We start from the raw sequence: 57,671 nt of genomic DNA, 5'->3' as shown, positions 1-57,671 counted from the left end.
TATCGGCGGGGCCGCGCGCGCCATGAAAAACATGGGTCTGTCGCGACTGGTGCTGGTCGAACCGCGCCTGTTTCCGCATCACGAGGCCGATGCTCGCGCCTCCGGTGCCGGTGACATCCTTGAAAACGCGCAAGTCGTCGCCACCTTGGAAGATGCCTTGGTCGGCTGCAATCTGGTGCTTGGCACCAGCGCCCGTGACCGTCGAATCCCCTGGCCGCTGCTGGACCCTCGCGAATGCGGGACCAAAGTGGTTGAGGAGGCCGGGCAAGGCGCCGAAATTGCGCTGGTGTTTGGTCGTGAAGATTCCGGCCTGACCAATGACGAGCTGCAGCGATGTCACTTTCACGTGCACATTCCCTCCGACCCGGAGTTCAGCTCGCTGAATCTCGGCGCGGCGGTGCAGGTGTTGAGCTACGAAGTGCGCATGGCCTGGCTGGCCGCACAAGGTCAGCCGAGCAAGATCGAGAAAGAGGAAGTGGCCTCGGTGAAAAGCGCCGAGCTGGCGACCATGGATGAGCTGGAGCGCTTTTATGAGCATCTGGAACAGACGCTGGTCGCCATCGAATTCCTCGATCCGGAAAAACCACGGCACCTGATGGCGCGCCTGCGCCGGTTGTACGGACGCAGCTCGGTCAGCCGGGCGGAAATGAATATTTTGCGTGGCATCCTCACGGAAACCCAGAAAGCGGCCCGTGGTGAGCTTCTTAAGCGGAAGGACTAAATGATGTTTGAGCGTTTGCGTGAAGATATCCAGAGCGTGTTCCATCGAGACCCGGCGGCGCGTAACGCTTTTGAAGTCCTGACCTGCTACCCCGGCATGCATGCGATCTGGATTCATCGATTGGCCGGCATGCTGTGGCGCAACGAACTGAAATGGCTGGCGCGGCTGGTTTCGAATTTCGGCCGCTGGTTGACCGGGATCGAAATTCATCCGGGGGCCAAGGTTGGTCGACGTTTCTTTATCGACCACGGCATGGGCATTGTCATCGGTGAAACCGCCGAGATTGGCGATGACGTGACCATTTATCAGGGTGTAACCCTCGGCGGCACCAGTTGGAACAAAGGCAAGCGCCACCCGACGTTGGGTGACGGAGTTGTCGTGGGGGCGGGCGCCAAGGTGCTCGGCCCGTTTACGGTCGGCGCTGGTGCCAAGGTCGGTTCCAACGCCGTGGTGACTAAAGAAGTGCCGCCGGGCGCCACTGTTGTCGGTATTCCGGGGCGCATCATCGTCAAATCCGACGAAGAGCAGGACGCCAAGCGCAAGGCCATGGCCGAGAAGATCGGTTTTGATGCCTACGGCGTCAGCGAAGACATGCCCGACCCGGTGGCGCGCGCCATCGGTCAGTTGCTCGATCACCTGCAAGCGGTGGACGGGCGTCTGGAGGGGATGTGCGGCGCGCTGAAGGATCTGGGCAGTAATTACTGTGCGAAAGATCTGCCTGAGCTGCGTGAAGAAGACTTCGCCTGCGTGAAGGGTAAGGATCAGAGTCAGGCTAGCTAAACCGCGCCGCTGCCTTCGCGAGCAAGCTCGCTCCCACATTGGAATGTATTGCCCTTGTGGGGGCGGGCTTGCTCGCGAAGAACGATCACGCGGTACTGCTGGCTGCATACCGCCAGCCTTTGCTATGATGCGCGCGCTCTTTTGCGGGTAATCCTGACTAAAGTACTAGGTCTTAAAGTTGACTTAAATACTCGGGAATTGCATACTCGCCCCATTCTGAACTCCGTGGTAACTGTCCATGCGACTGACTACAAAAGGCCGATACGCCGTGACCGCCATGCTTGACCTGGCGTTGCACGCGCAGCACGGGCCGGTGTCCCTGGCCGATATCTCCGAGCGCCAAGGCATCTCCCTGTCCTACCTCGAACAACTGTTCGCCAAGCTGCGCCGCAGTAACCTGGTTTCCAGCGTTCGCGGTCCGGGTGGTGGCTACCAGTTGTCCCGCGACATGCAGGGCATCCAGGTCGCCCAGGTGATCGATGCGGTAAACGAATCGGTTGATGCCACCAAGTGCCAGGGCCAAGGCGATTGCCATTCCGGCGACACCTGCCTGACCCACCATCTGTGGTGCGATTTGAGCCTGCAGATTCACGAATTTCTAAGTGGTATCAGCTTGGCTGATCTTGTGACTCGCCGTGAGGTGCAAGAAGTAGCCCAGCGTCAGGACCAGCGCCGTTGCAACAGCAAGGCGCCACGCCTGGACAAGATTGAAGCGTCCGCCGTCGAATGACAGCCAGAGAGCTAGCGGCACGCCAGCCCTGATTTAGGAGATAGTCCATGAAATTGCCGATTTACCTTGATTACTCTGCGACCACCCCGGTTGATCCGCGTGTTGCGCAAAAAATGAGTGAATGCCTGCTGGTCGACGGAAACTTCGGTAACCCGGCGTCCCGTTCCCACGTATTCGGCTGGAAGGCTGAAGAGTCCGTCGAAAACGCCCGTCGTCAGGTGGCCGATCTGGTCAACGCCGATCCGCGCGAAATCGTCTGGACCTCGGGCGCTACCGAGTCCGACAACCTGGCTATCAAGGGTGCGGCACATTTCTACGCCTCCAAGGGCAAGCACCTGATCACCTCCAAGATTGAGCACAAGGCTGTCCTCGACACCATGCGCCAACTGGAGCGTGAAGGTTTCGAGGTCACTTACCTCGAGCCGACCGAAGACGGTCTGATCACTCCAGCGATGATTGAAGCTGCACTGCGCGAAGACACTATTCTGGTCTCCGTGATGCACGTGAACAACGAAATCGGCACCATCAACGACATCGCCGCGATCGGCGAAATGCTCCGCGCCAAGGGCATTCTGTTCCACGTCGACGCTGCTCAGTCCACTGGCAAGGTCGACATCGACCTGCAGAAGCTGAAAGTCGACATGATGTCGTTCTCCGCCCACAAGACCTACGGCCCTAAAGGCATTGGCGCGCTGTACGTCAGCCGCAAGCCGCGTGTGCGCATCGAAGCGACCATGCACGGCGGCGGTCACGAGCGCGGCATGCGTTCCGGTACTCTGGCGACCCACCAGATCGTCGGCATGGGTGAAGCGTTCCGCGTAGCCAAAGAAGACATGGCCGCCGAAAACGTCCGCATCAAAGCCTTGAGCGACCGCTTCTACAAGCAGGTCGAGCATCTGGAAGAGCTGTACGTCAACGGCAGCCTGAGCGCCCGCGTGCCGCACAACCTGAACCTGAGCTTCAACTACGTTGAAGGCGAGTCGCTGATCATGGCACTCAAGGATCTGGCGGTATCGTCCGGTTCGGCCTGCACCTCGGCGTCGCTGGAGCCTTCGTACGTACTGCGCGCCCTGGGCCGCAACGACGAACTGGCACACAGCTCGATCCGTTTCACCTTCGGCCGTTTCACCACCGAAGAAGAAATCGACTACGCCGCGCAGAAAGTCTGCGAGGCCGTTACCAAGCTGCGCGCTTTGTCGCCGCTGTGGGACATGTACAAAGACGGCGTCGATATCTCGAAAATCGAGTGGGCGGCACACTAAATATAGAAGCCGCCAGATACAGATCCTGTAGCGACGCGGCGGTTTACGCAGCGCAGTTGCAGGGTCTCAAGAGCGGCCCTGATGAGTGAGGATTGAGAATCATGGCTTACAGCGAAAAGGTCATCGACCACTACGAAAACCCGCGCAACGTCGGCAAGATGAACGCGGAAGATCCTGATGTCGGCACCGGCATGGTCGGCGCTCCGGCATGCGGCGACGTGATGCGTCTGCAAATCAAGGTCAACGAAGCAGGCATCATCGAAGATGCCAAGTTCAAGACCTACGGTTGCGGTTCGGCTATCGCCTCCAGCTCCCTCGCCACCGAGTGGATGAAGGGCAAGACCCTGGACGAAGCAGAAACCATCAAGAACACTCAGCTGGCCGAAGAACTGGCCTTGCCGCCAGTGAAGATTCACTGCTCGGTACTGGCTGAAGACGCTATCAAAGCGGCTGTTCGCGATTACAAGCAGAAGAAAGGCTTGATCTGACTTTCAGGATTTGGCGACGAGTAAGGAGTCACCGATGGCTATCAGCATGACAGAAGCGGCTGCTCGACACGTGCGGCGCTCCCTCGACGGGCGCGGCAAAGGTGAAGGGATTCGTCTGGGTGTTCGCACCACAGGCTGTTCCGGCCTTGCCTACGTGCTGGAGTTTGTCGACGAGGTGGTTGCAGAGGATCAGGTGTTCGAGAGTCACGGCGAAAAAGTGATCATCGACCCGAAAAGCCTGGCCTACCTGGACGGCACCGAGCTCGATTTCGTCAAGGAAGGGTTGAACGAAGGCTTCAAGTTCAACAACCCCAACGTACGCGGTGAATGTGGCTGCGGCGAAAGCTTCAACATCTGAGGCTTGTCGTGGGTATTCCTTGTCATTTCGCTTTATTCGAGCTGCAACCGGGTTTCCGTCTGGATCTCGAGCAGTTGGCCACGCGCTATCGTGAGTTGGCGCGCGGCGTTCATCCTGACCGCTTCGCCGACGCTTCCGAGCGTGAGCAGCGCTCGGCACTCGAGCAGTCTGCGCGGCTCAACGACGCCTATCAGACGCTCAAGAGTCCGGCCCAACGCGCGCGCTACCTGCTGGCCATCAGCGGGCATGAAGTGCCGATGGAAGTCACTGTCCATGATCCCGAGTTTCTTCTGCAGCAGATGCAATGGCGCGAAGAACTCGAAGACCTCCAGGACAGTGCCGACCTCGACGGTGTCGCGGTATTCAAGCGTCGTCTGAAAGTGGCTCAGGAAGAACTCAACGAAAGCTTCGCAGCCTGTTGGGATGATGCAGCGCAACGCGAACAGGCCGAACGCCTGATGCGGCGCATGCAGTTCCTCGACAAGCTCACCTACGAAGTGCGCCAGTTAGAAGAGCGCCTCGACGATTAACCCAGTGCTGCCCTGATTGCACGCCTGATAGACAGACAAGACCTGATTACCATGGCTCTACTGCAGATCGCCGAACCCGGCCAAAGTCCTCAACCGCACCAGCGTCGTCTGGCTGTGGGTATCGACCTGGGCACTACCAATTCGCTGGTCGCTGCGTTGCGCAGTGGTCTTTCCGAGCCGTTGGCCGACGCAAACGGGCAGGTCATCCTGCCGTCTGCTGTGCGTTACCACGCCGATCGCGTCGAAGTTGGCGAGTCGGCCAAACTGGCTGCCGCTTCCGATCCTTTGAACACCGTGCTGTCGGTCAAGCGCTTGATGGGTCGTGGTCTGTCCGACGTCAAGCAATTGGGCGAGCAACTGCCATACCGCTTTGTCGGTGGCGAATCGCACATGCCGTTCATCGACACCGTGCAGGGCCCGAAAAGCCCGGTCGAAGTTTCTGCCGACATCCTTAAAGTCCTGCGTCAGCGTGCTGAAGCGACCCTGGGTGGCGAGCTGGTTGGCGCGGTAATCACCGTTCCAGCGTATTTCGATGATGCTCAGCGTCAAGCCACCAAGGATGCGGCCAAACTCGCCGGTCTGAACGTGCTGCGTTTGCTCAATGAGCCGACCGCCGCCGCCGTGGCATACGGTCTGGATCAGCACGCTGAAGGCTTGGTTGCGATTTATGACCTGGGTGGCGGTACTTTCGATATTTCCATTCTGCGTCTGACCGGCGGTGTTTTCGAAGTTCTGGCCACTGGCGGCGACAGCGCGCTGGGCGGCGATGACTTCGATCACGCGATTGCCGGCTGGATCATCGAGAGCGCCGGCCTGTCTGCCGATCTCGATCCGGGCGCACAACGCAATCTGCTGCAAACCGCTTGCGCGGCCAAAGAAGCCCTGACCGATGCGGCCAGCGTTGAAGTGGCTTACGGCGACTGGAAAGCACCGCTGACCCGTGAAGCCTTCGATGCGCTGATCGAGCCAATGGTCGCGCGCAGCCTCAAAGCCTGCCGCCGCGCCGTTCGCGATTCCGGCGTCGAGCTGGAAGATGTGCACGCCGTGGTCATGGTCGGCGGTTCGACGCGCGTGCCGCGCGTTCGCCAAGCCGTTGCCGAAGCCTTCGGTCGTCAGCCTCTGACTGAAATCGATCCGGATCAAGTGGTGGCCATCGGTGCCGCGATCCAGGCCGATACCCTGGCTGGCAACAAGCGTGATGGCGGCGAACTGCTGCTGCTCGACGTGATTCCACTGTCCCTGGGGCTGGAAACGATGGGCGGCCTGATGGAGAAGGTGATTCCGCGCAACACCACCATTCCTGTCGCTCGTGCACAAGATTTCACTACGTACAAAGACGGCCAGTCGGCCATGGCGATCCACGTGCTGCAGGGCGAGCGCGAACTGATCAGCGACTGCCGCTCGCTGGCGCGCTTCGAATTGCGCGGTATTCCGGCGATGGTCGCCGGTGCGGCGAAAATTCGCGTGACCTTCCAGGTCGATGCCGACGGTCTGCTCAGCGTTTCTGCCCGTGAACTGGGTTCGGGCGTTGAGGCGAGCATTCAGGTCAAGCCGTCCTACGGTCTGACCGACGGCGAAATCGCCAAGATGCTCAAAGATTCGTTCCAGCACGCCAATGACGACAAGGTCGCCCGCGTTCTGCGTGAGCAGCAAGTCGACGCCCAGCGCTTGATCGAAGCGGTGCAGGGCGCTCTTGAGGTGGATGGCGAGCGTTTGCTCGACGCCGAAGAGCGCATGGTCATCGACCTGCAGCTGCAGGAATTGGCCGAACTGATGAAAGGTACCGATGGTTACGCCATCGAGCAGCAGACCAAGCGTCTGTCGCAAGTGACCGATGCTTTTGCTGCCCGCCGCATGGATCTGACGGTGAAAGCCGCTCTGTCGGGGCGCAATCTGAATGAAATCGAGGATATCTGATGCCGCAGGTCATTTTTCTGCCCCACGAGAAGTTCTGCCCTGAAGGCATGGTGGTCGAGGCTGCGCCCGGCACATCGATTCTCGAACTGGCCCACGAACACCACATCGAGATGGAAAGCGCCTGCGGCGGCGTGTGTGCTTGCACCACCTGCCACTGCATCATCCGCGAGGGTTTCGACTCGATGGAAGAGGCTGACGAGCTGGAAGAAGACTTCCTCGATCGCGCCTGGGGTCTGGAAGCGCAATCGCGTCTGGCTTGCCAGGCTATCGTCGGTGAAGAAGACATCACCGTCGAAATTCCGAAATATTCGCTTAACCATGCGGCTGAAGCGCCGCACTGACTGGTAAGACTGTCATGAGCTACGGTTGGAATGATGTTCAACGTATTGCAGAAGAATTGGCCGAGGCCCATGCCGGCGTCGATCCGTACTCTGTAGGTTTTGTTCGTCTGCAGCAGATGATCCTGGATCTGCCTGAATTCGATAGTACTTCTGGCCGTGTCGGCGAGAAGGTGCTGGAAGCGGTTCAGGAGCTCTGGGCCAAAGAATTGGACTGATCGTCTCGCAGGTTAGGCAATACCCAAGAACCCGCGTATAATTCGCGGGTTTAATTTTTCGCAAATTACCGTTTCTGGAGTTACACCATGGCTGTTCAACGCACTTTCTCCATCATCAAGCCTGACGCTGTTGCAAAAAACGTCATCGGCGAAATCACCACCCGTTTCGAAAAAGCCGGCCTGCGCGTTGTAGCTTCGAAACTGAAGCAACTGTCCAAAGCTGAAGCTGAAGGCTTCTACGCTGAGCACAGCGCTCGTGGTTTCTTCGGCGACCTGGTTGCTTTCATGATCTCCGGTCCTGTTGTTGTTCAGGTTCTGGAAGGCGAAAACGCTATCGCTCTGAACCGTGAGCTGATGGGCGCTACCAACCCTAAAGAAGCTGCTGCCGGCACCATCCGCGCTGACTTCGCTGATTCCATCGACGCCAACGCTGTTCACGGTTCGGACTCCGAAGCCGCAGCTGCTCGTGAAATCTCGTACTTCTTCGCAGCTACTGAAGTAACCACTCGCTAAGCATTGGCTTAAGAGTGAAGGTGAATCCATGACTACATCGACTGTAAAAACCAACCTGCTGGGTCTGACTCAACAGGAAATGGAAAAATTCTTCGACTCAATCGGGGAGAAGCGTTTCCGTGCCGGTCAGGTAATGAAATGGATTCACCACTTTGGCGTCGATGATTTCGACGCCATGACGAACGTCAGCAAGGCCTTGCGCGACAAGCTCAAGGTTATTGCTGAAGTCCGTGGTCCGGAAGTGGTCAGCGAGGACATCTCCAGCGACGGCACCCGTAAGTGGGTGGTGCGCGTGGCGTCCGGCAGCTGCGTCGAGACCGTATACATTCCCCAGGGCAAACGCGGCACTCTGTGCGTTTCGTCCCAGGCAGGCTGTGCCCTGGATTGCAGTTTCTGCTCCACCGGCAAGCAAGGCTTCAATAGCAACCTCACCGCCGCCGAAGTCATCGGCCAGGTGTGGATTGCCAACAAATCTTTCGGCAGCGTCCCGGCAACCGTCGACCGTGCCATCACCAACGTGGTGATGATGGGCATGGGTGAGCCGCTGCTGAACTTCGACAACGTCGTCGCCGCCATGCATCTGATGATGGATGACCTCGGCTACGGGATCTCCAAGCGCCGCGTGACCCTGTCCACGTCGGGTGTGGTGCCGATGATCGATGAGCTGGCCAAGCACATCGACGTGTCCCTGGCGTTGTCGCTGCACGCACCGAATGACGCATTGCGTAACCAATTGGTGCCGATCAACAAGAAGTATCCGCTTAAGATGCTGCTCGAGTCGTGCCAGCGCTACATGTCGTCCCTGGGCGAAAAACGCGTGCTGACCATCGAGTACACCTTGCTCAAAGACATCAACGACAAGGTTGAACACGCCGTCGAGATGATCGAGCTGCTGAAGAACATTCCGTGCAAGATCAACCTGATTCCGTTCAACCCGTTCCCGCATTCCGGGTACGAGCGTCCGAGCAACAACGCGATCCGTCGTTTCCAGGATCAGTTGCATCAGGCCGGTTTCAACGTCACTGTCCGCACCACCCGTGGTGAAGACATCGACGCTGCATGTGGTCAATTGGTAGGGCAGGTGCTGGATCGCACCCGTCGCAGCGAACGTTACATCGCCGTGCGCGAGTTGAGCGCCGACAGCGATCTGGCACAGAACGCCGCGAACACTAACTAAGAGAGGATCTCTATGTCCCTGCGCTTTGCGCTGCTGTTGCTGTTGGCCAGTCTGTGTGCTGGTTGTGTCCTGTCGGGTGACTACAACCCGATGAAGACCAGCAAGGGCCGCGATGAAGCGCGGGCTGCCTACGTGCAGCTGGGGCTGGGATACTTGCAGCAAGGCATGACCGAGCGGGCCAAGGTACCGCTGAAGAAGGCGCTGGACATCGACGGTTCCGATCCTGATGCCAACGCGGCCCTCGGCTTGGTGTTTCAGTCCGAAATGGAGCCTGAGCTGGCCGACGAGCACTTCCGCAAGGCTTTGTCCTCCCGTCCCGCCGATGCGCGCATCCTCAACAACTACGGCAGTTTTCTCTACGAACAACAGCGTTATAAAGAAGCCTACGAGCGTTTTGAACAGGCCGCCGCCGATACCCTGTATCCTGAGCGTTCGCGTGTGTTCGAAAACCTCGGCATGACCGCCGCGAAGCTCGGTCAGCGTGATCTGGCGCAGCAGCAGCTGGAAAAGGCACTGCGTTTGAATCGTCAACAACCGCGCGCATTGCTGGAAATGGCTGAGTTGTCCTTCGAAGACAGGCATTATGTGCCCGCACGTGACTATTACGACCGTTTCAGCCTGCTGACCGAACAAAATGCACGTAGTCTATTGCTCGGCGTTCGGCTGGCAAAAGTGTTTGAAGATCGCGACAAGGCCGCCAGTTATGGCCTGCAATTAAAACGACTCTATCCCGGTACGCCGGAATATCAGCAATACCTGTCGGAGCAATGATGAAAGCGGCGCATCCCGAAGTTGTAGCAGCGAATCGCGTTAACCCCGGTGAGACCCTGCGCCAGGCCCGCGAAAGCAATGGCTGGTCGCTGGCCGAAGTGGCCCTCAAGCTCAACCTCACCGTGACTTCCCTGAGCAATCTTGAAGCCGGCGCTTTCGACAAGCTGCCGGGGCATACTTTCGCTCGCGGCTACATTCGCGCGTATGCCAAATTGCTCGGCATGGATCAGACCGTTCTGGTCCAGCAGTTCGACCAATCCACCGGCACCGATTCCCAGGGCAGCAATGTTCACGCCCTCGGCCGTATCGAAGAGCCGGTGCGGGTTTCCCACACCATTTTGCGTATTGTCAGCCTGCTGTTGCTGATTGCGGTCATCGGCGGCGGTTTCGTCTGGTGGCAGGATCAGACGTCGCTGCGTACCAAGGATCTGGCTTCTCTGGCGCCTGAGCACGTTGAAGTCGAAGGGGCTGACGGCACCACCCAGATTCACCCGATCGATGAGCCGGAGGATCAGGCCGTCGAGGAAAATCAGACTGACAGTTCGACTGCATTGGCATTGCCGCAGTCTGAAACGACCGCTGAATCGACCGGCGCCGAAGCGGCCTCCCCGGCAACCGCTCCAACTGCACCGGCTGCTCCGGCTGTAACGCCGACCGCCCTGGTTCATACGCCGGCCCCGGTTGTCGCCAATCCGGCCACTCCGGCGCCAGGCGTTCCTGCTACGCCAGCGCCGACCGTTACCGCTCCGGTTGTTCCTGCTGCACCGGCGCCTACCGCAGAAGCTGCCGTTCCAGTGGCTGGCGAAGGTCAGGTGCAACTGCAGTTCAGCGCCGATTGCTGGGCACAGGTTACCGATGGCCGTGGCAAAGTGATTTTCAGTGGTCTGAAACATAAAGGCGACAGCGTCAGCGTTTCCGGCAAGCCGCCGCTTAACGTGCGTCTGGGCGTTGCCCGTGCTGCACAGGTCAGCTACAACGGCCAACCGGTCGATATCGCTCCGTTCACCAGTGGCGAGACTGCTCGCCTGAAGTTGGGTCAATAAGTCATGCACGGCGAATCTCCAATCAAACGTCGCGTTTCGCGCAAGATCTGGGTCGGCAACGTACCGGTGGGCGGCGATGCGCCGATCGCGGTGCAGAGCATGACCAACAGCGACACCAATGACGTTGCCGCCACTGTTGCGCAGATCAATCGTCTGGAAGCCGCTGGCGTCGACATCGTCCGCGTTTCGGTGCCTGACATGGACGCCGCCGAGGCGTTCGGCAAGATCAAGCAACTGGTCAAGGTGCCATTGGTTGCCGACATCCACTTCGACTACAAGATCGCATTGCGCGTCGCTGAGCTGGGTGTGGACTGCCTGCGTATCAACCCGGGCAACATCGGTCGCGAAGATCGTGTTCGTGCGGTCGTTGATGCTGCGCGTGATCGCGGCATTCCGATCCGCATCGGCGTCAATGCCGGCTCGCTGGAAAAAGACCTGCAAAAGAAATATGGCGAGCCGACCCCAGCCGCGCTGGTCGAGTCTGCTTTGCGTCACGTTGAACACCTCGAACGCCTGAATTTTCAGGACTTCAAGGTCAGCGTGAAGGCCTCCGACGTGTTCATGGCCGTCGAAGCCTATCGCTTGCTGGCGAAAGAAATCGTCCAGCCGCTGCACCTGGGCATCACCGAAGCCGGTGGATTGCGTTCGGGCACAGTGAAATCCGCCGTGGGCCTAGGTATGCTGCTCGCCGAAGGGATTGGCGATACTATCCGCATCTCGCTGGCGGCCGATCCGGTCGAGGAAGTGAAGGTCGGTTACGACATTCTCAAGTCTTTGCATCTGCGTTCCCGTGGTATCAACTTCATCGCCTGCCCGAGCTGCTCGCGGCAGAACTTCGATGTAGTGAAAACCATGAACGAGCTGGAAGGGCGCCTTGAAGACCTGCTGGTGCCGCTGGATGTCGCGGTGATCGGTTGTGTGGTCAACGGCCCCGGCGAAGCCAAGGAAGCCCATATCGGCTTGACCGGCGGCACGCCAAACCTGATTTACATCGACGGCAAGCCGGCGCAGAAACTGACGAATGACAATCTGGTGGACGAGCTCGAAAGGCTGATCCGCCAGAAAGCGGCCGAAAAGGTCGAAGCTGACGCTGCGGTTATCGCGCGCGGCTGAGCCTGACTGAAGCGCCGAACGAATTTAAGGATTTAAAGTGAGCAAGTCTCTGCAAGCCATTCGTGGCATGAACGACATCCTGCCCGAACAGACCCCGCTGTGGCGTTATTTCGAGGGCACCGTTGCGCGTCTGCTGGATAACTACGGTTATAAGCAGATCCGCATGCCGATCGTCGAGTTCACCGAGCTGTTCAAGCGCTCGATCGGTGAAGTGACTGACATCGTCGAAAAAGAGATGTACACCTTCGAAGACCGCAACGGCGACTCCCTGACCCTGCGTCCGGAAGGCACTGCGGCGTGCGTGCGTGCCGTACTCGAACACGGCATCACCGGCGGTGGCCAGGTGCAGAAACTCTGGTACATCGGCCCGATGTTCCGCCACGAGCGCCCGCAGAAAGGCCGTTATCGTCAGTTCCACCAGATCGGTCTGGAAGTGTTCAACCTCGACGGTCCGGACATCGACGCCGAGCTGATCATCATGACCTGGCGCCTGTGGGGCGAGCTGGGCATCCGTGATGCGGTCAAGCTCGAACTCAACAGCCTCGGCACCAGCGAGTCCCGTGGGCGTTATCGTGAAGCGCTGGTCGAGTACCTCTCGGCGCACCACGACAAACTCGACGAAGACAGCCAGCGTCGCCTGAAAACCAACCCGCTGCGCGTGCTCGACACGAAAAATGCCGACACTCAAGCGGTGCTGGTCGATGCGCCGAAAATGGCCGACTACCTCGATGACGAGTCCCGTGCACACTTCGAAGGCTTGAAATCGCGTCTGGATGCCGTCGGCATTCCTTACGTGCTCAACCCGAAACTGGTGCGCGGCCTCGATTACTACAGCAAAACCGTTTTCGAATGGGTCACCGACAAGCTCGGCGCCCAGGGCACGGTTTGCGCGGGCGGTCGTTACGACGGTCTGGTCGAGCAGATGGGTGGCAAGCCAACCACCGGCGTCGGTTTCGCCATGGGCATCGAGCGTCTGGTGTTGATGCTCGAAACGCTGGAGCAGATCCCGGAAGAAATCTCCCGTCAGGTCGACGTCTACCTCTGCGCCTTCGGTGAAGAGGCCGAGCTGGCTGGTCTGGCTCTGGCTGAACGTGTTCGTGATCAACTTCCAAACCTGCGTCTGCAAGTCAATGCCGGCGCCGGCAGCTTCAAAAGCCAGTTCAAGAAGGCCGACAAGAGCGGTGCGCTGTACGCATTGATCCTCGGTGACGACGAAATGGCCCAGCAAGTGGTAGGTTTCAAACCCCTGCGTGGCCAGGGCGAACAACAAAGCATTGCCTGGGATGCGCTCGCCGCTCACCTGGCCACCTGCGTCGTGCAGGGTTGAAGCTGTCCAAACAGCCGATTTAGCGATTAAGGAGTATTGGGGTGTCGAGTACCGAAGACGAACAGTTGGCGGATTTGAAGGACTGGTGGACACGCAACGGCAAACCTCTGGTCACCGGCGGCCTGTTGGCGCTGGTCATCGTGTTCGGCTGGCAGGCTTATCACAAATACCAGAGCAACCAGTCGCAAGGCGCCTCGGTGCTCTATCAGCAACTGCTGGAAACCACGCTGACGCCTGACGGCAAGCCTGATGCTGCGCGCGTTGCAGATCTGGCCGGCAAGCTCAACAGCGAGTTCGGCGGTTCTGCCTACGCGCAGTACGGCAGCCTGTTCGTCGCCAAAGTGGCGGTCGACAGCGGCAAGCTGGATGACGCTGCGACCGAGCTGAAAGCCATTGTCGACAAACCGGCCAACCCGGCGCTGGGCGAAATCGCCCGTCAGCGTCTGGCGCAGGTACTCGGCGCGCAGAACAAGGCTGAAGACGGCCTGAAACTGCTCGACGGTGATGCCGACAAAGCGTTCCTGGCCACTCGCGAAGAACTCAAGGGCGACCTGCTGGTGCAGCTGGGCCGTACCGATGACGCGAACAAGGCGTATCAAAAAGCCAAGGCGGCACTGTCGGATGAAGCGGCGGTCGGTGGCCTTCAAATCAAGCTCGACGACCTGGCCAAAGGGGATGCGTGACGTGATCCGTTGGAAGCATGCAGCATTGCTGGCTCTGGCCCTTCTGGCCGCGGGTTGCAGCAGCAACAGCAAAAAAGAATTGCCACCGGCCGAACTGACCGACTTCAAAGAAGAAGTGGTTCTGCACAAGCAGTGGAGTCGTTCGATCGGTGACGGTCAGGGCGAAACCTACAACATGCTGGTGCCGGCGATCGACGGTGACACCATCTACGCCGCCGATGTGACCGGCGTGGTGATGGCCATGGATCGTGGCAATGGCGATGTGAAGTGGAAGCAGGATCTTGATTTGCCTGTCTCCGGCGCCGTTGGCGTGGGTTACGGTCTGGTTCTGATCGGCACCCTGCGCGGTGAAGTCGTTGCTCTCGACACCAGCAACGGTGAAGAGAAGTGGCGCGCTCGCGTCAACAGCGAAGTCCTCGCGCCGCCGGCCAACAATGGCGACGTGGTGGTCGTGCAGACTCAGGACGATCGTCTGATCGGTCTGGATGCATCGACCGGTACTCAGCGCTGGGTATATGACAGCACTCCGGCTGTATTGACCCTGCGTGGCACCAGTGCCCCGCTGGTCACCAACCGCCTTGCGGTGGCTGGCCTGTCGACCGGTAAAGTGGTCGCGCTGGATATTTCCAACGGCGTGCCGGTCTGGGAACAACGGATCGCGATTCCACAAGGTCGTTCGGAACTGGAGCGCGTGGTCGATATCGACGGCGGTCTGCTGCTGTCCGGTGGCACGCTGTACGTTGCCAGCTATCAGGGGCGCGTGGCGGCACTGGATCTGGAAAGCGGTCGTCAACTCTGGCAGCGCGACGCGTCGAGCTACGCCGGTATTGCTCAGGGTTTCGGCAGCGTTTACGTGAGCCTGTCCTCGGGCACGGTTGAAGGCGTCGACGAACGTTCCACCACAGCATTGTGGAGCAACGATTCGCTGGCTCGCCGTCAACTGTCGGCTCCGGAAGTGTTCTCCAGCTACGTTGCAGTGGGTGACCTGGAAGGTTATCTGCACCTGCTGAGTCAGGTTGACGGCCGTTTCGTCGGCCGTGAGCGCATCGACAGCGACGGCCTGCGTGCCCGTCCGCTGGTGGTGGGTGACACGATTTATGTGTATGGCAACAGCGGCAAACTGGAAGCCCTGACCATCAAGTAACAACTATGCTTGGGGATAACACCCCAGGCAGCTTCACTTGTGGAAGTGGACCTGTTCACTTCCACAGTGTTGCCCCGAGCACCAGCCGCTGCCTCGCAGCGGCTTTTGTATTTTCTGAAATAACGAAGTGGAGAGCCGCATGGTTCCCGTAATCGCCCTGGTGGGCCGACCGAACGTCGGCAAGTCCACCTTGTTCAACCGCCTGACCAGGACTCGCGACGCCATCGTCGGCGACTTGTCCGGTCTGACCCGTGATCGCCAGTACGGTGAGGCCAAGTGGCAAGGGCGTTCCTACATTCTGGTCGACACCGGTGGTATCTCCGGTGACGAGCACGGTATGGACGAAAAAATGGCCGAGCAGTCGCTGCTGGCCATTGAAGAAGCAGATGTTGTGCTGTTCCTGGTAGATGCCAAGGCCGGTTTTACCGCCGCCGACCAGATGATCGCCGAACACCTGCGCAAACGTAACAAGCGCTCCTACGTGGTTGCCAACAAGGTCGACAACATCGATCCGGAAATGGCCCGCGCTGAATTCGCTCCGTTGGGCATGGGGCACGCGATCCCGATCGCTGGTGCACACGGCCGTGGCATCACCCAGATGCTGGAAATCGCCCTGGGTGATTTCCCTAAAGACGAAGAAGAGCCGGAAGACGGCGAAGAAGAGATCGTTGCCGAAGGCGAGGAAGCCAAGCGCATTCCTGGCCCGAGTGAAAAAGACGGGATCAAGATCGCCATCATCGGTCGGCCGAACGTCGGCAAGTCGACCCTGGTCAACCGCATGCTCGGTGAAGACCGGGTAATCGTCTATGACCAGCCAGGTACCACGCGCGACAGTATCTACATCCCGTTCGAACGGAATGAAGAGAAGTACACGCTGATCGACACCGCCGGTGTGCGCAAGCGCGGCAAGATCCACGAAGAAGTCGAAAAATTCTCCGTGGTCAAAACCCTGCAAGCGATCAAAGATGCCAACGTGGTGATCTTCGTGATGGACGCCCGTGAAGGTGTGGTCGATCACGACCTCAACCTGCTCGGTTTTGCCATCGAGTCGGGTCGTGCGCTGGTGATCGCGATCAACAAGTGGGACGGCATGACGCCGAGCGAGCGCGACTTCGTCAAGGTCGAGCTGCAGCGTCGTCTGTTCTTCGTTGATTACGCCGACATCCACTTCATCTCGGCCCTGCACGGCACTGGCGTGGGTAACCTCTATGCTTCCGTACAGAACTCGTTCAAGTCGGCGGTCACCCGCTGGCCGACCAACCGTCTGACCCAGATTCTGGAAGACGCGGTTGGCGAACACGCGCCGCCGATGGTCAACAACCGCCGGATCAAGCTGCGCTACGCCCACTTGGGTGGCGCCAACCCGCCGATCATCGTGATCCACGGTAACCAGATCGAGAAAGTGCCGAAGTCGTATGTGCGCTATCTGGAGAACACTTACCGTCGTGTGCTGAAGCTGGTCGGTACGCCGATCCGCATCGAGTTCAAGGGCGGCGAGAACCCGTATGAAGGCAACAAAAACACCCTGACCGACCGCCAGGTCAACAGGAAGCGTCGGATGATGTCGCACAGCAAAAAAGCCGACAAAAAGCGCCGCGACAAGAAATAAGGTCGCGGGTCGCTGATCGTTCCCATGCTCCGCGTGGGAATGTATCCCGTGACGCTCTGCGTCACATAAGCGGTGGACGCAGAGCGTCCAAGGCTGCATTCCCACGCAGAGCGTGGGAACGATCAATATGAGAGAGGGGTGCCATCCGGCGCCCTTTTTTTATGGCTGTCGGATGGGCTATCCTCGGGCTCTCCCGCGCCGTCGTCAGAGCCGGGTGTTGAGCAGGGAACCCCCGATGATCACCAGTAAGCTGCCGAATGTCGGCATCACTATTTTCACGCAGATGTCTCAGCTCGCCGCGCAAACCGGCGCGATCAACCTGTCCCAGGGTTTTCCGGATTTCGACGGCCCGCAATCACTGCGCGATGCAGTCGGTCGGCACATCGCCAATGGTCATAACCAATATTCGCCAATGACCGGGTTGCCGGCGCTGCGTCAGCAGATTGCGGCGAAAATCGCTCGCAGCTATGGCGTACAAGTGAATGCCGACAGCGAAGTGACCGTGACGCCGGGTGCGACCCAGGCGATCTTCTGTGCGATTCAGGCGGTTATCCACAGCGGCGACGAAGTCATCGTGTTCGATCCGTGCTACGACAGCTATGAGCCGGCGACTGAGTTGGCGGGCGGTCGTTGCGTGCATGTGCAGTTGAAGCCGGACGATTTCTCCATCGATTTCGACCAGCTCGCCGCGGCCCTGAGTCCGCGCACGAAAATGATCGTGATCAATACCCCGCACAACCCGAGTGGCGCCTTGATCAGCCGTGCCGAGCTGGATCAACTGGCCGCGCTGATCCGCGATCGCGACATCTACCTGATCAGCGACGAAGTCTACGAACACCTGGTGTTCGACGGCGTGCCCCACGTCAGCGTGCTCGCCCATGAAGAGCTGTATCAGCGCGCGTTCGTGGTCAGCTCGTTCGGCAAGACCTATCACGTCACCGGCTGGAAGACCGGCTACGTCGTCGCGCCGCCAGCGTTGACGGCCGAACTGCGCAAAGTGCACCAGTACGTCAGTTTCTGCGGCGTTACTCCGCTGCAATATGCCCTGGCCGATTTCATGGCCGAGCACCCGGAACACGTCGAAGAGTTGCCGGGTTTCTATCAGGCCAAGCGCGACCTGTTCTGTGATCTGTTGACGCCGTCGCGCTTCACCTTCAAGCGTGTCACCGGCACCTATTTCCAACTGGTCGATTACTCACAGATCCGTCCTGACCTGAATGACGTCGAGATGGCCATGTGGATGACCCGCGAACACGGCGTGGCGAGTATTCCGGTGTCGGTGTTCTACCAGAACCCACCTGAAGGCCAGCGCCTGGTGCGCCTGTGCTTTGCCAAACGCGAGGAGACGCTGCGTGAAGCGGCGGCAAAACTATGCGTGATCTGAGTGCGTTACCCGATCTCAACCTGGCGCTGATCCAGACCAGCCTGGCCTGGCACGACCGTCAGGCCAACTTCGAGCATTTCGAGGTGTTGCTGGAGCAGGCGCGCGGCTCGGATCTGATCATCCTGCCGGAAATGTTCACCACCGGATTCTCCATGGAGTCGGAAACCCTCGCCGAAGCCGAGAATGGCCCGACCAGCAAATGGCTGCGGGCACAGGCTGCGAAGCTCAACGCGGTGATTACCGGCAGCGTGATCATCCAGGCCGCTGACGGCAGCCATCGCAATCGCCTGCTGTGGGCGCGACCGGACGGCGAAGTGTTGCACTACGACAAGCGCCATCTGTTTCGCATGGCGGGTGAGCATAACCACTACACCCCCGGCGAACGTCAGGTGCAGTTCGAACTCAAGGGCTGGCGGATTCGGCCGCTGATTTGTTACGACCTGCGTTTCCCGGTGTGGAGCCGCGATGCGCAAGACACCGATCTGTTGCTGTACACCGCCAATTGGCCAGGCGCGCGACGTCTGCACTGGAATCGCCTGTTGCCAGCGCGAGCGATCGAAAACCTTTGTTATGTGGCGGCGGTGAACCGCGTCGGCACCGATGGCAAGGGCTTTGCCTATACCGGCGACAGCCAAGTGCTGGATTTCCAGGGCGAAACCTTGCTGGCGGCGGGGGAGGCTGATGGTGTGTTCAAGGCTGTGCTGGAAGCGGCTCCGCTCGCGGCGTATCGCGAGCGCTTCCCGGCGAATCTGGACGCCGACACCTTCGAGTTCACCTGATACTCGCAGCGCCTGTAACTGATCGTTCCCACGCTCTGCGTGGGAATGCAGCCCGTGACGCTCCGCGTCACTGGACGCAGAGCGTCCCTTGAGGCATTCCCACGCAGAGCGTGGGAACGATCGCAGGCAAAAAAAGGCCCCGGAGTTCGCACGCCGGGGCCTTTTGCATTTCAGCGAAGGCTTACGCCGCTTTCGCCTCAGGCTGGCTCAGCGAGCGGTTCAGCGCGCTGAACAGAGCCTTGAAGCTGGCCGTGGTGATGTTTTCATCGATGCCCACGCCGTGCACCGCACGTTCGCCGTTCACACGCAGTTCGATGTAAGCCGCCGCTTTGGCGTTGGTACCGGCACCGATCGCGTGTTCGTTGTAGTCCATGATCTCCACCGGAACTGGCAGGCCGGCGACCAGTGCTTCCAGCGCACCGTTGCCCTTGCCGCGCCAGTGCAGATTGGTTTCGCCCTGACCCTTGCTCGCCACTTCCACTTCAACATTGCTGTTGCCGTTTTCTTCCTGCAGGCGATGACTGACCAGCGCGTACGGGGTGTTGGCTTGCAGGTATTCGCTGATCAACAGCGAGTGGATCTGCTTGGCGGTCATCTCCAGGCCCAGACGATCGGTTTCACGCTGCACGACCTGGCTGAATTCGATCTGCATGCGACGTGGCAGGCTGATGCCGTATTCCTGCTCCAGCAAGTAAGCGATACCGCCCTTGCCCGACTGGCTGTTGACGCGAATCACCGCCTCGTAGCTGCGGCCAATGTCGGCCGGGTCGATCGGCAAGTACGGTACTTCCCACAGTGCATCGGGTTTCTGCTGGGAGAAACCTTTGCGGATCGCATCCTGGTGCGAGCCGGAGAACGCGGTGTGCACCAAGTCGCCAACGTACGGGTGACGTGGGTGAACCTGAATCTGGTTGCACTCCTCGACCACTTTGCGCACGCCGTCGATGTCGGAGAAGTCCAGCTGCGGGTCAAGACCCTGGGTGTACATGTTCAGCGCGACGGTGACGAGGTCGACGTTGCCGGTACGCTCGCCGTTGCCGAAGAGGCAGCCTTCGACGCGATCGGCGCCGGCCATCAGGCCCAACTCGGTGGCCGCGACGCCAGTGCCACGGTCGTTGTGGGTGTGCAGGCTGATGATCACGCTGTCACGACGGTTGATGTTGCGACCGAACCACTCGATCTGGTCGGCGTAGATGTTCGGGGTCGCGCACTCAACGGTAGCCGGCAGGTTGAGGATCATCTTGTGCTCAGGCGTCGGGTTCCACACCTCGATCACCGCGTCACAGACTTCCTTGGCGAATTCCAGCTCAGTGGCGCTGAAGGTTTCCGGCGAGTATTCGAAGGTCCACTCAGTGTCCGGCTGCATCGCCGCGTATTTGACGAACAGCTTGGCCGCGTTGACGGCGATGGCCTTGATGCCGTCCTTGTCCTGGTTGAAGACAATGCGACGGAAAGAAGGCGAAGTGGCGTTGTACAGGTGAACGATGGCTTTCTTCGCCCCGCGCAGGGATTCGAAAGTGCGCTCGATCAAGTCTTCACGGCCCTGGGTCAGCACCTGAATGGTGGTGTCGTCCGGGATGTGGCCTTCTTCGATCAGGGTACGCACGAAGTCGAAGTCGGTTTGCGAAGCGGCCGGGAATGACGCTTCGATTTCCTTCACGCCGACTTGCACCAGGGTTTTCCAGAAGCGCAGCTTCTTCACCGCATCCATCGGCTCGATCAGCGACTGGTTGCCGTCACGCAGGTCGGAGCTGCACCAGATCGGCGCGGTGTCGATGGTTTTCGATGGCCAGGTGCGATCCGGCAGGTTGATGACGGGAAACGCGCGGTATTTCGAAGACGGATCTTTGAGCATGCTCATCGGGAAATTCCTTATTGTCTGGGCCGAAAAGAGGCGGCCTGCCGGTGGAACGAATGTTCTTGGAAAAGCGTGGGACGAGGTGCCGCGATTCAGCCTGGCAGTCGTGCACTGACGAGGCACAGGCTGCGGTGCTGGCGAAGCTGAATGAGGGTGTGAGAGGTTTTCATGCCTTCAACCCTAACCGCGAGGGGAGAGGATGGCAAGCAGTCGAAAAAAATTGAGAGGAATACTCGGAAAGCGGGTTTTTGCGGGATTTTATTGCGCTGGAGATCGCTGATCGTTGTGATATTTGCGCGAGGTTTGATTGGGGCGCAATTGAGGTTTTTAGGAATTCATGGAGTATTGCTGTGTTGTATAGGCCGCCTTCGCGAGCAAGCTCGCTCCCACATTGGATTGTGTTCACAACACAAATCCCTGTGGGAGCGAGCTTGCTCGCGAAGGGGCCATCAGCTCATCGACTGTCTTAAGGCTGAAACGCACCAATGAAAATCGCCGGATCCACCCGCGCATCATTCAGGCTGACATTCCAGTGCATGTGCGGGCCGGTCGCGCGGCCGGTCATGCCAACCTTGCCGACCACTGCGCCACGCGCCAATTGATCGCCGACCTTCACATCAATCTTCGACATATGGCAGAACATGCTGATAAAGCCCTGCCCATGGTCGACAAACACTGTGTTGCCATTAAAGAAGTAATTACCGGTGAGAATCACTTTGCCTGCCGCCGGAGTCTTGATCGGCGTGCCTGCCGGCACTGCAAAGTCGAGGCCCGCATGCGGATTGCGCTCTTCACCGTTAAAGAAGCGACGCACACCAAATTTGCTCGACAGCGGCCCGTTGACCGGTTTGTCCAGCAGCAGATTGCTCGGCGTGTTCGGGCTGAAGCTGCGGTAAGCCTTGATCTGCTCGGCCAGTTCGCCCTCGATGCGCTTGAGGTTCGACTGATCCGGATTGACCTGTTGCTTGTTCTTCAGAGTGATGCGCTGTTCCGGGTATTTCTTGTTGCCCACGGTGAACGGCAGGTTGCGCCCGCCACTGCTGATCTGCTGCGCGCCAGGCTTCACCGTCAGCGGCACACCGACAATCGCCAGCCAGTTGTTCTGCTCTTTGACCACCAGCACTGGTTTGCCTTGGTACGTGGCTTTCGGCGCCTGTGCGGCCGCGCCCAGATCAACCACCGCGACGCCGCCCGGCACCGGTTTGTTCAGCAGTCGGGTGATGTAACTGTCGGCGTGGGCATTAAAGGTCAGACACAGAAGAAACAATGGAGCGAGAAAACGCGGCATGGATCAGTCCAGTAAAGAGAGGGTGACAGGCGTCAGATGATTGTCTTCGACGCGCACTTGCAGTTCGCCTTCGCCGAGTTTGGCCTTCAGGCGCTGGCCAGTGTGGGTCTGCGCGGCGTTGCGGATCGCATGGCCGCGCTCATCGAGCAGAATGCTGTAACCACGGCCGAGCGTTGCCAACGGGCTGACCACATGCAGTGTCTGCATCTGGCTGTGCAATTGCAGGCGACGGTTTTTCAGACCTTCGCGCATGGCGCGGGGCAGGCGTTCGGCGAGGCTGTCGAGACGCTGACGCAGCATCGCCAGTTGCCGTCCCGGATGTTGCCCGGCGAGGCGGGTTTCGAGGCGGATCAAGCGTTCGCGGCGAGTATTGAGGTGACGCTCGAACGCTCGGCGCATGCGCATGTCCAGATCATCCAGACGCTGTGCCTGTTGGCGCAGACGTTCACCGGGATGGCGCAGGCGACGGGCCATGCCTTCCAGGCGCAGGCGATCACGCATCAAACGGTCGCGCATGCGCATCACCAAGCGGCGATGCAGGCTTTCGACCTGACGGATCAAATGACTGGAATCCGGGGCGAGCAATTCAGCGGCGGCGGAAGGTGTGGGGGCGCGGACGTCGGCGACAAAGTCGCTGATCGATACATCGGTTTCATGGCCGACAGCGCTGACAATCGGTGTCACACAGGCATCAACGGCGCGGGCCACGGCTTCTTCGTTGAAGCACCAGAGGTCTTCCAGCGAACCGCCGCCACGGGCGAGGATCAGTGCGTCGAAACCACGCGCATCGGCCATTTTCAGCGCGCGGACGATTTGCGCGGTGGCTTCGCGGCCCTGCACGGCTGTCGGAATCAACGTCAGTTGCACCTGCGGCGCACGGCGGCGGAACACGCTGATAATGTCGCGAATCACTGCGCCGGTTGGCGAACTGATGATGCCGATGCGCTGCGGATGCGCTGGCAGCGGTACTTTGCGTTCGGCGCTGAACAGGCCTTCGGCGTTGAGTTTCTCTTTCAGCGCATCGAAAGCCAGACGCAGCGCGCCGTCACCGGCAGGCTCAACGGTGTCGAGAATCAGTTGATAGTCGCCACGGCCTTCGAACAGCGAAACCTTGCCGCGCACCTTCACCGCCAGGCCATCCTTCAACGCCTGACGCACCCGCGCGGCGTTCTGCCGGAACAATGCGCAACGCACCTGCGCGCCGCTGTCCTTGAGGGTGAAATAGATGTGCCCGGACGCCGGACGGGCGAGGTTGGAGATTTCGCCTTCGACCCAGATGTTGCTGAACACGTCTTCAAGCAACACCCGCGCGCGGCCGTTGAGCTGGCTGACGGTCAGGACTTCACGGTCCAGGCCAAGTCTTGCAAAGGGATCTTTAATCATGGGGCGCAGTTTAAAGGCATTTGGCTGCCAATCACCATCGATCTCCTGTAGGAGTGAGCCTGCTCGCGATAGCGGAGTGTCAGTCGCAGAATAGGTTGAATGTTCAACCGCTATCGCGAGCAGGCTCACTCCTACAAGGGATTTGTAAAAGTCTGAAGGAAGTGTTGGATCAGTGGAGTGGGGTTCTTGCGATAGGCGAGGGCGACGGTGCTTTGGCAATCGGGGTCGGCCAGCGGTACAAAACGCACGCCGGGCGGGGCGATGTCCTGCATCGATTCCGGCAGCAGGGCGATGCCGAAGCCGGCTTGAATCAATTGTAACTGTGTCGTTTTGCGCGACATTACTCGCGCCGCTTGCGGGAAAAAGCCCTGACGCATGCACAGATCTGCACACAGATAACTCAAACCGCCGCGTTGCGGATGCGGGATCGAGATAAACGCTTCGTCCTTCAGTTGTGCCAGATCGACACGCTCAGCGTCGGCCAAGCGATGATTCATCGGTACCGCCAGCAGCAACCGTTCAGTAAACAGCGGCACAATCTTAATGCCTTCGCGCTGGCGCAAAATTGGCAGGCGCAGCAGGCCGATATCGAGGCGTCCTTCGGCCAATTCTTCCAGTTGCGCTTCGGAAGACAACTGGCCGATGTCCAGCGACACACCGGGTTGCTGCTGCAGATAAGCGCCGATGTCACTGAGCAAACGGCCGCTGATCGACACGGTGCTGGAGTGGCTGAGGCGCAATGTGCCAAGTTGGCCATTGCCGACTTCGGTGGCCATGGCGCTGGCCTTGCTCAGCTCGTTAAGCAGATTTCTAGCCCGTGGCAGAAACGCTTCGCCTGCTGCGGTAAGTCTGGGCTGGCGTGCGGTGCGTTCGAACAATGAGGTTTGCAGGCGTGCTTCCATGTCCTTGATCTGCCGGCTCAGCGCCGATTGCGCGATAAACAGGCGCTCGGCCGCTGCACTGAAACTTCCACATTCGGCGATTTCCACGAAGTAGCGCAATTGACGAGTCGAAAGCACGAGCAATGCCTTTTTGAGATGGATTGGTGGCTTTGAAGATATTAGTCGCAACACTCGGCGCTGGCTAAAGTCATTGCAGGCTTATTAAGGAAGCGAATCGATGAGCGTGGCGGAGTTGTTGAGTGAGTGGACATGGGGCGCCGGCGGCTGGGCGGTGATTGGACTGGGGATCGCCCTGGCCTATATCGTTTTCGGCATTGCCGGATTTGGCACGGCGCTGGTGGCCGGGCCGATTCTGATTGTGTTCATGCCGTTGTCGAAAATCGTGCCGTTACTGGTGCTGCTGGACTTTGTCGCAGCGTTCGGCAATCTGCTGCCGTCGCGGCGGGATGTGGCCAAACCGGAATTGTTACGGCTGCTGCCGTGCATGGCGGTGGGTTGCACATTGGGGGTGATTTTCCTGCTCAACCTCAAATCCGATCTGTTGCTGTTGTTGATGGGGCTGTTTATCAGCGCTTACGCGGTTTACAGCCTGTGGGTGAAAGCGCGGCCGGCGCAATTGTCGGCCGCGTGGGCCGTGCCGATGGGGACTGTCGGTGGATTGTTCGGGGCTCTGTTCGGCAGTGGCGGCTTTTTATATGCGATTTATCTCAACAGCCGCTTGCCGAAAGAGGCCGCCAGGGCCACGCAAAGTGCGCTGATCAGTTGCAGTACGGTGGTGCGTTTGAGCCTGTTTGCCATCGCCGGTGTGTATGCCGAGCTACCCTTGTTGATGTTGGCGCTGTGTCTGTTGCCGGCCATGGCGCTGGGGTTGTGGATCGGGCGGCGGTTGACCATGACGTTGTCGCGCGAGGCATTTGTACGGCTGGTAACGTGGCTGGTGCTGGCGAGCGGGATTGCGTTGATCGGGCGCTATCTCAGCACTTGACCGGATTTCGTCAGGGATTAAGCTGCCGGCCTTTAGGGCCTCTTCGCGAGCAGGCTCGCTCCCACAGAGAACTGAATTCCAATGTGGGAGCGAGCCTGCTCGCGAAGGCGTCAGAAGCCATACCGCAGGACTTTCCATGAATTCGCAAAGCATCATCGTCCCGAAAATATCCACCCTGCCGGTCCACGAACCCCGGGCCCGGGCGATCGTGCGCTGGCTGGTGCGCAAGAACATCATCAAGGAAGAGCTGAGTACCTGTGGCCGCACCGGCAACCGCATGGCTTACGCGATTGCCGATGGCGCGCGTGCCGTGGTCCTGCACCCGCAGGCTTTGCCGTTCGGTGAGCCGATCAACGGCTTGGAGATCGTCACCAAGCGCTGCATCTACACGCCGGCCAAGGGCTTTCTCGAAGAGGCCGGTTGTGCCGAGTGTCGTCGCGAGATCGGCGAAGCGCTGTTCGAAAGCCTTGAAGAATGGTTCCCAGGCCGCACCGACAACTTCACCTGCCCGGAATGCGGTCACGAAGACGACATCAACGGTTTTCTGTTTTTGCAGGAATGTGCGTTTTCCAACCTCGGTTTCATCTTCAACAACTGGCTGGAAGCGGGCTTCAAGCAAAGTTTTATCGATGAGTTCGCCGATTGGCTCGATCAACCTGTCTCTTGGGTCAAGGTGGAGCTGTAACGGCGGGGATTCCCGTACATCAGCAACATTGATATTAAGCTGAGTTTTACATTGAACAGCAGGGGGTGTCTGACTATAATGGCGCGCTTCCATTTTCCCGCTCGGGAGCCCCCGCGATGCTGCGTATCAGCCAAGAAGCTCTGACATTCGACGACATTCTCCTAGTGCCCGGTTATTCCGAGGTACTTCCTAACGAAGTCAGTCTCAAGACCCGCCTTACCCGTGGCATCGAGCTGAACATTCCTCTGGTTTCTGCCGCCATGGACACCGTTACTGAAGCCCGTCTGGCAATCGCCATGGCTCAGGAAGGTGGCATCGGCATTATCCACAAGAACATGACCATCGAGCAGCAAGCTGCCGAAGTGCGCAAGGTCAAGAAGTTCGAAGCCGGCGTCGTCAAGGATCCGATCACCATCGAGGCTGATGCCACGGTACGTGACCTGTTCGAATTGACCCGCATGCACAACATTTCCGGCGTTCCGGTTCTGCACGATGGCGACCTGGTCGGCATCGTCACTTCCCGTGACGTGCGTTTCGAAAGCCGTCTGGAAGCGACTGTCCGTGAAGTGATGACGCCCAAAGAGCGTCTGGTCACGATCAAGGAAGGCGCGAGCAAGGACGAAGCACGCGAACTGCTGCACAAGCACCGCATCGAGCGCGTGCTGATCGTTGACGACAAATTCGCCCTCAAAGGCATGATGACCGTCAACGATATCGAAAAAGCCAAAGCCTACCCGCTGGCCAGCAAGGACGATCAAGGTCGTCTGCGCGTTGGCGCTGCTGTCGGTACCGGTAAAGACACCGGTGACCGCGTAGCTGCGCTGGTCGCTGCTGGCGTTGACGTGGTGGTAGTCGACACCGCACACGGTCACTCCAAAGGCGTGATCGACCGCGTTCGCTGGGTCAAAGAGAATTTCCCTGAAGTGCAGGTGATCGGCGGCAACATCGCCACCGGCGCCGCTGCCAAGGCTCTGGCCGAAGCTGGCGCCGACGCAGTCAAGGTCGGTATCGGCCCTGGCTCGATCTGCACCACTCGTATCGTCGCCGGTGTCGGCGTCCCGCAAATCAGTGCCATCGCCAACGTTGCTGCTGCCCTTGAAGGCACTGGCGTACCGTTGATCGCCGACGGCGGCATCCGTTTCTCCGGTGACCTGTCCAAGGCCATCGTAGCCGGTGCTTCCTGCGTGATGATGGGTTCGATGTTCGCCGGTACTGAAGAAGCACCGGGCGAGATCGAACTGTTCCAGGGCCGTTCGTACAAGGCGTATCGCGGCATGGGTTCGCTGGGCGCCATGTCCCAGGCACAAGGTTCTTCCGACCGTTACTTCCAGGACTCTTCGGCAGGCGCCGAGAAACTCGTTCCGGAAGGCATCGAAGGCCGTGTGCCTTACAAAGGCACCCTGAGCGCGATCATTCACCAGTTGATGGGCGGTCTGCGTTCCTCGATGGGCTACACCGGTAGCGCCAACATCGAAGAAATGCGCACCAAGCCTGAGTTCGTGCGGATCACCGGCGCCGGCATGGCCGAATCCCACGTTCACGACGTGCAGATCACCAAAGAAGCGCCAAACTACCGCGTAGGTTGAGCCTTCAAGCAATAAAGTAAGCAACCGGGGCTGTTTGATTCAGCCCCGAGTTGTTTCTGAATCACGACTGTTTCTGAACGACTTAGACGAGACTGAATCATGGCCCTCGATATTCACGCTCACCGCATCCTGATCCTCGACTTCGGTTCGCAATACACCCAACTGATCGCCCGCCGTGTGCGCGAGATCGGTGTGTACTGCGAACTGCACCCGTTCGACATGGACGAAGATGCGATCCGCGAATTCGCTCCTAAAGGCGTCATCCTCGCCGGCGGCCCCGAGTCCGTGCACGTCGCCGACAGCCCGCGCTGCCCGCAGGCAGTGTTCGATCTGGACGTACCGGTTTTCGGTATCTGCTACGGCATGCAGACCATGGCCGAGCAACTGGGCGGCAAGGTGGAAGGTTCCGAACTGCGTGAGTTCGGTTACGCCCGCGTTGACGTAGTCGGCAAGAGCCGCCTGCTCGACGGCATCGAAGACCACATCGACGCCGACGGCCTGTTCGGCCTCGACGTCTGGATGAGCCACGGTGACAAAGTCACCAAAATGCCGGAAGACTTCCACATCCTCGCCAGCACCCCGAGCTGCCCGATCGCCGGTATGTTCAACGACGACCGTGGCTACTACGGCGTGCAGTTCCACCCGGAAGTGACCCACACCAAACAGGGCGGTCGCATTCTGTCGCGCTTCGTCCTCGACATCTGCGGCTGTGAAGCCCTGTGGACCCCGTCGAAGATCGCTGAAGACGCCATCGCCAACATCCGCGCACGAGTCGGCACCGACAACGTGCTGCTGGGCCTGTCCGGCGGCGTTGACTCCTCGGTGGTTGCCGCACTGCTGCACAAGGCCATCGGCGACCAACTGACCTGTGTCTTCGTCGACAACGGTCTGCTGCGTCTGCACGAAGGCGAGCAAGTGATGGCCATGTTCGCCGAGAACATGGGCGTCAAAGTGATCCGCGCCAACGCTGAAGAGCAGTTCCTGAACAACCTGGCCGGCGAAGCCGATCCAGAGAAGAAGCGCAAAATCATCGGTCGCACCTTCATCGACGTATTCGATGCCCAGTCGAACAAACTGGACAACATCAAGTACCTCGCTCAGGGCACCATCTACCCGGACGTAATCGAGTCGGCTGGCGCGAAAAGCGGCAAGGCCCACGTGATCAAGTCGCACCACAACGTGGGCGGCCTGCCGGAAGAGATGAACCTGAAACTGGTCGAGCCACTGCGCGAACTGTTCAAGGACGAAGTCCGTCGTCTGGGCCTGGAACTCGGCCTGCCGTACGACATGGTCTACCGTCACCCGTTCCCGGGCCCGGGCCTGGGCGTGCGTATCCTCGGTGAAGTGAAAAAGGAATACGCCGACCTGCTGCGTCGCGCTGACCACATCTTCATCGAAGAACTGCGCAAAGCCGACTGGTACCACAAGGTCAGCCAGGCATTCGTCGTGTTCCAGCCGGTGAAATCGGTTGGCGTGGTTGGCGATGGCCGTCGTTACGCCTGGGTTGTTGCCCTGCGTGCCGTAGAAACCATCGACTTCATGACCGCACGTTGGGCACACCTGCCTTACGAACTGCTGGAAACCGTATCCGGCCGCATCATCAATGAAATCGAAGGTATTTCGCGCGTCACTTACGACGTGTCGAGCAAGCCGCCGGCGACGATTGAGTGGGAGTGATCCTGCTAGTTGTTTCGTAGTGAATAAAAAAGGCGCTTAGGCGCCTTTTTTGTTGGGTGGGTTATCTGGCTAGAGCAATTAATTTCAAGCCTGACCGGGTTGCAGCGCCAGATTCACAGGCGAGCTGGCGCAGGTATCAGAGAAACTGTGATCGAATCAAATCCGTATCGAACGGCGTAACCCCTTGATCAGGCGCAAACACTGCTTGTGCCTGCTGCAGCGAAGCCACTCGCTCCCCTCGCGCTCGAACATGTAAGTCGAACAGAGTCTCCAGATCCGGCCGTGGTGTATCTATCAAAGCCCGCAGCATCAGTGATATCCCGCTGAGGTTGTTCCCGACATTATTCCACCGTGGAGATGAGGCCAGCCCCAGGTCGGCCCAAATTATGCGCCGTTCCTGCAAGTCCATTACGAATGGCAAACAAATAACTGTGTCGGATGCAATATCGATGCGGTCGAACACGGATCGCGGCTCGAATATTTCACCCGACGCCGTGTCGGCGCGGGCCATCCAGCCAGCGAAGCATTCTGGAAGATCGCAGTAAGGCTGCTCGGTGAATGAGTTGATAGACGTGACGACGTAGCGGATTCCCTTTTCGACCAGAACATCAAGGTCGAGGTCGATGAACTCCGAAGCCCCGTCGGGCGCATCGACGATGTCGCCGCTGTGGTAGCCGCCGTAACCTTTCAGGTTGTAGTACGCAACCGTTTCTCTGAACACGAAGTTTGCATCGAAAAATGCGGCGGACAAGTCGATGTCAGTACGTGCACGACCGTTCTTCCACCACAGGAACAGACGAATGAAACGTGTGTCAGGCATGGGCAATCGACTGCCTCGGACCAGCGTGCGTAGCGACTTCGATGAAGCGCGCTGCGCCAGTGGCACCCGGTATTCGCGTAATGCTGGATCGATGAAACAGCGCCCTAGTGGCGGCAGTGACGCGAAACGCTGCACGAGCGCGTTTTCGCAGATACGGGCTGCACGCGCCAACACTTCAGGTGCGAGAGGCTCTCGCCGATCCTTGATTCCATAGACTTTGGCGAACGAACCTTTCGGTGTGAAGGCCCGCAGGGGCAGGAGGCGCGGTGCACGTAACTGGGCCAGCAACTGCAGCAGGACAGGCGAGGACACTTGTGCCGCGACAGCCTCGAATGCGTCGAGTACAGCGTCTGCTTCTGTCGAGCGGCGCAGGGTCACGTCAAACCGTCGTGCGAACTCACCAGGACGGCTTTGCAGTATTGGCACAAGCGTGGCGATGTCACGCTGGGCCAACAATGTTTCCACGCGTGAATTAAATGTGGCGGGCGGTTCGTTTCGACGCGCTGCCGTGATGGCGGCCAAAGCATGTGGATATTTATCGGCGTAGTCGCCCGGATGCAGTACTTCAGCCAAACGTTTCCAGCGCTCCGCATGACGCATTACGTCTTCGGCAGCGTTGGGTATTTTATCGAGCAGGTGCAAAAACAGACGGCGCATCGAGCGCTTTATCGGTTTGAAACGTGTCGAAGCGGTTGCCAGCGACACGTCACCTCCGCTCAGGGCGACAGCCAGTCGTAGTACGTCAGTCGCTGTTTCGACATTCCGCTCCAGGAATGTGTCTACCCGTTTGTCGCCAGCGACATGCAGGATCAGTGCGCCGCCAACCTGTGCACGGATCTCCCGGAACGGGATGGTCTCGGGCAGCAGGTGGAACACATCGCTTTTGTAGTTTCGGATAAACCAGGCAACATCGGCCGCTTCCTCTTCAGAGAGCGAAGTGCGCGATGACACCAGAGGCTCGAGCAGTGACTCGAATTCTTGAACACTTCCCGGCTCAATTACGCGGGAGATGAAGTTACCTTCGAGCATCGCAGGTCGAGAGCTTTCAGTCAGTGGTATGCGCGAAAGCGTGAGGTAGTGCAAGACGGCGTTAAGGTACAGCTCCGCCTCCGAGGCCGTCAGAACCTGCTCTGGAAAGTCAGGATAAAACGGTCGGTGGTGCACATGAGCGCCAGTCTGCCGTCGAAGCACTCCGACAACATCGCGCAGCCAGTACTTGAGCTCTGCCGCTGACAACCTGCCGATTTGCTCGATCAGAGGCTCTGATAGTACGCATCGGAATGCAGCGATTTCCCGGACAACCGACGCGACTTGAGCACGCGTGGCACCTCCATTGCCCATCGGGACGTGAACCTTGGTACGGCGACGCAGGAACAGCTCCTGATTCATGCTTGATTTTCTCCTTTGGTCGCCGTCACGGACGAGCTGCAGCATCGTGTCTACAGCAGATGTAAAAACGCCTGCAGGAAGCAGGCGCGGTGTGGAGAGCGAAACCCCTAGGTCATAGGAGGTTTAGAAGGAAGGTGTTCCATAGCCACGGCGGCATTCTACGTAACGTTGCGCTTTTTTGTCAGGTCGCTGCATATCTCAACGGTTACAAGCTGCTTCAGCAGAACAATGGGTACTACCGGCCGGGCTCAATCAGGAATTCGGCTTTGCAGGATCAGCCCTGTCTCCACCAGCCGTTGGGACATCTCTCGCAGGCTGGCAAATCCGACGTCGTTCACGCGCTGCCAGGCGGGTCGGTGGAGGGAGAAACTGCCGTCGCTCAAGCGAGTGATCGCAGTGCGCTGAAGCATGCCTTGCTTGCTGCGATGGATCAGGGTGCAGGCGTCGCCGGTTTTCTTGAACAGATACATACCGCGCCGATGCAGCAGGTTTTCCAGCGTCACTTCATTCCAGTTCACCTCGGGTGCCTGGACTTTCAAGCGCAAGTCGGCGCGAAGCAGATCCAGATTGCCTGGTCTGGCGGCACTGCCGGGAGAGCTGCCGCGTGGTATTTCAATGCCCGGATCGACATCCACACCCAGTTCTTCATCGACTGCGACTTCATCAATACGCAGGCCGATGCCTCTCTTCAATTCACTGACGCCCGCCAGCCCTCTGAAGGTGTTGGTGTTTTGAGCATCCGTTACTACGATCCATTTTTCCGGACTGTTGAGGTAAGCATCCCCGGTCATGATGTCGTTGGTCAGGTAGGTGCCTATCATCTGCTCGTCGACGGAGGGTAGCGGTGTCTTCATTTTGTAGCTCGCCGCGCAGTCGATGGCCTGAAGCCGAACACCGTGGCTTCTGGCGACCTTGACCAGTTCAAGCGGGTTGAAACGCCCGCCCGGGTCCGTGCCTAGGCTGCTCAAGTAGGTCTGCAAATCCGCAGACATATCGCCGCTCGTGAAGTAGCGGTTCAGTTCCACTTGAGCGAAGTCACTGAGCAGGCCACGCATGTAGAGAGTTTTCGCATGGCGGGCCAGCGCCGGCATGGTTTCAATCAGAAAACGCAGAGTGGCGATGCGGTCGAGGGTTGCTCCCACCACCAGTCCGGAAGCATTTTCGAAAATACCGTCGATGAGCTCGGTCATTGGCATCAGGCGACTGATCCCGGGGATCGACGGACGCGCAGGCTGGGTAATCCACGGTAGATTCTTGAAAAAGCTTATGGCTGAGTGCTGCAGCAGTTGGCGTTTGCCGACCGCATACAGCTCGAACGGGTCCTCGATGCCAAGACCGCCAGCACCGTCGTTTTGCATTTGGGCATGGGTTTCATCCAGGTTCAGCGCCCAGCCCTTTATCGAGCGGCGCACAGTCGGATCGATATCGTAGGCGCTGCGCACAGCGCGTGGCGGTCGCGATGTCGACGGTTGCGGATCTGCCAGGGATTGCATGGGCGTCTCGGGTGTCTCGGGCGTTGCGGGCTCAAAGGTGTCGAGCTCGATATCGGGGGCGCATTGCTTGCCCATGCATTGACCGCCGCCCTTGAGTCCCAGCGTCGGCATCCGCTCCCATTCACCGGCGCCATTGAGGCGAATCGGCAAGGAGTGGACAAGCTGGTTGGGCCTTTGCGGATCAACGATTGCCCAGTCGCCAGCGCCATTCGAGTCAGCGAAATAACGCACATAGTACGGATTGTCGTTCATCAGAATGGCATAGGGCGGATCAGTCTCGAGTCGGTAAATACCCTGGTATTTACCGGACTCCTCGCCGAGTGGGGTGCCATCGAGCAATTCGTTGCACTGATAACGTTCAGGCACCGGTGGCGGTGCAGCCTCTTGCGCTGGAACCAGCACCGTTTCATCAAGGTTCGGCACGGTAATGTCGACATCGTCCGGCACCATGATCTGCGTCGGGTTTTCAGCCTCGACGGAGGAGTTCAGGAATTCGCTGTACTCGGCCATTTCAGCGGCCTCGGCCGCATCGACCTCAGCGCCCGCTTCCAGCATCGGCCCGGTGCCGATGAGCAATGGAAGGTTGAACAGCAGATTGATGCCATTCAGTACCGCACCCAGTACACCGGCCTTGCGCTCGGCCCTGGTTTTGCCGTTTTGCGCCTGATCGATATTCAGGCCCATGTTCGCGAGGGTGGCACCAATCACCGGCAGCGCCAGCGGCCAGCCGACAGTGGCCATCGGCCCAAACACCTTGAGGCCCGCACTCAGGTAGCCGATCCACAGTTTTTTGCGCAGATCGCCATTCGATGTCAGCGACAACTGGGCTTCTGCGAACATCGCCTGGCGGGTCGAGTCACGCAGCCAACTGAATGCATCATCGGTCAGCAGCAGGTTTGTGCGGTTGATCAGGTGATGGTCGGCCCGGCCCCAGGTGCCGACCAGCCGATTCATCAGGTCGGTCACGTTCTCGGTCATCTGCTGACGGTCGGCGAGTGCAAAGTGCTCCATGAAGGCCGCGCGGCGGTTCGCATCGTTCATTTGCTCAAGCACCCACCAATGCAGGTCTGCCGCCGTATCCCTGATCACGAACGCCTCGGTTTCACTGGGCAGATAGATGATCTGTCGGCCACCGGGATCGACGATGCGCAGCAGCTGCGTGGCGACATGGCCGTCAATGTCGAAGGCGTATACATCCCCCGTCGGCGTGTGACTCGCTTGCAGCATGCTCAGGGTTACTGGCCAGCTGACAGGCCCCACTACCGAGTCCAGCAGCCATTGAAAGTCACTGCCGCTGAGTTGCCCAAGGTCCCGCGCCTGCACCGCGCGGCTGAGGAAGTTGCACTTGGCCAAGGTGCGGAAATCGTCGGCGTGGCTGTTCCAGAAGTCCGTCAGAGTGGCGCTGTAATGACCACTGAAGTCGAGGCTCCAGAACGCTTTCAAGACCTCATTGCCGTGCAGGCGCACTTCATTTTTTTCGTCGAAATCATCGCCCTGTGGGCCTTCGGTATAGAAGCCGCCGTACAGATCGAGAAGATCGGCGTTGTCCTGGTCGGTGGCACGAAAACGATGAATCACCAGTTGTGTCAGCGTCGTTGATTCGTAGGGTTTTTCGCGGATGTGCTCCCACCCGGTAAACGAGCGGGTGCTGCTCTGGGCCGTTTTGAAACGATGGAAATACACCTGATCCGGATCAAGGCTCGACAAGCCTTTTGCTTCGAGCAGATCACGCGCAGCTTCACGTGCGGCATCCTGCAAGCCGGGGCAGTTTTGCACGACAGTAAAGGCGATCCGCTTGAGAGCTGCTTTGTCTGCCGGGTTCGGCAGAGGAGGTTGCTGGGCTGCGTTCATGCTTTCTCCATCCTTGAGAAAATGAGGGCCGAGCATGGCCTGTTCACTCAAGGGGAGTGCACTACATATGTACCGCACATTGTCGTTCGAAACGTGCGGGGGTCAGCGTCGTGCCACGTCGGAGAAGTAGAACTTGTCCAGGGTGTGCCGCGACTCGGTGTACTCGAACTGACGACCGTCCTGGAGGAAGGTCTGGTTGCTGACCACGATCACATGGCTCTGGCCGTCGAGGTCCAGGTGCAGTTGATCGTCCTTGCTGCGCGGTACGGCTTCGATGGTGCGCTGGGCGTAGGCAATCTGTAACTGCAGGGTCTGTTCGATGTGGGCGTAGATCGACTGCTCGGCAATGTCGAGGGACAGCCCGGGAATCACGTCGCTGACAAAGTGGTTGATGTCGAGGATGACCCGTTTGCCATCGATCCGCCGCACGCGTTTGATCCGCGTGATCAGGCTGCCGGGCTCGGCATGGATGTGTTCGAGCAGGGCGCCTTCGAGCGGGATCTGGCTCAGTTCGACCACCTCGGTGCTGACGTCGTTGCCCAGGCGCGGGTAGGTCTCCTGAAAACTGACGATGCCGCCGAGCTGAAACTCGATCGGGTTGGTCGAAAGCACGAAGGTGCCTTTGCCATGGATTTTCTGCGCAAAACCGCGTTCCTGAAGCAGTTCGATAGCCTTGCGCACCGTGCCGCGACTGGCCTGATAGCTGTCCATCAATTCGGTTTCGGAAGGCAGGCGGGCGCCGCGCTCCAGGCGCTCGGTCGTGATGCTGGCCAGCAGATCGCTATAGATCTGGTTGTATTTGCTCATGGGGAGGCTCGGTGCCGACGGTGCTCAAAGCTTCGAACCTTACGGCCAGGGTAGGGCTTTGTCCATGTGGACGATGGAAATCACCTTAAGGTCCAGTAGGAAAATTCGTCTTTGGTCTGGCGGGAATAACCATAAACAAACTCGTCTGTACGAGTTGTTGCATTAACTCGTACAGACGAGTATTTTTCGCTTCGGCGTGCTGCCAATAACAACAATCCACAGCGGAAGAACAAGCATGAGCCACGACTATCCGAACATCGCCGCGCAGTTGCTGCTCAGCCTCGGTGGCAGCGACAACCTCGAACAGGCCGCCCATTGCGTCACGCGGTTGCGACTGGCCCTGAAGGACCCGAGTCTGGTCGACAGCGCCACGCTCAATCAGATTGATCTGGTCAAAGGCTCGTTCTTCACCGGCGGCCTCTATCAGGTCGTGATCGGCCCGGGCGAAGTGGAAAAGGTCTATGCCGAATTGCGTCGGCAGACCGGTCTCGCCGCGTCGACCATCGCTGACGTCAAACAGAAGAGCGCCGAAAAGATCAACGCCATGCAGCGTCTGGTGCGGGTGTTTTCCGATGTGTTCATGCCGATCCTGCCAGCACTGATCATTGCCGGCTTGCTCATGGGCATCAACAATCTGCTCGGTGCCAAAGGCATGTTCATCGAAGGGCAGACCCTGCTCGATGCCTACCCGAAACTCGACGGGCTGTGGAGCCTGATCAATCTGATGGCCAATACCTCGTTCGTATTTCTGCCGGCGCTGGTGGGCTGGTCAGCGGCCAAACGTTTTGGCGGCAGCGAGATCCTCGGCATCGTGCTCGGTCTGATGCTGGTGCACCCGGATCTGCTCAACGCCTGGAATTACGGCAAGGCCGTGGCCGGGCTGGACGGGCAGCAACTGCCGTACTTCGACATTCTCGGTCTGTTTCAGGTGGAAAAGGTCGGTTACCAGGGGCAGATCCTGCCGATTCTGCTGGCGGCCTACGTGATGAGTGTCATCGAAAAATGGCTGCGCGCACGCGTGCCGAACGCCATTCAATTACTCGTGGTGCCGATCACCACGATCGTCGTCACCGGCGTGCTGGCGCTGGCGGTGATCGGCCCGGTGACCCGCCACATCGGCATCTTCATTACCGAAGGGCTGGTCATGCTGTTTGACCTGGCGCCGATGGTGGGCGGCGCGATTTTCGGCCTGCTGTATGCGCCGCTGGTGATCACCGGCATGCACCACATGTTTCTCGCGGTCGACCTGCAATTGATCTCGACCCAGGGCGGCACCTTCATCTGGCCGATGATCGTCATGTCCAACCTTGCCCAAGGCAGTGCAGCGTTGGCGGTGTTCTGGATGACCCGCAATGCGCGGGACAAGAGCATGGCTTCCACCTCGGCGATTTCCGCTTATTTCGGTATCACGGAACCGGCGATGTTCGGCGTCAATTTGCGCTACAAGTTTCCGTTTTACGCCGCGCTGACCGGCTCGGCACTGGGCTGCGTGTTCCTCTCGTTGAACAAGGTTCAGGCCTCGGCCATCGGCGTCGGTGGTCTGCCGGGATTCATCTCGATCATTCCGCAGTACATCCCGATGTTCGTCATCGGGATGCTGATTGCCATGCTCGTGCCGTTTGTTCTGACCTGTGCACTGAGCATGAAGATTGTCCGGCCCGGTTATCGGGTTGCCTGACATTATTGAAGGAGTTGCGCCATGCAAGACTGGCAGCGTTCGGTGATCTACCAGGTCTATCCGAAGAGTTTTCATAGCCACGCCGGCAACCCGACGGGGGATTTGCTCGGCATCGTCGCCAAGCTTGATTACCTGCACTGGCTGGGTGTCGACTGTTTGTGGATCACGCCATTTCTGCGTTCGCCACAGCGCGATAACGGCTATGACATCAGCGATTACTACGCCATCGATCCGAGCTACGGCAGCATGGCCGACTGCGAATTGCTTATCGCCGAGGCGGGCAAGCGCGGGATCAAGCTGATGCTCGACATCGTGGTCAATCACACCTCGATCGAACACGCATGGTTCCAGCAGGCGCGCAGCAGCCTCGACAATCCTTACCGTGACTTCTACATCTGGCGTGATCAGCCGAACAACTGGGAATCCAAGTTCGGCGGTTCCGCCTGGGAATATGAAGCGCAGACCGGCCAGTATTACCTGCACCTGTTCGACCACACCCAGGCCGACCTGAATTGGGACAACCCCAAGGTGCGCGATGAAGTGTTCAGGATGATGCAGTTCTGGCGAGACAAGGGCGTGGGCGGTTTTCGTCTGGACGTCATCAATCTGATCTCCAAGCCTGAAGACTTTCCCGAAGACAACAGCGATGGCCGACGCTTTTATACCGACGGGCCGAATGTCCACGCGTACTTGCAGCAGATGCACCGCGAAGTCTTCGAAGGGCACGAGCTGATCAATGTCGGCGAGATGTCCTCGACCAGCCTCGAACACTGCATTCGTTATTCCAATCCGCAGTCGAAAGAATTGTCGATGACGTTCAACTTTCATCATCTGAAAGTTGATTATCCGAACCTGCAGAAGTGGGTGCGCGCCGATTTCGATTTCCTTCAGCTCAAGGGGATTCTGTCCGACTGGCAGACCGGCATGCAGGCCGGTGGCGGCTGGAACGCGCTGTTCTGGTGTAACCATGATCAACCGCGAGTGGTTTCGCGCTTCGGCCATGACGGCGAGTACCGTGAACTGTCGGCGAAGATGCTCGGCATCGCACTGCATTTTCTGCAGGGCACGCCGTTCGTGTATCAGGGCGAAGAATTGGGCATGACCAATCCGGGGTTCGAGTCGATCGAGCATTATCGCGATGTCGAGACGCTGAACATCTTTCGCCTCAAGCGCGAAGCCGGCAGCAGCGACGCCGACAACATGGCGGCGATCATGCAGAAGTCCCGCGATAACGGTCGTACACCGATGCATTGGGACGCCGGCCCGAACGCCGGTTTCAGTAGCGTCGAACCGTGGATCGGCGTGCCGGCCAATGCCGCGCAGATCAACGTTGCAAACCAGCTCGATGACCCTGAGTCGGTGTTGCATCACTACCGCCGTCTGATCGCGTTACGTCGCCACGAGCCGTTGATCACCGAAGGGCTGTACCGACAATTGCTGCCGGAACATCCGCAAGTCTGGGCGTATGTGCGTGAAGGTGATGCCGAGCGCCTGTTGGTGGTGAACAACTTCTACGGGACACCCTGTGAAGTGGAGTTACCGGCGACGGTCATCAGTGAATCGATGAGCCAGCGAGAGTTGATCAGCAATTATCCGGACGGCCCGTTGCGCAAGCGACTTGTGATGTTGCGACCTTACGAGTCATTCGTCGTGCACCTGATCGATCCCTGACATTTAACTAAAAAAACCAGTTTTCAAAAAAACACGCAGAGCACTGCGCGGGGGCTTTTTGCGCGCCGAATTCATGCAACCAGACAATAAAAACAATGGGGTGGCTTATGAAAACAACAATAAATCGCAGCCTTGCAGTCGCAGGTTTTTGCCTGGCCTTACCGCCGAATTTACAAGCGCTGGAGTTCGGCGGTTACCTGCGTAGCGGTGTCGGTACGTCGGTCAACAGCAGCGGTCAGTCGTGCTTCCAGTTACCCGGTGCGCAAACCAAATACCGCTTGGGTAACGAATGCGAGCAGTACGGTGAACTGGAGTTGCGTCAGGATCTATACACCCTAGACGACGGTTCGGTACTGAGTGTCGATGGCATGGCCTCGCTGTATAACCGCTACGACCGCAGCCCCACATTCAAAGATGACAATGGTTCGATTCGCTTGCCGCAAGCCTACGCACAGTGGTCGGCGATGCCCGCGCTCAATGGCGGTTCGCTGTGGGCCGGGCGCCGTTATTACAAGCGCAATGACATCCACATCTCCGACTTCTATTACTGGAACCAGAGCGCCACGGGCGGCGGCGTCGAAGACGTGTTGATCGGCGATCTGAAATACAGCTACGCCTTTTCGCGCAAGGACAACCTGTACCAGAAGGACTACATCAATCGCCACGACTTCAACGTGGCGGGTTTCAAGACCAACCCGGGCGGTGAGCTGGAGTTCGGCTTGAGTTATATCGACAAACCCGACAGCCGCGATGCCCACCGGGGCTGGGCGATCACCACGCAACATGTGCAAAAGGATTTTCTCGGCGGCAAGAACAAACTGGCGCTGCAATACGGTGAGGGGCCGGGCACCGGGCTGGGGTATACCGGCAACGTCAAACTGGACGATGGCAACAAGAGTTACCGGATCGTCGAGTTTTTCGACTGGCAGGTGACCCCGCGTTTTGGCGGACAAATCGCGGCGGTGTATCAGAAAGACATTCGTCCCGACGGTGCTGACCAGAACTGGATCTCCTTGGGTGTCCGGCCTGCCTATGCGCTCAGCGAACACTTCAAACTGGTGAGCGAACTGGGTCACGATCAGGTCGAAGCGCCGGGCGGCACGCGCAAGCTGAGCAAGTTCACCTTTGCCCCGACCTGGTCGCCCAAGGGCCCGGAGTTCTGGGCGCGTCCCGAGGTGCGTTTGTATTACACGTACGCCACCTGGAACGAGGCGGCCAAACGTGCGGCCAACCAACTGGCGAAAGGTTCGGCGTTGTCCGACACCGGCGCCTTCGGTAATGCCCGCCACGGTGCGAATGTCGGATTGCAGGTCGAATACTGGTGGAAATAAGCGATGCTGATGGAGCATCGCGCTCCATCGGCACTTCAAAGCATAAAACTGCAGGTGACGTCATGGCCACACCCCAACAATTGCAACTGCTGGCGCCCTTGTCCGGTGTCCTGATGGCGCTGGACGAGGTGCCCGATCCGGTATTTTCCGGGCGCGTGATCGGTGACGGTCTGTGCATCGATCCGACCTCGTCGACCCTGTGCGCACCGCTGGCCGGGATCATCAGCAACGTGCAGGCAAGCGGCCATGCCGTGAGCATCACCGATGACCATGGCGTTCAGGTGTTGATGCATATTGGCCTCGATACGGTGAACCTCGCCGGGCAAGGCTTCACTTCTCTGGTCGAAGAGGGGCAGCGGGTTGCAGCCGGACAGGCGCTGATCGAGTTCGATGCCGATTACATTGCCCGCCATGCGCGCAGTCTGATGACCCTGATGTTGGTCGTTAGTGGTGAGCCGTTTACCTGGCTGAGCGCGCCGAGCGGACGGGTCGAAAGCGGCCAGCCGCTGCTTGAACTCGGCGCAGTGCAGGCCATCAGCCAGGCGCCAGTCACGACAGAGGGGCAGGTGGTGTTTTCGCAAACGTTGAAACTGCCCAACCCCAATGGTCTGCACGCGCGTCCGGCGGCGGTGTTCGCGCAAGCAGCAAAGGGGTTTAGCGCCAACATCTGCCTGCACAAGCAACAGGCCCAGGCCAACGCCAAATCCCTGGTGGCAATCATGGCGTTGCAGACCGCTTTGGGTGACAACGTGCAGGTCAGCGCGGTCGGCGAAGATGCAGACGCTGCAATCGATACACTGGCCCGCTTGCTGGCCGAGGGCTGTGGCGAAGCGGTGACGGCGGTAGCGCCTGCCGAAATGGTCGCCACTGAAACGCTGACACTTCTGCGTGGGGTCTGCGCTTCACCCGGTTCGGCGTTGGGCCAAGTGGTGCAGATCAGCGAACCGGTCTTCGACGTCAGCGAGTTCGGCGGCGGAGCAGACGTCGAGCGCGAGGCCTTTGCCAATGCGCTGATCGAAGCGGATCTGGCCCTGCAGCATTTACGTGACACCGCCGCGGGCGAGGCCGAAGCCGAGATCTTCAAGGCGCATCAGGAACTGCTCGAAGATCCGGGTCTGCTCGATCAGGCTCAGGCACTGATCAGCGCGGGCAAAAGTGCGGCGTTCGCCTGGCGCGCGGCCACAGACGAAACGGCGGCGATGTTTCGGCAACTGGGCAGCGCGTTACTGGCCGAACGGGCGGCGGATCTGACCGATGTCGGGCGTCGTGTGCTCAAGCTGCTGTTGGGTATTGGCGAACAGGCGCTGGAGCTGCCGCAAGGGAGCATTCTGATCGCCGATCAACTGACTCCGTCGCAAACTGCCCGGATCGATACCAGCAAGGTGTTGGGCTTTGCCACGGTCGGCGGCGGTGCGACCAGTCACGTGGCGATTCTCGCCCGCGCCTGTGGCCTGCCGTCGATCTGCGGAGTGCCAGTGCAAATGCTCGCACTGAGCAATGGCACTCAGGTTTTGCTCGATGCTGACAAAGCTGAACTTCAGGTGCGTCCCGACGCTGCGACGATCAATCAATGGCAGGCTCGCCACGCGCAGCAGCGTCAACGCCATGCGCATGAACTGGCCAATGCAACGCTCGCCGCTAGGACCCGTGACGGCCACCATGTCGAGGTGTCGGCCAACGTCGCATCCTTGCCTGAAACCGAGCAGGCCATGGCCTCGGGGAGCGCGGGCGTCGGCCTGCTGCGTTCGGAATTTCTCTATCTGGGTCGCAACCATGCACCGAGCCATGACGAACAGGTCGCCACTTACAGTGCGATCGCTCGCAGCGTCGGACCTGCCCACAATCTGGTGGTGCGCACCCTCGATGTCGGCGGCGACAAACCGCTGGCCTATGTGCCCATGGACAGCGAAACCAACCCGTTCCTTGGCGTGCGCGGCATTCGTTTGTGCCTGGAGCGCCCGCAGTTATTGCGCGAGCAGTTCCGCGCCATGCTCGGCTGCTGCGATCTGACGCGTTTGCACATCATGTTACCGATGGTCACGCAACTCTCGGAGCTGCGTCAGGCGCGGCAGATGCTCGACGAGGAAGTGCTGGCGCTGGGGCTGACTGAGCGGCCGAAGCTGGGAATCATGATCGAAGTGCCGGCCGCAGCACTGATGGCCGATCTGTTTGCGCCGCTGGTGGATTTTTTCTCGATCGGCACCAATGACCTGACGCAATACACCTTGGCCATGGATCGCGATCACCCGCGTCTGGCCAGTCAGGCGGACAGTTTTCATCCATCGGTGTTGCGTTTGATCGCCATGACCGTGAAGGCCGCGCACGCCCATGGCAAATGGGTCGGTGTGTGCGGGGCGATGGCTTCCGAGCGTCTGGCGGTGCCGCTGTTGCTGGGGTTGGGTGTGGATGAGTTGTCGGTGAGCGTGCCGATGATTGCACCGGTCAAGGCAACGGTGCGCGAGCTGGCGCTGGCGGATTGTCAGATCATCGCGCAACAGGTGCTGGGTCTGGAAAGCGCCGGACAGGTGCGCGAAGCGTTGCAGCTGTTTCACGAGGCCACCGTCGATACTTCACGGGTTCTGGAGAACTGAACATGTTCGATCAATTGCAGAAGGCATTCTGGAAGGCTCTGACCCCGGATCTGGTGGTGGATACACCCGCAGCACCGGCCGAGCCGACCGACGGGTTGAGCGCCGACATCGTCGCGGCGCTGGGCGGTGTGGATAACCTGAAGTCGCAGCAACCGCTGGCGTTGACGCGGGTGCGAGTTGTTTTGCGTGATGTGTCGAACATCGATCAACAGGCGTTGAGTGCCGCCGGTGTTGCAGGCGTCATGCCTTTGGATGGCGGTGTGGTGCATCTGATTACCGGGCTGCGACCATAGGTCTGAAGGGATGTGCGGCCTCAGGTCGCCCTTACTGTTTCTCAACCGCAGGTGTATCGTATTCGCCTTTTGCAGGCTTCAGGGCCTGTCGCTGATACGTGAGGTAGTTGAGTTCATGTCCTTTACCCGTCGCCAAATCCTCGGTGGCCTGGCCGGTCTTGTTGTCGTTGGTGTCGGAGCGGGGGGCGCGTCGCGTTATTGGCTTGGCAAAATGGCCGACGCCGAGGCCGGTCACGACTATGAACTGATCGCCGCGCCGCTGGACGTCGAACTGGTGCCGGGGCACAAGACCGAGGCCTGGGCATTCGGGCCGTCGGCGCCGGGCACCGAGTTGCGCGTGCGTCAGGGTGAATGGCTGCGGGTGCGCTTCATCAACCACCTGCCGGTGGCGACGACCATTCACTGGCACGGCATTCGTCTGCCGCTGGAAATGGACGGCGTGCCGTACGTCTCGCAACTCCCTGTGCTGCCGGGCGAGTACTTCGATTACAAGTTCCGCGTACCGGATGCCGGCAGCTACTGGTATCACCCGCACGTCAGCAGCAGCGAAGAACTCGGGCGCGGGCTGGTCGGGCCACTGATCATCGAAGAGCGCGAGCCGACCGGTTTCAAGTACGAAAAGACCCTGAGCCTGAAAAACTGGCACATCGATGACGAAGGCAATTTCGTCGAATTCAGCATTCCCCGTGAAGCTGCGCGTGGCGGTACGGCGGGGCGCTTGTCGACCATCAACGGCGTGCCCTTGCCGGTCATCGATCTACCGGCCGGGCAGATCACTCGCGTGCGTTTGCTCAACCTCGACAACACGCTGACTTACCGCATCAACATTCCCGGCGTCGAAGCGCAGATCTATGCACTGGACGGCAACCCGGTCGAGCCGCGCCCATTGGGCAAGGAATACTGGCTGGGCCCGGGCATGCGCATTTGCCTGGCAATCAAGGCGCCGGCGGCGGGCGAAGAACTGTCGCTGCGCAACGGCCCGGTGCGTCTCGGCACGCTGCGTTCAGTCGCCAACGCCGATGCCCCGACCGACTGGCCGAAAGCTCTGCCCGCCAACCCGGTGGCGGAACCAGACCTGGCCAATGCCGAGAAACTCAACTTCAATTTCGAATGGGTCGGTTCGGTGTCGGTCAACGTCGACAACGGCAAGCCGCCGAGCCTGTGGCAAATCAACGGCAAGGCCTGGGACATCACCGACAAGACCTGTGCCGACCGACCGATTGCCAGTCTGAAACTGGGGCAGAGCTACATCTTCGAACTGAAGAACATGACTCAGTACCAGCACCCGATCCACCTGCACGGCATGAGTTTCAAGGTGATCGCGTCGAACCGGCACAAGATCATTCCGTACTTCACCGACACTTATCTGCTGGGCAAGAATGAGCGCGCGCAAGTGGCGCTGGTGGCCGATAATCCGGGGGTGTGGATGTTCCACTGCCACGTGATCGACCATATGGAAACCGGCCTGATGGCCGCCATCGAGGTGAAGTGATGCGCCAGATTCGCCCTGCCGCGATCGTCGACCGCAGCCGTGATCGCGACTTCATGCGCGAAGCGCTGGACCTCGCCGCGCAAGGTGCCGCGCTGGGTGAAGTGCCGGTGGGCGCAGTGCTGGTGCAGGACGGCGAGATCATCGGGCGCGGTTTCAACTGCCCGATCAGCGCCAGTGACCCGAGCGCCCATGCGGAGATGGTCGCTATCCGCGCGGCCGCTCAAACGGTGGATAACTATCGACTGCCGGGCAGCACGCTGTATGTGACGCTGGAACCGTGCAGCATGTGCGCCGGGCTGATCGTACATTCGCGGGTGGCACGGGTGGTGTACGGCGCGCTGGAGCCGAAGGCGGGGATTGTGCAGAGCCAAGGGCAGTTTTTCACCCAGGGCTTTTTGAATCACCGGGTGTTGTATGAAGGCGGGGTGCTGGCGGAGGAATGTGGGGCGGTGCTGACCGAGTTTTTCCGCGCCCGAAGAGCCAAAAGCCCCTCACCCTAACCCTCTCCCGGAGGGAGAGGGGACTGACCGGGTTGGATGGGCGAGGTCCGCCGACCTGAGTTATCGAGTCGAACTCAAGTTTAGAAAAGCCCAACGATCAGCTCCCTCTCCCAGAGGTACAGGGGACTGACCGAGGTGATTGGCAGAAATTTGGCGACCAGGATATCGAGTTGAGCCCAGATCTTGAAAAGCCCAAAGATCGGCTCCCTCTCCTTGGGGAGAGGGCTGGGGTGAGGGGTGGGCTCACCGCGGTGGGTGGTCGGTTTACTTTTTAGCGACAATCACCGCACGCATCGGTGCAGGCAATCCTTCAATTGTTTTGCTGTGATCTTCCGGATCAAGGAAATCACTCAGCGACTGGTACTTCATCCACTCAGTCCCGCGCTGTTCTTCGACCGTTGTCGTGCTCACATCCACGCAACGAATATCGGTGAACCCGGCGCGACGCAGCCACAACTCCAGCGCCGGCACCGACGGCAGGAACCACACGTTGCGCATCTGCGCGTAGCGATCTTCCGGCACCAGCACCTGATGCTTGTCGCCTTCAACCACCAGCGTTTCCAGCACCAGTTCACCGCCCTTGACCAGGCAATCCTTCAGCGCCAGCAAATGTTCGATCGGCGAACGACGGTGATAGAACACGCCCATCGAAAACACCGTGTCGAAACCTTCCAGGTTCGGCGGCAGGTCCTCGAACGGGAACGGCAGGTGCCAGGCATTCGGCTCGGACAGATAACGCTGCACCGCCTGGAACTGGCAGAAAAACAGCCAGTTTGGATCAACGCCAATCACGCTGTTCGCGCCGGCACCGAGCATCCGCCACATGTAGTAACCGTTGCCGCAGCCGACATCGAGGATGCGTTTGCCCTTCAGATCCAGATGCGGCGCCACCCGTGACCACTTCCAGTCCGAACGCCATTCGGTGTCGACGTGCACACCAAACAGATCGAACGGACCTTTGCGCCACGGCGACAGGCCCATCAATGCGGTGTGCATCTGCGCGCGGGTTTCATCGTCGCAATCGGTGTCGAGTTTCAGGCCGTTGAGCAGGTCGACTTCGCTCGGCTGGATCTTCGGCAAAGCGTCCAGCGCACTTTGCCAGCGCTCCAGATCGCCGTGGCCTTTCTCCATTTTCTTGTCGAGTTGACGCTGCAGGGTGTTGGCCCAATCGGCCAGCGGTGTACCGGCCAGACGGCGGGCGAGGGGGGACAGATCAATCATGGCAAGGCAATCAGCGAGGCAAAGTTAAGACACTGGAACCACGGCACGACTTTCGAGAACCCGGCGGCCAGCAGGCGTTCGCGGTGTTCTTCGAGGCTGTCGGGCTTCATGACGTTTTCGATGGCGCTGCGCTTCTGGGCGATTTCCAGTTCGCTGTAGCCGTTGGCGCGCTTGAACGCGACGTGCAGATCGGTCAGCAGCGCGTGCTCTTCGGCATCGTTGAAACGCAGCTTCTCCGACAGAATCAACGCGCCGCCGGGCAGCAACGATTGGCGAATGCGCGAGAGCAGCGCGGTGCGCTGATCCGGGGCGATGAATTGCAGGGTGAAGTTCAGCGCCACCACCGAAGCAGGCAGGAAATCGAGGGCGAGGATGTCGCCTTCGATCACTTCCACCGGCAGCAATTCCTGGAACATCGAATCCTGACCGTTGAGGTATTCGCGGCAACGTTCGACCATCGCTGCCGAGTTATCCACAGCGATCACCCGGCAACCGTCGGTGCGCACATGGCGGCGCAACGCTTGAGTCACCGCGCCCAGTGAAGAACCGAGGTCGTAGAGCACGCTGTTCGGCTGGGCGAACTGCGCGGCGAGCACGCCGAGGTTTTCGACGATGGTCGGGTAACCCGGCACCGAGCGCTTGATCATGTCCGGGAACACCCGCACCACGTCTTCGTTGAAGGCGAAGTCGGGTACCTGGGCCAAGGGCTTGGCGAAAATACGATCGGGTTCTTTGCTCACGGCGGTTCCGGCGGTGTCGGTGGAAAAGGCCGGCATTTTAGCCAAAAGGGCGCGGGGATGCTTGGGTTGTCTGATAAAGCGTTTTTTTGCCGGTGATCGTTCCCACGCTCTGCTTGGAAATGCCGCCCCGGACGCTCCGCGTCCCTGCGCAAATGACGCAGAGCGTCACAGGATGCATTCCCACGCGGAGCGTGGGAACGATCAGATCCGTTTAGTCTGGGAGAAAGCGGAAGCCGCGATACCCCATTGGCCCAGCCAGTAGCTGAGGATGATGACGTACGGCGCGGCGTGGAATGGCGATACAAAGCGATCAATGCCGATCACGCTGTCCGAGAACACAAACGCCAGCGCACCACCCGCCGCCAGTAGCGCCGAGCGCTTGGGCACATCGGTGCCAAGGCGGGCGAGGGCGCGCCAGAGCATCGCACTGATCGCCGTGCCATAGACAATCACCGGTACTAGCAACGGCCCGAGTCCGCTGGTAATGAGCATCCCCAGCAACACCGCGCCAACACCGAGAGCAAGCACCAGCGGCAATATCGCCAGACGCTTGCAGTCACTCAAATAAGCCTTCAGATACGCCAGATGCGCGACCAGAAACGCGCCAAGTCCGAATACAAACAAATCCCCCGGCCAAGCGAGCAACACATCACCGAGCAACGAGAAAATCAGCCCGAGACTGATCCAGCGCCGATAGTCGCTGGGCGGCGCATCGTGGAGCCAGCCGAGTAACGCCAGCACCGGTAATGGTTTGACCAACAGACACAGTAACGCTGCATGGGTGCTGACACCGTAGAGAAACGTCACCGCGCCCATCAGCGCCAGAATCAGCCAGCCCACGATCAGTTCACCGAAATGGCGCAGTCAAAGGTTTCCACTGGCAACACTTCCGGCGCCCATGGTTGTTGCGAGGTCAGGCGCAGACGCCCGGTGCCGGGGGCGAAGGCCTGGAAGCGCCAGGTCGACAGGCCCGCAGCGCCGACGACTCCGGCATCTTCCGGATTGCTGTAGACCTCGGGGCTGAGCGCGCGCAATACGCCGCCAGCGGAATCCTGAATGGCCCAGCGATAACCAGTGGTCGGGTTGCTAGGCAGCATAATGATGAGGTTTTGCCCGTTGGTGAGCCGTACGGGGCATTCGCTTTGTTTTTCCACGGTCACGTTGTGTTTCGGTTGCGTGGCGCACGCGGCCAGCAGCGAGAGGGCGAGGGGGAGAAACAGGCGAGTGGGGGACATAAGGTCAGCGGCTCCGGGCGTTCACGACGAACGGCGAGCATAACTGAAGATGAGACAAAGTGTGACAATGCCAAGCCCTCACCCTAGCCCTCTCCCAGAGGGAGAGGGGACTGACCGAGGTGTCTTCTGTCATGCATCGACCTGAAAGACCGAGTCGATTATGGATTCAGCGACGGACTTTCAGGTCGGCGTAACTCTGCAATATCTCTCGGTCGGCTCCCTCTCCTGGGGGAGAGGGCTGGGGTGAGGGGCTACGGGCTACCGGTCAGAAAAGTACCTTCGCCACATCGGCAAATTTCTTCGCGAAATGCACGGTAATCCCTTCCTTCAAATAATCCGGAAGTTCCTCAAAATTCCCCCGATTCGGTTCCGGCAGAATCAGCTCGAAAATCTTCTGCCTTCTTGCCGCAATCACCTTCTCGCGCACGCCGCCAATCGGCAGCACGTGCCCGGTCAGCGTCAGTTCGCCGGTCATCGCCACGCCTTTTTTCGGCGGCTGATTACGCGCAAGCGAGAGCAGGGCGCTGGCCATGGTCACGCCGGCGCTCGGGCCGTCCTTCGGTGTCGCGCCTTCCGGCACATGCAAGTGGACAAAGGCTTCGTCGAAGAACTTGGCGTCACCGCCGAACTGTTTCAGGTGCGAGCTGACGTAGCTGTAGGCGATCTCCGCCGATTCCTTCATCACATCACCGAGTTGCCCGGTGAGTTTGAAGCCGCGATTGAGCGTGTGAATCCGCGTCGCTTCGATCGGCAACGTGGCGCCGCCCATGCTGGTCCAGGCCAAGCCGGTAATCACGCCGGTGCCGGACAGCACTTGCTCGTTGCGGAACACCGGGTGACCCAGTGACGCTTCGAGGTCTTTCGGCCCGAGTTTGATCACTGCTTTCGGATCGTCGATCAGCTTCATCACCGCTTTGCGCACCAGTTTGCCCATTTGCTTTTCCAGCTGGCGCACGCCGGCTTCGCGGGCATAACCGTCGATCAAGGCTTTGAGCGCGCTGTCGCTGATGCTCAGGCTGCCCTTGGACACGCCGGCCTTTTCCAGCAGTTTCGGCCACAGGTGACGCTTGGCGATGGCGACTTTTTCTTCGGTGATATAGCCCGACAGGCGAATTACTTCCATGCGGTCGAGCAACGGGCCGGGGATCGAATCGAGGGTGTTTGCGGTGCAGACGAACAGGACTTTCGACAAGTCCATGCGCAGATCCAGATAGTGGTCGAGGAATTCGACGTTCTGCTCCGGGTCGAGGGTTTCCAGCAGCGCCGAGGCCGGGTCGCCCTGGTAGCTTTGGCCCATTTTGTCGATCTCGTCGAGCATGATCACCGGGTTCATCACTTCGACATCTTTCAACGCCTGCACCAGTTTGCCCGGCTGCGCGCCGATGTAGGTGCGGCGATGACCCTTGATCTCGGCTTCGTCGCGCATACCGCCGAGGCTGAAACGGTAGAACGGCCGGCCGAGGGATTCGGCGATGGATTTGCCGACGCTGGTTTTACCCACGCCCGGCGGGCCGACCAGCAGCACGATGGAACCGCTGATTTCGCCTTTATAAGCACCGACAGCGAGGAATTCGAGGATGCGATCCTTGATGTCATCGAGGCCAGCGTGGTGTTTGTCGAGGACTTTGCGCGCGTGCTTGAGGTCGAGTTTGTCGTCGCCGTAGACGCCCCACGGCACCGAGGTCGCCCAGTCGAGGTAGTTGCGAGTCACCGCGTATTCCGGCGAGCCGGTCTCGAGGATCGACAGTTTGTTCATTTCTTCTTCGAGGCGTTTCTGCACCTGCGCCGGCAGGACTTTGCCTTCGAGGCGCTGTTCGAACTGTTCAAGGTCGGCGCTGCGGTCGTCTTTGGTCAGGCCGAGTTCCTGCTGGATGACCTTGAGTTGTTCCTTGAGGAAGAACTCGCGCTGATGCTCGCCGATCTTGCGGTTAACTTCCGCCGAGATCTCTTTTTGCAGGCGCGCGACTTCGACTTCCTTGCGCAGCATCGGCAGGACTTTTTCCATGCGCTTGAGCATCGGCACGCAATCGAGCACACCTTGCAGTTCGGGGCCGGTAGCAGAGGTCAGGGCGGCGGCGAAGTCGGTCAGCGGCGATGGATCGTTGGGGCTGAAGCGGTTGAGGTAGTTTTTCAGTTCTTCGCTGTACAGCGGGTTGAGCGGCAGCAGTTCTTTGATCGCGTTGATCAGCGCCATGCCGTATGCCTTGACCTCGTCGGTCGGCTCGGTGGGCTGGTGCGGGTATTCGACTTCGACCAGGTACGGTGGGCGGTGGTGTTTCAGCCAGGTTTTGATGCGCACGCGGCTGAGGCCTTGGGCGACGAATTGCAGTTTGCCGTTCTCGCGGCTGGCGTGGTGGACTTTGACCAGGGTGCCGTATTCGGGGAGGGCGCCGGTGTCGAAGTGGCGCGGGTCTTCCTGGGGCGTGTCCATGAAGAACAGGGCCAGGGAGTGGTGTTCGGATTTGCTGACCAGTTCGAGGGTTTCGGCCCAGGGTTCTTCGTTGACGATGACCGGCAGGACTTGGGCCGGGAAGAACGGGCGGTTGTGGATCGGGATGATGTAGACCTTGTCCGGCAGGTTCTGGCCGGGCAGGGCGAGGCCTTTGCCGCTGGAGGTGTGTTCGATGTGTTCGGCTTCGCTGTAGTCGTCGGGGTTTTCCGGGAATTCTTGCTGGTCGCTCATGGGGCACCTGCGCAATGGGGTATGGGTCTTAGATGGGGCAGGGTTTGGGTGGTTTCAATGGGAGGGGATGTTTCTGCTTGTGTGTTCAGGGTTTTGACAGGGTTCACGCTTTGGGCTTGGCGGCCTTTGGGCCGACCATGTTGGTGGGGGTTGGTGTGTATATCCGTTTTTTCGGTGATGGCGGCTTAGGGTTCCGCCCTTACGGCGGGTCACTTTTTCCAGACGCCGAAAAAGTAACCAAAAAGGCTTGCTCCTGCGTGCGGCCCGCTCGCTGGGGCTCGGGGTTCCTTCGCTGCGGGATCGATCCGGGCGCAGCGCCTACGGTTTGCTTCGCTGCACCTCCTCTCGCTGTGTTTGGCTGCGCCAAACGGTCGCTGCGCTCCCACGCCCGGATCAATCCCTCCACTCAGCCTTCCGACGTCGCCCGTGGATCAAGATCAAGATCAAAAGCAGGCGAGCTGGCACTCGGCCTATTGAGTGGTGAGGAGCACAGATCAAGAGCAGGCGAGCTGACACTCGGCCTATTGAGTGGTGAGGAGCACAGATCAAGAGCAGGCGAGCTGACACTCGGCCTATTGAGTGGTGAGGAGCACAGATCAAGAGCAGGCGAGCTGGCACTCGGCCTATTGAGTGGTGAGGAGCACAGATCAAGAGCAGGCGAGTTGGCACTCGGCCTTTTGAGTGGTTAAGAGCGCGGGGCGGCTTTTGATTTGCGTTGGGTTTGTTTCTCATCCCTGCCCTCTCGCGAGGGAGAGGGCGCCGATTTTTGGTTTTCAGAATCTGAGTTCGACTCGGTATCACAAGTCGGCGTACGTCTATCAAACAACTCGATCAGTCCCCTCTCCCTCCGGGAGAGGGTTAGGGTGAGGGGCTTTTGATTTTTTTCACGGTCTGCATTGGGGCTGACATTCAGGTTGGCACACTTTCACAACAGACCTCGGTCCCGACCAAGATCGTTACAAAGGCCACGTCAGTTCCTGCAGCAGAAAGAACCCGTTACAGGTGAGTTCACGTGTGTCATCCGTGTGGCGTGCCTTGCCGGAAAGTTTGAAATCGTTGAAGGCATATCGGTATAGGTTGGGGTTTGGTTGAGTGACCGCGATAGCTGAAGAGGACTTCATTTCATATTCATAAATCAGGATGCCCCGTTCTGTAACGACACTTTCAGAGTAGCCAGGCGGGGATGGAATCAGCAGGTCGCGAAGCGAGATGGACAGGGTTCGTTTGCTCGACAAGCCATCGTTTTCCCGGAAGGAAAAGTCGTAACCCCCTAACGGATTGAAAGACACCGATGAGGCGGTCGCCGTATAGCTGGTCAGGTCTAAATATGTACCGCCAATGGTGCCTTTCACATCAATGGTAAGTGAACCGACTGCGAAGACCGCTGGGGATGCTTTTGGATTTGTCATGGGGTGCTTCCTTGACTGACTGGGTTGGAGAAGGAAGTCTGGAAGAAACGGCATAAACCGTTAACTGTCACATCTGACAGGTTTTTATGCCTGTTCGCGATCATGCCCTATTAAGAAGCGTTATATAGGTTACGAGAGGTGACCCGCTGCGGGGTGGGCCTGGTCGCGAAGGCGGCCTGACAGCCGACCATTTCCATTTGAATGCGCTCAATTCAACCGTGGGAGCAAGCCTGCTCGCGATAGCGGAGGGTCATTCACCACAACTGCTGAATGGGCTGACGCCTTCGCGAGCAGGCTCGCTCCCACAGGGGTTAGTTGTGTGCGGGAGGTTGGGATATTTCGTGGTTATCCAGCACGCGATTCACGGCCAGTTCAGCAAGCATGATGATTTGCTGTATCGCCAGAATCGTTCGCCGTTGCGGCAGGTCGATGTAGGCGGCGATGTCGCTGGTCATGAGGCTGGCTTGTGCCAGGGATTCGCAAGCGTGGACCAGCAGGCTTTCGCTGTCCTGTTCCGGCGCGACCTGGAACATGGTGCTGGGTTTGTGGAAGCGCAGGGTTAAGGCGTTGGGTTTGAGGTAGTGGTCGAGGGCGCGTTCGGCGGCTTCGTGGAATTTCTTCGAATCGGGGGATTCGTAGGGCGAGGTGTCGTCGGTTTCTGGCGGATTGGGTGTTGGCTTTTTCATGATGAATACTCAGTTGGTGAAAGTGGAGCTGCCTTCCATTGCCGCGACGCAATCTGAGGTGGCAGCTGTACGCGGGTTCGCGGACCGATAACTGAGAAATCGGCATACCTCCAAGGACGGTATCCCGCGCACAGCCGCCATGACACAAACAACGGGCACCGAGGTGCCGTCAGGTTGGCGATTATGCATCAGTTATCGGGCCGCGACGCCCGTTCGCTGAATTTGCAGCGACCCCCCGAGCCTATCCAGCCGATTTCCGAGGCACAACCGACGCGACTTGTCGGAAAACTCCGCGCCACTTTCAACGTCTGTAGGACGAACACATTTCCCACAGATAAACACTTTTCAACCTGTGGGAGCGAGCTTGCTCGCGAAAGCGGTGTGTCAGGCACCGTAGATGTTGAATGTGCTGACGCCTTCGCGAGCAAGCTCGCTCCCACAGGGTTCTCCGGTGGATTCAAAATGAGTGTGCACAAAAAAAGGCGATGTCCCTCACGGGGCATCGCCTTTCATTTACCGCCGTTAAAGCTTATTCCGGCAGTTTGTAGGCAATGATGTAATCGCCCATTTTGGTGCCCAGCGAACCGTGACCGCCGACAACCAGCAGCACGTATTGCTTGCCGTCCTTGCCGGTGTAGGTCATCGGAGTCGCTTGACCACCCGCTGGCAGACGCGATTTCCACAGCTCTTTACCGCTGTTCACGTCATACGCGCGCAGGTACTGGTCGAGGGTGCCGCTGAGGAAGCCGACGCCGCCGGCCGTGACCATCGAACCGCCCATGCTAGGCACGCCCAAGGTGAAGCCGATCGGGATGGGCGAGCTGTCGCGGCTGGTGCCGTTTTTGCGTTTCCACACGACTTTGCCGGTGGTCAGGTCGATACCGGCAACGTAGCCCCAGGCCGGGGCCTGGCACGGTACGCCGAGTGGCGACATGAACGGGTGCATGATCACCGCGTATGGCGCGCCGGTGTTCGGTTGCACGCCCGCGGTTTCGCTTTCGCGTTTGCTGCCTGCGGCGACTTGCTCGCGTGGCACCATTTTCGACACGAAGGCCATGTAGTTCGGGCTGGTGAACAGGATCTGACGAACCGGATCGACCGAAACGCCGCCCCAGTTGAACACGCCGACGTTACCCGGGTAGATCAGGCTGCCCTGTTCCGACGGCGGGGTGTACTGGCCTTCATAACGCAGTTCCTTGAACTGGATGCGGCACAGCATCTGGTCGAACGGGCTCGCGCCCCACATGGCTTTTTCGGTCAGTTCCGGGGCCAGCAGGTTGAGGTCCGAACGGGCCTGGGTCGGTGCGGTGTGGTCGCCTTTGACGGCGCCTTGCGGTACCGGGATTTCCTTGATCGGAATGATCGGCGTGCCGTCACGACGGTCGAGGACGTACAGGCTGCCCTGCTTGGTCGGAGCGATCAGCGCAGGTTTCACGCCGTCGGCGGTTTTCATGTCGAGCAGGGTTGGCTGGCTGCCAACGTCCATGTCCCACAGGTCGTGGTGGGTGAACTGGTAGTTCCAGCGCACTTTACCGGTGGCCAGGTCCAGGGCTACGACGCCGGCGCTGAATTTCTCGGCGCCCGGGGTGCGATCTGCGCCCCACTGGTCTGGGGTCTGGTTGCCCAGTGGCAGGTACACCATGCCGAGTTTTTCGTCGACACTGGCCAGCGACCACATGTTCGCCGAGTTGCGGCTGTAGGTTTCGCCCGGTGCCAAAGGCTCGGTGGCGTCTGGCTTGTCGCTGTCCCAGTTCCACACGAGGTGACCGTCGCGCACATCGAAAGCGCGGATCACGCCCGATGGCTCGTTGGTCGATTCGTTGTCGGTAACGTGACCGCCCATGATCACCAGATCACGAGTAATCGCGGCCGGCGAGGTGGAGTAGTAGCCGCCAGCGGTGAACGGGCCGATGCCTTGGGTCAGGTCAACCACACCGTTTTTGCCGAAGCCTTCGCAGATCTTGCCGGTGTCGGCGTTCAGGGCGATCAGGCGGGCATCAGCGGTTGGCAGGTACAGACGACGCGGGCAAGCCTGGGCAACGGCTTTGCCAGCTTCGGAAATCACCGCCGAGGCTGCGTTTTCAGTTTTGGCGTAAGCGGCTTCGTCGTAGTACGACACGCCACGGCAAGTCATGTGGGCGAAGCCTTTGAAGCCGACCGGGCTCTTGATCTGTGGGTCGAAGCGCCACAGTTCTTTGCCGGTGTCCGGGTCCAGGGCCAACACTTTGCTGTGCGCGGTGCAGGCGTAGATCATGCCGTTGGCTTTCAGCGGGGTGTTTTCGTTGGTCAGCTCAACCGGGTCATCCGCCGTCGGCAGGTCGCCGGTCTGGATGCGCCAGGCTTCTTGCAGCTTGCCGACGTTGGCCGGGGTGATCTGCTTCAGCGGCGAGTAACGGTCACCGAATTCGGTGCGGCCATAGGCCTGCCAGTCGCCATCGGGCATCGCTGGTGCGGTGCTGGTGGTGTCGGCGGTGTCGCGACCCAGTTCGCCGAAGGTTTCGCCCGGGTGGGTGAACAGGCTGATCAGCGCGGTGAGGCCGGCCAGCACCACGGCCACGGTCAGGCCGCGAGTGCCCATCGGCGCCGGGCCGTCAAGCAGCAGCGGACGACGGAACCACGGCAGCAGCATCACGAAGCCGAGGACAAACCACAGGGCCAGACGTGGCACCAGTTGCCACCAGTCCAGACCGACTTCCCACAGCGCCCAAACGGTGCTGGCAAACAGAACGATGGCGTACAGGCCCAGCGCTGCGCGACGACGCATCAGCAACAGGATGCCGCTCAGCGCAATGCCGATACCGGCCAGCAGGTAGTACAGCGAGCCGCCGAGCATGCTCAGCTTGACCCCACCGGCCAACATGGCCAGGCCCATCAGTAGAAGCAGAATGCCGAGCAGGCTCGGTAGCAAACGGCCCCGACTCGAAGCACTTTCGGTGCTCATAGTGTGATTCTCCGTGACGTTTATGTAGTCCCGCGCTGTAGTCACTTTAGATGACGATTTGGCACAGGCATGGTTCAGATAAAAACTTGTCTGGCTAACGAATTTCATGTGGGAGCGAGCCTGCTCGCGAAAGCGGTGTGTCAGACGACTTCTTTGGTGAAGTTGAAATTGCTTTCGCGAGCAGGCTCGCTCCCACATTGGATCTCAGTAATTTTTTAGAACGAAGACTGGATCTTGATCCCGCCGATCAGGGCGTCGTCGACGTTGTTCACGCCACCGGGGTGGCGGATGTATTGCAGGTTCGGGCGTACGGTCAGCCAGTTGGTCACGTGCACGCCGTAATAGAGTTCTGCGCTGTATTCGGTGTCTTGTGGCGGCAGGAACGACGGATCGTCGTAGTCGTACACGGCGTTGGCGCGGTTGCTCGCTTCGGCGTTTTTGCGGAAGGCCGGGTTGACGTGCACGCGGGCGAGGGCGAAGCCGATGTCGTCCTTGGCGCGGGCATCGAATGGGCCTTTGTAGGTGATGCCGGCCTGCACGTAGTTGTCGATCGCGTTGGTTTTCTTGTCGTGCATCGTGCCGTTGGCAAACACGCTCAAGCCGCGACTGTTGTCGCTGGCAATGCTGGTGATCTGCTGCTGAATGCCCAGCCACACGCCGTGTTTGCTCGACGCGCTGCGATAAGCTTCACCGCTGAGGGCCGCCGGTTGGCCGTGGCTGTCTTTATAGACGTCGCTGGCGTTGGCGTTGCTGTAGTAATAACCGGCGCGATATTCACCCGGCAGGCCGTTGAGTTTCGGCGTCCACACCAGTTCGATCGGCAGGATCGCGCCCTGGGTGCCGCTGCCGCTGAGCTTGAAGCCGTTGCCGCGATCGAGGTTCGACGGGTTCTGCTCGTAGGCGCCGACCTGGGCGTACAGTTCCGGGGTCAGGTGATATTTGACGCGCAGCGCCCATTGGCTGACCGGCCAGTTGTACCAGATGCCGCCGACCCAGTTGCCGACCTGCGAGCCGCAGAACGCGAGGTTCTGGAAGTCGCACGGGAAGCTGTTGAAGTCTTCGCCTTCGCCGAAACGGCCGACTTTGATGTCGAGTTTCTGGTCGAAGAATTTCTGCTGATACCACATCTGCGTCAGGCGTGTGGTCTGGCCACGGCCCCAGACTTCCTGGGCCGAAGTGAAGCCGCCGACGCGCGGATCGTTGATGCGGTCGTTGCTGATGTTGTTGCCGCTGCGCTTGGTGATGGTCAGTTGAAACTCGGCGTCGTCCCAGCCAAGGATCTTTTGCAGGTCGAGGTGCGTGCCGAGGCCGAACTGATCGCTGTAGCGCGCAGTGCGGTCGTGGTCGTAGCCGCCGTGCAGATTGCTGCCCATTTCGCCGGTGTAATCGAGTTTGAAGTCGTAGCCTTTTTCCGAGAGTTCGGTGCGCGTGCCGTTCCAGTCACCGAGCATGTACGGTGATTCACTGTCGAACGCGGGCGCCGCTTGAACGCAAGTGGCGAGGCCCAGAGCGGTGCAGCCGCCAAGGGTGCGCAGGGTAGGGATAGCGCTGTCTCGGGAGAAGGAAAAATCGGGCATGGATAAGTCTTTTT

At 59.5% G+C, this 57,671-nt stretch carries 48 protein-coding genes (1 of these 48 only partly in view); 32 read left to right on the top strand and 16 right to left on the bottom strand.

Features of this window, described 5'->3' with window-relative positions; translation table 11 throughout:
- The 21 genes from trmJ to L8H52_RS08475 form a co-directional block, all read left to right on the top strand.
- On the top strand, positions 1-721 hold the 3' portion of the coding sequence (gene trmJ / locus L8H52_RS08575) for a tRNA (cytosine(32)/uridine(32)-2'-O)-methyltransferase TrmJ (protein ID WP_008084663.1). Its footprint begins 50 nt before the window's first position; the window shows 721 of its 771 coding nt (coding positions 51-771); its start codon lies beyond the left edge, outside the window; it ends in the stop codon at positions 719-721.
- A 3-nt stretch (positions 722-724) separates the two neighbouring features.
- Positions 725-1,501 (top strand): serine O-acetyltransferase, encoded by a 777-nt coding sequence (gene cysE / locus L8H52_RS08570; protein ID WP_025109222.1) that lies wholly within the window; start codon positions 725-727, stop codon positions 1,499-1,501.
- A 238-nt stretch (positions 1,502-1,739) separates the two neighbouring features.
- Complete coding sequence (gene iscR / locus L8H52_RS08565; RefSeq protein ID WP_003227911.1) at positions 1,740-2,231, top strand: Fe-S cluster assembly transcriptional regulator IscR; 492 nt, start codon at positions 1,740-1,742, stop codon at positions 2,229-2,231.
- 47 nt (positions 2,232-2,278) lie between these two features.
- On the top strand, positions 2,279-3,493 hold the full coding sequence (locus L8H52_RS08560; RefSeq protein ID WP_242206761.1) for an IscS subfamily cysteine desulfurase: 1,215 nt from the start codon (positions 2,279-2,281) through the stop codon (positions 3,491-3,493).
- A 101-nt stretch (positions 3,494-3,594) separates the two neighbouring features.
- A complete protein-coding gene (gene iscU, locus L8H52_RS08555) occupies positions 3,595-3,981 on the top strand; it encodes a Fe-S cluster assembly scaffold IscU (RefSeq protein ID WP_046820395.1) in 387 nt (128 codons plus the stop codon).
- Between the two features lie 34 nt (positions 3,982-4,015).
- Positions 4,016-4,339: an iron-sulfur cluster assembly protein IscA gene (gene iscA, locus L8H52_RS08550; RefSeq protein ID WP_003227904.1), complete on the top strand. Its 324-nt coding sequence runs from the start codon at positions 4,016-4,018 to the stop codon at positions 4,337-4,339.
- 8 nt (positions 4,340-4,347) lie between these two features.
- Positions 4,348-4,869 (top strand): co-chaperone HscB, encoded by a 522-nt coding sequence (hscB, locus tag L8H52_RS08545; RefSeq protein WP_095125910.1) that lies wholly within the window; start codon positions 4,348-4,350, stop codon positions 4,867-4,869.
- 51 nt (positions 4,870-4,920) lie between these two features.
- Positions 4,921-6,786 (top strand): Fe-S protein assembly chaperone HscA, encoded by a 1,866-nt coding sequence (gene hscA, locus L8H52_RS08540; protein WP_242206760.1) that lies wholly within the window; start codon positions 4,921-4,923, stop codon positions 6,784-6,786.
- Positions 6,786-7,127 carry an ISC system 2Fe-2S type ferredoxin gene (gene fdx / locus L8H52_RS08535; RefSeq protein WP_007916885.1) on the top strand — a complete coding sequence of 114 codons (342 nt, stop codon included), beginning with the start codon at positions 6,786-6,788 and terminating at the stop codon, positions 7,125-7,127. The genes hscA and fdx overlap by 1 nt, the downstream gene beginning before the upstream one ends.
- Before the next feature lie 14 nt (positions 7,128-7,141).
- Positions 7,142-7,342, top strand: coding sequence for a Fe-S cluster assembly protein IscX (gene iscX / locus L8H52_RS08530; RefSeq protein WP_150604298.1), 201 nt, complete (start codon positions 7,142-7,144; stop codon positions 7,340-7,342).
- Positions 7,343-7,429: 87 nt separating this feature from the next.
- Positions 7,430-7,855, top strand: a complete 426-nt coding sequence (ndk, locus tag L8H52_RS08525; RefSeq protein WP_007916882.1) for a nucleoside-diphosphate kinase — start codon at positions 7,430-7,432, stop codon at positions 7,853-7,855.
- 28 nt (positions 7,856-7,883) lie between these two features.
- Positions 7,884-9,032, top strand: a complete 1,149-nt coding sequence (gene rlmN / locus L8H52_RS08520; protein WP_038362965.1) for a 23S rRNA (adenine(2503)-C(2))-methyltransferase RlmN — start codon at positions 7,884-7,886, stop codon at positions 9,030-9,032.
- A gap of 12 nt (positions 9,033-9,044) precedes the next feature.
- Positions 9,045-9,803: a type IV pilus biogenesis/stability protein PilW gene (pilW, locus tag L8H52_RS08515; protein ID WP_242206759.1), complete on the top strand. Its 759-nt coding sequence runs from the start codon at positions 9,045-9,047 to the stop codon at positions 9,801-9,803.
- Complete coding sequence (locus L8H52_RS08510) at positions 9,803-10,846, top strand: RodZ family helix-turn-helix domain-containing protein (protein WP_242206758.1); 1,044 nt, start codon at positions 9,803-9,805, stop codon at positions 10,844-10,846. The genes pilW and L8H52_RS08510 overlap by 1 nt, the downstream gene beginning before the upstream one ends.
- 3 nt (positions 10,847-10,849) lie before the next feature.
- On the top strand, positions 10,850-11,959 hold the full coding sequence (gene ispG, locus L8H52_RS08505) for a flavodoxin-dependent (E)-4-hydroxy-3-methylbut-2-enyl-diphosphate synthase (RefSeq protein ID WP_008084646.1): 1,110 nt from the start codon (positions 10,850-10,852) through the stop codon (positions 11,957-11,959).
- A 37-nt stretch (positions 11,960-11,996) separates the two neighbouring features.
- Positions 11,997-13,286 (top strand): histidine--tRNA ligase, encoded by a 1,290-nt coding sequence (hisS, locus tag L8H52_RS08500; protein ID WP_122589955.1) that lies wholly within the window; start codon positions 11,997-11,999, stop codon positions 13,284-13,286.
- A 41-nt stretch (positions 13,287-13,327) separates the two neighbouring features.
- Positions 13,328-13,969 carry a tetratricopeptide repeat protein gene (locus tag L8H52_RS08495; protein WP_007916865.1) on the top strand — a complete coding sequence of 214 codons (642 nt, stop codon included), beginning with the start codon at positions 13,328-13,330 and terminating at the stop codon, positions 13,967-13,969.
- Positions 13,962-15,113, top strand: coding sequence for an outer membrane protein assembly factor BamB (gene bamB, locus L8H52_RS08490; RefSeq protein ID WP_034156262.1), 1,152 nt, complete (start codon positions 13,962-13,964; stop codon positions 15,111-15,113). Before L8H52_RS08495 ends, bamB begins: the two co-directional genes overlap by 8 nt.
- A 139-nt stretch (positions 15,114-15,252) precedes the next feature.
- Positions 15,253-16,722: a ribosome biogenesis GTPase Der gene (der, locus tag L8H52_RS08485; RefSeq protein ID WP_008084638.1), complete on the top strand. Its 1,470-nt coding sequence runs from the start codon at positions 15,253-15,255 to the stop codon at positions 16,720-16,722.
- Positions 16,723-16,957: 235 nt separating this feature from the next.
- Positions 16,958-18,106: a pyridoxal phosphate-dependent aminotransferase gene (locus L8H52_RS08480; RefSeq protein ID WP_242206757.1), complete on the top strand. Its 1,149-nt coding sequence runs from the start codon at positions 16,958-16,960 to the stop codon at positions 18,104-18,106.
- Positions 18,094-18,885, top strand: coding sequence for an amidohydrolase (locus tag L8H52_RS08475; protein ID WP_242206756.1), 792 nt, complete (start codon positions 18,094-18,096; stop codon positions 18,883-18,885). Before L8H52_RS08480 ends, L8H52_RS08475 begins: the two co-directional genes overlap by 13 nt.
- A 181-nt stretch (positions 18,886-19,066) precedes the next feature.
- On the opposite strand, the gene leuA is transcribed toward L8H52_RS08475, so the two are convergent.
- The 4 genes from leuA to L8H52_RS08455 all read right to left on the bottom strand — a co-directional run bounded on the left by leuA (position 19,067) and on the right by L8H52_RS08455 (position 24,433).
- Complete coding sequence (gene leuA / locus L8H52_RS08470; protein WP_008082522.1) at positions 19,067-20,746, bottom strand: 2-isopropylmalate synthase; 1,680 nt, start codon at positions 20,744-20,746, stop codon at positions 19,067-19,069.
- Positions 20,747-21,209: 463 nt separating this feature from the next.
- Positions 21,210-22,031, bottom strand: coding sequence for a M23 family metallopeptidase (locus L8H52_RS08465; protein ID WP_127929658.1), 822 nt, complete (start codon positions 22,029-22,031; stop codon positions 21,210-21,212).
- A 3-nt stretch (positions 22,032-22,034) separates the two neighbouring features.
- Complete coding sequence (xseA, locus tag L8H52_RS08460) at positions 22,035-23,414, bottom strand: exodeoxyribonuclease VII large subunit (protein WP_242206755.1); 1,380 nt, start codon at positions 23,412-23,414, stop codon at positions 22,035-22,037.
- 131 nt (positions 23,415-23,545) lie between these two features.
- Entirely contained in the window at positions 23,546-24,433 is an 888-nt protein-coding gene (locus tag L8H52_RS08455; RefSeq protein WP_242206754.1) for a LysR family transcriptional regulator, read from the bottom strand.
- A 100-nt stretch (positions 24,434-24,533) separates the two neighbouring features.
- Here L8H52_RS08455 and L8H52_RS08450 point away from each other — a divergent pair, with 100 nt between their 5' ends.
- The 4 genes from L8H52_RS08450 to guaA all read left to right on the top strand — a co-directional run bounded on the left by L8H52_RS08450 (position 24,534) and on the right by guaA (position 29,249).
- Positions 24,534-25,301, top strand: a complete 768-nt coding sequence (locus L8H52_RS08450) for a sulfite exporter TauE/SafE family protein (RefSeq protein ID WP_242206753.1) — start codon at positions 24,534-24,536, stop codon at positions 25,299-25,301.
- Between the two features lie 136 nt (positions 25,302-25,437).
- The gene (locus L8H52_RS08445; RefSeq protein WP_242206752.1) at positions 25,438-25,986 is read left to right on the top strand and encodes a sugar ABC transporter ATPase; all 549 of its coding nucleotides are present in this window, start codon (positions 25,438-25,440) and stop codon (positions 25,984-25,986) included.
- Positions 25,987-26,102: 116 nt separating this feature from the next.
- Positions 26,103-27,572 carry an IMP dehydrogenase gene (guaB, locus tag L8H52_RS08440; protein WP_242206751.1) on the top strand — a complete coding sequence of 490 codons (1,470 nt, stop codon included), beginning with the start codon at positions 26,103-26,105 and terminating at the stop codon, positions 27,570-27,572.
- A 99-nt stretch (positions 27,573-27,671) separates the two neighbouring features.
- Positions 27,672-29,249, top strand: coding sequence for a glutamine-hydrolyzing GMP synthase (gene guaA / locus L8H52_RS08435; protein ID WP_242206750.1), 1,578 nt, complete (start codon positions 27,672-27,674; stop codon positions 29,247-29,249).
- Positions 29,250-29,385: 136 nt separating this feature from the next.
- On the opposite strand, the gene L8H52_RS08430 is transcribed toward guaA, so the two are convergent.
- The 3 genes from L8H52_RS08430 to treR all read right to left on the bottom strand — a co-directional run bounded on the left by L8H52_RS08430 (position 29,386) and on the right by treR (position 35,609).
- Positions 29,386-31,458: a TerD family protein gene (locus L8H52_RS08430; RefSeq protein WP_242206749.1), complete on the bottom strand. Its 2,073-nt coding sequence runs from the start codon at positions 31,456-31,458 to the stop codon at positions 29,386-29,388.
- A 248-nt stretch (positions 31,459-31,706) separates the two neighbouring features.
- Complete coding sequence (locus L8H52_RS08425) at positions 31,707-34,802, bottom strand: membrane-targeted effector domain-containing toxin (RefSeq protein WP_242206748.1); 3,096 nt, start codon at positions 34,800-34,802, stop codon at positions 31,707-31,709.
- 102 nt (positions 34,803-34,904) lie between these two features.
- Positions 34,905-35,609 (bottom strand): trehalose operon repressor, encoded by a 705-nt coding sequence (gene treR / locus L8H52_RS08420; RefSeq protein WP_122844573.1) that lies wholly within the window; start codon positions 35,607-35,609, stop codon positions 34,905-34,907.
- Between the two features lie 235 nt (positions 35,610-35,844).
- Here treR and treP point away from each other — a divergent pair, with 235 nt between their 5' ends.
- From treP to tadA, 7 genes are all read left to right on the top strand, one after another.
- Positions 35,845-37,287, top strand: a complete 1,443-nt coding sequence (gene treP / locus L8H52_RS08415) for a PTS system trehalose-specific EIIBC component (RefSeq protein WP_242206747.1) — start codon at positions 35,845-35,847, stop codon at positions 37,285-37,287.
- 21 nt (positions 37,288-37,308) lie between these two features.
- Positions 37,309-38,958, top strand: a complete 1,650-nt coding sequence (treC, locus tag L8H52_RS08410) for an alpha,alpha-phosphotrehalase (protein WP_242206746.1) — start codon at positions 37,309-37,311, stop codon at positions 38,956-38,958.
- Between the two features lie 107 nt (positions 38,959-39,065).
- Positions 39,066-40,289 carry a carbohydrate porin gene (locus L8H52_RS08405; protein WP_242206745.1) on the top strand — a complete coding sequence of 408 codons (1,224 nt, stop codon included), beginning with the start codon at positions 39,066-39,068 and terminating at the stop codon, positions 40,287-40,289.
- Between the two features lie 62 nt (positions 40,290-40,351).
- Positions 40,352-42,880, top strand: a complete 2,529-nt coding sequence (ptsP, locus tag L8H52_RS08400; RefSeq protein WP_242206742.1) for a phosphoenolpyruvate--protein phosphotransferase — start codon at positions 40,352-40,354, stop codon at positions 42,878-42,880.
- Between the two features lie 2 nt (positions 42,881-42,882).
- Complete coding sequence (locus L8H52_RS08395) at positions 42,883-43,173, top strand: PTS transporter subunit EIIB (protein WP_242206740.1); 291 nt, start codon at positions 42,883-42,885, stop codon at positions 43,171-43,173.
- Positions 43,174-43,288: 115 nt separating this feature from the next.
- Positions 43,289-44,665 carry a multicopper oxidase family protein gene (locus L8H52_RS08390; RefSeq protein ID WP_242206738.1) on the top strand — a complete coding sequence of 459 codons (1,377 nt, stop codon included), beginning with the start codon at positions 43,289-43,291 and terminating at the stop codon, positions 44,663-44,665.
- On the top strand, positions 44,665-45,165 hold the full coding sequence (gene tadA / locus L8H52_RS08385; protein WP_242206736.1) for a tRNA adenosine(34) deaminase TadA: 501 nt from the start codon (positions 44,665-44,667) through the stop codon (positions 45,163-45,165). Before L8H52_RS08390 ends, tadA begins: the two co-directional genes overlap by 1 nt.
- A 264-nt stretch (positions 45,166-45,429) precedes the next feature.
- Here the strand turns inward: tadA and cmoB are convergent, their stop codons facing one another.
- From cmoB to L8H52_RS08340, 9 genes are all read right to left on the bottom strand, one after another.
- Entirely contained in the window at positions 45,430-46,386 is a 957-nt protein-coding gene (cmoB, locus tag L8H52_RS08380) for a tRNA 5-methoxyuridine(34)/uridine 5-oxyacetic acid(34) synthase CmoB (RefSeq protein ID WP_242206734.1), read from the bottom strand.
- Positions 46,383-47,162 carry a carboxy-S-adenosyl-L-methionine synthase CmoA gene (gene cmoA, locus L8H52_RS08375; protein ID WP_242206861.1) on the bottom strand — a complete coding sequence of 260 codons (780 nt, stop codon included), beginning with the start codon at positions 47,160-47,162 and terminating at the stop codon, positions 46,383-46,385. Before cmoA ends, cmoB begins: the two co-directional genes overlap by 4 nt.
- A gap of 165 nt (positions 47,163-47,327) precedes the next feature.
- Positions 47,328-47,966, bottom strand: a complete 639-nt coding sequence (locus tag L8H52_RS08370) for a lysoplasmalogenase (protein WP_242206732.1) — start codon at positions 47,964-47,966, stop codon at positions 47,328-47,330.
- A 2-nt stretch (positions 47,967-47,968) separates the two neighbouring features.
- Positions 47,969-48,361 (bottom strand): protease inhibitor I42 family protein, encoded by a 393-nt coding sequence (locus L8H52_RS08365; RefSeq protein WP_007916811.1) that lies wholly within the window; start codon positions 48,359-48,361, stop codon positions 47,969-47,971.
- A gap of 265 nt (positions 48,362-48,626) precedes the next feature.
- Positions 48,627-51,044, bottom strand: coding sequence for an endopeptidase La (gene lon, locus L8H52_RS08360; RefSeq protein WP_242206729.1), 2,418 nt, complete (start codon positions 51,042-51,044; stop codon positions 48,627-48,629).
- Positions 51,045-52,000: 956 nt separating this feature from the next.
- Entirely contained in the window at positions 52,001-52,453 is a 453-nt protein-coding gene (locus L8H52_RS08355; RefSeq protein ID WP_242206727.1) for a hypothetical protein, read from the bottom strand.
- A 311-nt stretch (positions 52,454-52,764) separates the two neighbouring features.
- Complete coding sequence (locus L8H52_RS08350) at positions 52,765-53,139, bottom strand: DUF6124 family protein (protein ID WP_242206725.1); 375 nt, start codon at positions 53,137-53,139, stop codon at positions 52,765-52,767.
- Positions 53,140-53,668: 529 nt separating this feature from the next.
- Positions 53,669-56,080: a glucose/quinate/shikimate family membrane-bound PQQ-dependent dehydrogenase gene (locus tag L8H52_RS08345; protein WP_242206723.1), complete on the bottom strand. Its 2,412-nt coding sequence runs from the start codon at positions 56,078-56,080 to the stop codon at positions 53,669-53,671.
- Between the two features lie 215 nt (positions 56,081-56,295).
- On the bottom strand, positions 56,296-57,657 hold the full coding sequence (locus L8H52_RS08340) for a carbohydrate porin (protein ID WP_242206721.1): 1,362 nt from the start codon (positions 57,655-57,657) through the stop codon (positions 56,296-56,298).
- Positions 57,658-57,671 lie beyond the last annotated feature (14 nt).

Source organism: Pseudomonas sp. CROZ-RG-20F-R04-15, assembly GCF_022662375.1.
Classification (GTDB): Bacteria; Pseudomonadota; Gammaproteobacteria; order Pseudomonadales; family Pseudomonadaceae; genus Aquipseudomonas.
The sequence above is the reverse complement of the archived record's forward strand: the minus strand, read 5'-3'. Positions and strand labels throughout refer to the sequence as shown.

What these genes read in the sequence shown, in the direction of transcription:
- cysE (WP_025109222.1), top strand. Translation starts at nt 725, where the DNA reads ATGTTTGAGCGTTTGCGTGAAGATATCCAGAGCGTGTTCCATCGAGAC.
- iscR (WP_003227911.1), top strand. Translation starts at nt 1,740, where the DNA reads ATGCGACTGACTACAAAAGGCCGATACGCCGTGACCGCCATGCTTGAC.
- L8H52_RS08560 (WP_242206761.1), top strand. Translation starts at nt 2,279, where the DNA reads ATGAAATTGCCGATTTACCTTGATTACTCTGCGACCACCCCGGTTGAT.
- iscU (WP_046820395.1), top strand. Translation starts at nt 3,595, where the DNA reads ATGGCTTACAGCGAAAAGGTCATCGACCACTACGAAAACCCGCGCAAC.
- iscA (WP_003227904.1), top strand. Translation starts at nt 4,016, where the DNA reads ATGGCTATCAGCATGACAGAAGCGGCTGCTCGACACGTGCGGCGCTCC.
- hscA (WP_242206760.1), top strand. Translation starts at nt 4,921, where the DNA reads ATGGCTCTACTGCAGATCGCCGAACCCGGCCAAAGTCCTCAACCGCAC.
- fdx (WP_007916885.1), top strand. Translation starts at nt 6,786, where the DNA reads ATGCCGCAGGTCATTTTTCTGCCCCACGAGAAGTTCTGCCCTGAAGGC.
- iscX (WP_150604298.1), top strand. Translation starts at nt 7,142, where the DNA reads ATGAGCTACGGTTGGAATGATGTTCAACGTATTGCAGAAGAATTGGCC.
- ndk (WP_007916882.1), top strand. Translation starts at nt 7,430, where the DNA reads ATGGCTGTTCAACGCACTTTCTCCATCATCAAGCCTGACGCTGTTGCA.
- rlmN (WP_038362965.1), top strand. Translation starts at nt 7,884, where the DNA reads ATGACTACATCGACTGTAAAAACCAACCTGCTGGGTCTGACTCAACAG.
- pilW (WP_242206759.1), top strand. Translation starts at nt 9,045, where the DNA reads ATGTCCCTGCGCTTTGCGCTGCTGTTGCTGTTGGCCAGTCTGTGTGCT.
- L8H52_RS08510 (WP_242206758.1), top strand. Translation starts at nt 9,803, where the DNA reads ATGAAAGCGGCGCATCCCGAAGTTGTAGCAGCGAATCGCGTTAACCCC.
- ispG (WP_008084646.1), top strand. Translation starts at nt 10,850, where the DNA reads ATGCACGGCGAATCTCCAATCAAACGTCGCGTTTCGCGCAAGATCTGG.
- bamB (WP_034156262.1), top strand. Translation starts at nt 13,962, where the DNA reads ATGCGTGACGTGATCCGTTGGAAGCATGCAGCATTGCTGGCTCTGGCC.
- der (WP_008084638.1), top strand. Translation starts at nt 15,253, where the DNA reads ATGGTTCCCGTAATCGCCCTGGTGGGCCGACCGAACGTCGGCAAGTCC.
- L8H52_RS08480 (WP_242206757.1), top strand. Translation starts at nt 16,958, where the DNA reads ATGATCACCAGTAAGCTGCCGAATGTCGGCATCACTATTTTCACGCAG.
- L8H52_RS08475 (WP_242206756.1), top strand. Translation starts at nt 18,094, where the DNA reads ATGCGTGATCTGAGTGCGTTACCCGATCTCAACCTGGCGCTGATCCAG.
- leuA (WP_008082522.1), bottom strand. Translation starts at nt 20,746, where the DNA reads ATGAGCATGCTCAAAGATCCGTCTTCGAAATACCGCGCGTTTCCCGTC.
- L8H52_RS08465 (WP_127929658.1), bottom strand. Translation starts at nt 22,031, where the DNA reads ATGCCGCGTTTTCTCGCTCCATTGTTTCTTCTGTGTCTGACCTTTAAT.
- xseA (WP_242206755.1), bottom strand. Translation starts at nt 23,414, where the DNA reads ATGATTAAAGATCCCTTTGCAAGACTTGGCCTGGACCGTGAAGTCCTG.
- L8H52_RS08450 (WP_242206753.1), top strand. Translation starts at nt 24,534, where the DNA reads ATGAGCGTGGCGGAGTTGTTGAGTGAGTGGACATGGGGCGCCGGCGGC.
- L8H52_RS08445 (WP_242206752.1), top strand. Translation starts at nt 25,438, where the DNA reads ATGAATTCGCAAAGCATCATCGTCCCGAAAATATCCACCCTGCCGGTC.
- guaB (WP_242206751.1), top strand. Translation starts at nt 26,103, where the DNA reads ATGCTGCGTATCAGCCAAGAAGCTCTGACATTCGACGACATTCTCCTA.
- guaA (WP_242206750.1), top strand. Translation starts at nt 27,672, where the DNA reads ATGGCCCTCGATATTCACGCTCACCGCATCCTGATCCTCGACTTCGGT.
- L8H52_RS08430 (WP_242206749.1), bottom strand. Translation starts at nt 31,458, where the DNA reads ATGAATCAGGAGCTGTTCCTGCGTCGCCGTACCAAGGTTCACGTCCCG.
- L8H52_RS08425 (WP_242206748.1), bottom strand. Translation starts at nt 34,802, where the DNA reads ATGAACGCAGCCCAGCAACCTCCTCTGCCGAACCCGGCAGACAAAGCA.
- treR (WP_122844573.1), bottom strand. Translation starts at nt 35,609, where the DNA reads ATGAGCAAATACAACCAGATCTATAGCGATCTGCTGGCCAGCATCACG.
- treP (WP_242206747.1), top strand. Translation starts at nt 35,845, where the DNA reads ATGAGCCACGACTATCCGAACATCGCCGCGCAGTTGCTGCTCAGCCTC.
- treC (WP_242206746.1), top strand. Translation starts at nt 37,309, where the DNA reads ATGCAAGACTGGCAGCGTTCGGTGATCTACCAGGTCTATCCGAAGAGT.
- L8H52_RS08405 (WP_242206745.1), top strand. Translation starts at nt 39,066, where the DNA reads ATGAAAACAACAATAAATCGCAGCCTTGCAGTCGCAGGTTTTTGCCTG.
- ptsP (WP_242206742.1), top strand. Translation starts at nt 40,352, where the DNA reads ATGGCCACACCCCAACAATTGCAACTGCTGGCGCCCTTGTCCGGTGTC.
- L8H52_RS08395 (WP_242206740.1), top strand. Translation starts at nt 42,883, where the DNA reads ATGTTCGATCAATTGCAGAAGGCATTCTGGAAGGCTCTGACCCCGGAT.
- L8H52_RS08390 (WP_242206738.1), top strand. Translation starts at nt 43,289, where the DNA reads ATGTCCTTTACCCGTCGCCAAATCCTCGGTGGCCTGGCCGGTCTTGTT.
- tadA (WP_242206736.1), top strand. Translation starts at nt 44,665, where the DNA reads ATGCGCCAGATTCGCCCTGCCGCGATCGTCGACCGCAGCCGTGATCGC.
- cmoB (WP_242206734.1), bottom strand. Translation starts at nt 46,386, where the DNA reads ATGATTGATCTGTCCCCCCTCGCCCGCCGTCTGGCCGGTACACCGCTG.
- cmoA (WP_242206861.1), bottom strand. Translation starts at nt 47,162, where the DNA reads ATGCCGGCCTTTTCCACCGACACCGCCGGAACCGCCGTGAGCAAAGAA.
- L8H52_RS08365 (WP_007916811.1), bottom strand. Translation starts at nt 48,361, where the DNA reads ATGTCCCCCACTCGCCTGTTTCTCCCCCTCGCCCTCTCGCTGCTGGCC.
- lon (WP_242206729.1), bottom strand. Translation starts at nt 51,044, where the DNA reads ATGAGCGACCAGCAAGAATTCCCGGAAAACCCCGACGACTACAGCGAA.
- L8H52_RS08355 (WP_242206727.1), bottom strand. Translation starts at nt 52,453, where the DNA reads ATGACAAATCCAAAAGCATCCCCAGCGGTCTTCGCAGTCGGTTCACTT.
- L8H52_RS08350 (WP_242206725.1), bottom strand. Translation starts at nt 53,139, where the DNA reads ATGAAAAAGCCAACACCCAATCCGCCAGAAACCGACGACACCTCGCCC.
- L8H52_RS08345 (WP_242206723.1), bottom strand. Translation starts at nt 56,080, where the DNA reads ATGAGCACCGAAAGTGCTTCGAGTCGGGGCCGTTTGCTACCGAGCCTG.
- L8H52_RS08340 (WP_242206721.1), bottom strand. Translation starts at nt 57,657, where the DNA reads ATGCCCGATTTTTCCTTCTCCCGAGACAGCGCTATCCCTACCCTGCGC.